Origin of the sequence: Anaerobiospirillum sp. NML120449 (genome assembly GCF_023051105.1) — a bacterium.
In the GTDB taxonomy this organism is placed as follows: Bacteria; Pseudomonadota; Gammaproteobacteria; order Enterobacterales; family Succinivibrionaceae; genus Anaerobiospirillum.
This window is the reverse complement of the sequence record NZ_JALKIL010000034.1, coordinates 1-52,095: the sequence shown is the minus strand read 5'-3', so window position 1 is coordinate 52,095 and position 52,095 is coordinate 1. Positions and strand designations below refer to the sequence as shown.

Here is a 52,095-nt window from a genome sequence, read left to right as displayed (position 1 = left end):
ATTGAGGAGATTAAGGAGCTCTGCTTCACAAGCCCTGATTACATAAAATCCCTTGATGAGTTCGATCATGCCAGAGATTCAATCAGTTCATCTGACTTCTGGACAATTGCTGGCCTTGCAGCAGTTAAGATGGCATCACCGTCAACTATGTGCAGGTTCTGCAAAAAATACACGGCACAGTAAGGCGTCCATCTGGCTCCTGCTGCTTCAGTGCTGAACACGACTATGAGGATGAGATGGCCAGTATTCATAGAGCGCTCTGCACAGTGACAGAAGATGATGATGATGAAAACACCAGGGGTGGATGGCTGGCAATGCCTCTTTGGCAGTCAGTGCCTCTGTTGCATGCAATGCCTCTGTGGCAGGCTGATGCAGCTGGTGCGTGATGCAGCTGGTGCGGCGGCAGGAACGCAGGTGCTTATGGGTTTAAGGCAGTAACCTGCCTGTGCAGGCCGGTCAGGGGTTTTCCGCAAAATACGTTAGGATTCTGAAAGGCTTGTGGTGTGCACTTGAGGCCTTTGCGGAACTTACTGACAGAGCAAAGAATGCAAAGCACTGACATGTCAGGCTGTGCTTTTGTGCCTGTGCCTGCATCAGCAAAGAGCAAAGATCTGCCCTTTAACTGATTACTGGTATGCCAGTGTGCTATTTTGCACGGCCAGCTCACAAATTCGGGGGCAGGCGCGCTTGTATGAAAAGACTTATGACCTATAATAGATATCGCCAGGTTAATGGAGCGCAATTTTTATCAAAGACATAATTTAATTAATGCAAGTACTTTGATGAAAATAAATGCTCATATTGTGAGCTGCATTTCACCGTTCAGTGAAAAACCTGGTCAGCTGTCAAACTTGGGGGACAGATGCTAGTCTTTTACCCTGAGTTGCGATATGCTTAAAGAGTTCAGAACTAAAGAACTCTGAATGCGCCTCACTGCTGTAATAGTAAGATGCGGTTTTACCATGGCTCTCGAGTTTTCTCAGGGCTTTTTTTCCGTTGTCTGAAGCAGGCAGAAATTCAGATTTTGCTCATATTTTGTTGCGCAAAGGCATACAGCCGTAAACAGGGCACTGTCCCTGGCAGGGCAGTAAACCCTGCGGGGGCATGAAATCCTGGAGAGGCACATAGCCTTAAAAGTATCTCATGGTCATAAAGTGGTGGACAGAATCATTGTCCATGGTGCTTCAACTGTTGAGTTTTAAGGGCGCGTCCAGTTTTTAGAAGGTACAGGTGTCCATAAAGGTCACATTTGCAGGTTCTTGCAGAAGAATTTGTTAACTGTAATTAATAATGAGGTTAACAAAAAGAGCCGGAATGCGACTTTAATGAGACATGACAGGGTTCTCCGGGGACAGACAGAGGCCTTAGCATACAAGTCACCTGTTGACAGCCAGCTGCTTATTTAAGGCATGCTTAAGACAAGTTGAGGATAGCCATGCAAAACCAAGATTCGGTATACAGTCAGATCGGCGATCTTACCGAAGAAACCGTACAAAAGCTTGAGCAGAGCGGCTTACGCATGACAGTGCAGAGACGCCACATCATTGATATCCTTACCAAGAGCCAGTGCACCTCTCCAAAAGAGCTCTGGTATGAGGCCAGACAGTATGTTCCTGATCTCGGTATTGCTACCGTTTACCGCCTGATCAACCGACTCGAGCAGATTGGCGTACTGGCCAAGACCCGTAACCTGGGTATCAACCGTGTTCTGCCACAGCTGGGCGTTATTACTGATGCCAACGGTCAGGTAGTGCGCAGCCGTACCAACCTTCAGCTCTCTGAGCTTATTCGTCTGGGCCTGATTTCCTGTGGTGTTATCGGCACCAATAACAAGATTGATATCTCCCTGGTGGGCGAGAGCATCAATATTGTTATCACTTCCTAGTCAGATGCCGGGTCTGATCCCAGCACGCTGACTTTGTTTTAATGAGGGCCTTTAAGGCCCTTATTTATTTTAAGCAGCCACCTGGTTCGAGCCGGCAGTGCCCGGCCCCGGCCAGGCAGGGCCTTGCGGCCCGAGGCTGCCGGCCTCCTGCCTGCTGTCCGCCAGGCAGCGTCAGGGCTGTCCTGCCGGGCGGATATGCCGGTGGCTGTGCCCTGGGGCCGCTGCAGGTAATGATGTTTATTCAGGCATGAATATGAGCCTGAAATGAACATTAATATCCTTGATCGCAGCGGGTTAAATATGGATACTAACCTGAATTTGCCCTGAGCGGGCGCTGCCTGCAGGCCATGCATATAACGCTCAAACACCTGCCTGGGCAGCGGTGCAGCCATGCATACCTCTGACAGTACCATGAGGCAGGACCGGTCATGTGACAGGACCTGTCTGCCTTGTCAGCAGGGGCTGCAGTAAGTGTCCTTTTTCTGGCAGTTGCAATAAGCGCTGTGGTCCCACGGTGTTTTGATTAATTTTCGAGGAAGTTTCATGACTAACGGTGTTAAGGTTGATTTAGAAAAACCAACTCCATTAACATTTTTAAATGCTGTCCCAGAAGTTCCGACCAAGGGAACAACCGAGTATGGCATTGCCGAGTCTGGTGAGACCTACCTTGAGGCCATTTTGCTTATCAAAGAGCGCACCCAGAGCGGTCTGGTACGTGCTGTTGATATTGCCAATGAGCTGGGCTTTTCCAAGCCAAGCGTGTCACGTGCCTTAAGCCAGCTTAAGGAAAAGGGTCTTATCAATATCGAATCCTCAGGCGCCATTATCTTCACCCCTGAGGGCCTTGCCTACGCCAAAAAGGTCTTCCAGCGCCACCGTATTCTTACCTATTTCCTGCGCTATGTGCTGGAGATTCCAGCTACTCAGGCTGAGCAGGATGCCTGTCGCATGGAACACGTAATTTCCGACCTCACCCTCGAGCACATCATTGCCTATCTGGAAAAGAAGGACATGCTGCCTGATGACTTTGTCATCGAGAAGTAGACACCAGAGTTCAGGTGGCGTGAGCTTACCACCCTGGCAGCACCTGCCTGATCGCAGCTCAGGTCAGAGCTGCAGCAGGCAGCAGGGCTCAAAATCCCGCCACGTATGGAGTCTGAGGGCATACGCATCGCGCCGTGAGGCATAAACAACAGGGCCTGGCACTGCATGGCAGTGACCAGGCCCTGTTGCATCTTAAGGACTGAAATTGCGCCCTGGAGCAGGCCCGGCTGTCTGCCTGTAATCCTGCAAGCCCCTGGGGCGTGCGGGGCGTGCCGGGCAGCCTGATGCTCGTGCCGGGATGCCTGTGGCGCTGGGGCGCCACGGGTCAGCGCAGCAGGGAGTGATGGAAGCTCATGCCTGGACGGTCGCGGCGTGGGCGCTTGATATAGTCGACCTCGGCATCGACATCAGCAAAGCTGTTGCCATACTCGTCATCAGTGTCTATCTCATGCTCATTTTCACCCAGTGGTCCTTTCTTGAAAAAGCGTGAGAAGATATTGTACTTTTCGCCATTTTCGAAGATCTTCAGATAGCGCTCGATGAAAAGAAAAGACAGCACCTGAGCCTGCTGAGCTGCTGCAATATCATCAGAGGCCGCTGCGGCAGCTGCGGTATTTGTTGCGGTGCCGCCCATATTCATGGAGGCGGTACGGCTGCGGCGGGTGATCTCAATCAGGTCATAAAGCTTTTGCAGCATACCAACTGAAATCATTACTGAGGGCTGCAGGGCTGCAGCCTGAGTGGCGCTGATGGTGCGCGACATGGCCATAACCTGCTGCATGATTACGCTTTGCTGGCCTCCGAGCAGCCTGAAGTCATTAAGGCTTGAGCCTGAGATGAGATTACCCGTGGCGTTAAAGGTCGCACCGGCAATGACTTTGCCTGCAGCTGTGGTCGACCCTGAGCTTATTGAAGAGCCACTCTGATTATGCCCCTGTCCCTGGTTCTGCCCAGGCAGACCTGAATTGCTGCCGCCCTGACCGCTCGAGCCGTCCGGGTTGACACTGGTGCCTGGCTGGCCTGTGCCTGAGCTGCCCGGATTGCCGGGAGTGCCCGGTGCCTGAGCATTTGGTCCTGCAGGAATAGTAACAGGCTGATTGCCCTGGACTTGCTGCATGGCACGATTGAAGGCAGATCCATCCTTACCGGAGTTTTGATTCATGCTCTGATCAAGCTGTCTGAGCATCTCCAGGGTATGGGAGTTAATTGTGGAACTCATGGTTATACCTCACATAAGGTCATGGATCATCACATCAGGCCCGGGCTGCGCCTCCCGAGCGGCCGTGCCCGGCCAGCAGCGCAGGGCCATGCCCGGCCGGTTGAGCAGGGGCGCAAAAACGGGGGCTCACAGGGCGCACAAAGCCTGTTTACTCACGGCAAACAGGCCATTAATACCTTAAATAAGGCAATTTGCATACCACAATCCCCAGGCTGCAGGTACGCTTATACGGCCCGGTCAGGCCAGATTGTGGGGGCTGCCATTTTGCCGCTGTTGGGCCATATATCTGGTAGCAGCAGTACAGCTGTGAGGAGCCATGGGGGACAGATGTGATGGGGCCATGGGGGACAGATGTGATGGAGCCATGGAGGACAGATGTGATGGAGCCATGTAGGTCTGCTGTGTCATGAGCCGTGAGGTAAATCGGGGAAGCAGGCTGCAGGCCGTTTGCAGGCATTTGCAGCCGTTTGCTGGCTTTTATGTGCTGAGCCTTGTGGGCAGTGGCACGGGCACGGCAGTGGCGCCGCCTCCTTTTATGGCAGTTGCGGCAGCGGCAGGGAGCGCATGCACGTGGGGCTTTGCGTAATGGGCAGGAACTGTGATTGACAGGTGCATTGTGGCGGGGCTGGCTGTGCCCGTGCCAGTCAGATCTGCTTTGTCCTGGGGACGGGAAAATTGATTTGCTGTGGGGCTGTTGTGGGGGCGGAGCATATTGGGGAGGGACCGTGGCTGTGCATTATTTTGATGCATGTTTGCTCCGCCGGGAGGCGCGATTTCACCGCATGGGGGCTTTCTTGACTTTGCCTGATAAAACAAATGACAATAGTCCCACCTTATCAGGCCCCGATTTGGGGCAGTGCTGCAGGTCGCGTCAGTGGCGGCCACGGGCATTTATCTGGTACAGGAATTTACAGCCAGTGATATAGCCTGTCGCCATGGCTGAGCGACAGGGGTCTAAGTTTTTACCGGGCACTTCTCCGTATCATTTGCCGGTCGTATAAGAGCTTTATAAAGGAGGCTCTCAGGCGCCGGCCTAAAGCCCTAAGAGGTCAGACCACGGTCTGTTTCAGGCCATGGGCCGGCCGGGCTTTGTGAACACAATGACAGATACGGCGTGTGCCTGTTTCTTTTAGTGGAGTAGCTTTATGCGAGTCTTAAAATTTGGTGGAACTTCTGTTGCAGATGCTCAGCGTGTAGTAAATGTCTCTGAGATTGCCATTAACACTGCAATGCAAGTTCAGACTGCTTTAGTTCTGTCTGCTCCAGCCGGAGTCACCAATATTCTGGTCTCCATGGTAAAAAGCGCTCTTGCCGGAAGTGACTGTAAAAACGAGTTCAGCGCCTTAGACCAGATCGTTCGCCCACTGATTAACAATCTTGCCTCCCAGTACCCTCGTTTTGACGGTGAGCTGGTAATGGCTTTTTACGAAGAGACTGTTTCCGAGCTGCGACGCCGCGTGTCCGGAATCACCCTGCTCGGTTCCTGTCCTGATCCTGTTGCCGCCTTTATCGAGTGCCGTGGTGAGGCCATTTCCATTGCCGTAATGAGCGAGCTGTTACGTGCCCGCGAGCACGAGGTCCAGGTAATAGATCCTGTGGACATCCTGGTCTGTGACGGCAAATATCTGGAAAGCTCTGTAGATATTGAGGCCTCAATCGAGCGCTTCAAGCGTATTAAGATCAATGAAAATGCCATAGTGCTCATGTCCGGCTTCTGTGGCGGTAACCGTCAGGGCGAGCTGGTGCTGCTTGGCCGTAACGGCTCTGACTACTCAGCTGCCTGTCTGGCTGCCGTAGCTCACGCCCAGTGCTGTGAGATCTGGACTGACGTGGACGGCGTATACAGCTGTGATCCGCGTGCTGTTCCTGATGCCGTGCTGCTGCGCCGCATGTCCTATAAGGAGGCCATGGAGCTGTCCTACTTTGGCGCCAAGGTACTCCACCCTCGTACCATTTCCCCTATTGCCCAGTACCGCATTCCATGCCTTATCAAGAACACTCTCAATCCTCAGGGAGAGGGCACTCTTATTTCCGAGGAATCCGACCGCAATATGATCACCAAGGGCATTTCTGATCTCAAGAATGTCTCCATGATCAATGTCTCCGGTCCTGGTATGAAGGGCATGGTAGGCATGGCCGGACGTCTGTTTACCTGTATTTCCCGTGCCAATGTCTCCATTGTGCTCATTACCCAGTCATCATCAGAGTACTCCATTACCTTCTGCGTACACACTGAGGACGCCTTTGCTGCCCGTGCTGCCATTGAAGAAGAGTTCAAACTCGAACTGAATGCCCATCTGCTTGATCCTGTTGAGATTCAGGACAGGAAGGCCATTATTTCCGTAGTGGGTGAGGGCATGAGAACAGCCAAGGGCGTGTCCTCCAAGTTCTTCCGCGCTCTGGCTCAGGCCAATATCAATGTTAATGCCATTGCCCAGGGCAGCTCAGAGCGCTCCATTTCCGCTGTTATTGACGCCAACAAGGTATCTGAAGCCGTATTCAGCTGTCACACTGCATTCTTCAGCGGTCGCCAGATTATCGATCTCATCATCGTCGGTGTAGGCGGTGTGGGTGCTGCTCTGCTCAGACAGATTGAAAAGCAGCGCGATGAGCTGCAAAAGCGCAACGGTATTGAGATTCGCGTTATCTGCGTGGCCAATTCCCATACCTTTATCAAGGATCCAAGGGGACTTAAGCCTGAGGCTGTTACTGATCTGCTGAAGAACAGTCAGAACGGCAAGTTCACTATTGATGAGGCCAAGCGTCTTGTTGATGACTCTCATCTGGTCAATCCTGTATTTGTTGACTGTACTTCCTCAGATGACATTGCTCTTACCTATCTTGAGCTTATGCAGGCCGGCTATCACGTGGTTACTCCAAACAAAAAGGCCAATACCTCAACCCTTGAGTACTACACCAGTCTGCGTGACATTGCCCGTATCTGCCACCGCAAGTTCTACTATGAGGCTACTGTAGGTGCAGGCCTGCCTGTTATCAATACTCTGCAGAATCTGCTGGCTGCAGGCGACCGTCTTATTGAATTCAATGGCATCATGTCCGGAACTCTGTCCTATATCTTTGGCCTCGTAGACGAGGGCAAGAGCCTGTCTGAGGCTACCCGCGACGCTTATGAGCGCGGCTTTAGTGAGCCTAATCCACGTGATGATCTTGAGGGTATGGATGTTGCCCGCAAGCTGCTTATTCTGGCCCGTGAGTGCGGCTACAGGCTCAATCTTGATGATATCCAGGTGGAGTGCCCGGTAGATGCAAAGTATCTGCAGGGTGAGAATGCTCAGGAAGTGCTTGAGAACCTCAAGGGCGCTGATGAGGAATTTGCCCGCCGTGCTGCCGCTGCCCGTGCCGAGGGCAAGGTGCTGCGTTACGTGGCAACCATTAAGGATGGTGGCAAGTGCTCATGCGGCATTAAGGCCGTAGGTCCTGAGGATCCTTTATTCAAGGTAACAGGAGGCGAAAATGCCCTGTCCTTTACCTCTGCCTATTACCAGCCAATCCCGCTGGTAATCCGTGGCTACGGTGCCGGTACTGATGTAACTGCTGCCGGTGTATTCTCCGATATTCTGCGTCTGCAGAACTGGACCCGTGAGGCATAAGGAGGCTGTCATGACCAGAGTTTTTTCCGCTTACGCCCCGGCTTCCTCAGCCAACCTTTCTGTGGGCTTTGATCTGCTGGGCATAGCTGTACGCCCTGTCAGCGGTCAGCCCCTGGGCGACTTTGTCACAGCACGTGAGCTGGGAGCTGACGAGCAGGGCAATGCCGGTCCTGATCTGCTGTTAAAGACCGAGGGCCGCTACAGCGCCCGCCTGCCGGCAGACCCAAAGCGCAATATTGTCTGCGATGCCTATGAGCTCTATGGCCAGTTTCTCAGGGAAAAAGGCATGGATATCAAGCGCCTTGAGCTTACTTTGCAGAAGAATCTGCCTGTGTGCTCAGGCCTTGGCTCTTCAGCCTCTTCGGTAGTGGCTGCAGTAATGGCCCTTGATGCCGTTCATGGCGTTATTTTTGGTGAGGAGGGCTGTCTTGAGATGATGGGCCAGCTGGAGGGCAAAATCTCAGGCTCCATTCACTATGATAATGTTGCCCCATGCTTCTATGGCGGTATGCAGCTTATCATCAATGAAGGTGAGATCATCTCTCAGAGCATTCCTCATTTTGATAACTGGTACTGGGTGCTGTGCTTCCCGGGCATCAAGGTCTCCACCTCTGAGGCCCGTGCCATTTTGCCAGCTCAGTATCTGCGTCAGGATGTCATTACCTTTGGCCGCCGTCTGAGCACCTTTGTTCATGCCTCCTACAGCAAAAATGAGAGGCTTGCCGCCTCCTGTCTGGTAGATGTGGTGGCTGAACCTTACCGTGCCTCTCTGATTCCGGGCTTTGTTGAAGCCCGTGAGCATGGCAGGGCCATTGGTGCGCTGTCCACAGGTATTTCCGGCTCCGGATCCACCATTTTCTCCATTTTCACCGATGAATCTGCCGCTGTGCAGATGAAGGAATATCTCGAGCGCCAGTTTATTGCCAATGAAGACGGCTTCTGCCACGTATGTAAGGTAGATCCGCGCGGCGCCTTTGTCCAAAGCAAAGAGATCTGACGGCCAGCACCACCTGCCGCCCGTGCCGTGCGCGGCACCGGTCAGGCTCCGCCCCGGCCGCCCAGGCGCGCTGCCAGGGAGCCTGGGCAGCGGCAGCCTGGGCTGAAGGCCAGACAGAGGCAATATTAAGCACAGAATTAACCAGGTACCATAACCTGCAGGAATGATCGGGCAGCAATAGACGCTGCCGGCAGCAGGTCATGGTACCGTACAAGATAGAGAGCGCCTCAGGGCGCGAGGACTGTAGTAGTGGAATTAGTAAATTTAAAAGACTCCTCAGAGCGTGTTTCTTTCTCCCAGGCTGTCAGACAGGGTATTGGCCGTGAGCAGGGCCTGTTCTTTATGGAAAAGGTCGAGCCTTTTACCCCTGAGCAGATTAAGGATCTGCTGGCCATGGATCTGGTAACCCGCTCCCAGAAGGTATTACGTCATCTGATTGGCTCTGATGAAATGCCGGAGCTGGAGGCTATTATTGCTGATGCCTTCAACTTTAAAGCTCCTCTGGTAAAGGCCGATGACCGTACTTTCTGCCTTGAGCTTTTCCATGGTCCTTCCCTTGCTTTCAAGGATTTTGGCGCCCGTTTCATGGCCCGTGTGCTCTCATCTGTTATTGGTGATGAGCGCTGCACCATTCTCACCGCCACCTCCGGTGATACCGGCGCGGCTGTAGCTGATGCTTTCTACCGTCAGGACAAGATTAACGTAGTAGTGCTCTATCCAAAGGGCATGGTATCTCCGCTGCAGGAGAGCCTGATTGCTACTTTAGGTGAGAACATCCATGCCGTTGAGGTCAGCTCTCCTTTTGACAACTGTCAGGACATGGTCAAGACTGCATTTGATGATCTGGACTTCAAGAAGGCTGTAGGACTTAACAGCGCCAATTCCATCAACATCAGCCGTCTGCTGGCTCAGGTATGCTACTACTTCGAGGCAGTAGCTCAGCTTGATGAAGCCCATCGTGACAAGGTTGTCTTTGCTGTACCTTGCGGTAACTTCGGTAATATTACTGCAGGTCTGATTGCCCGTGCTCTGGGCCTCAAGTCCCGCTTTGTCATTGCCTGCAATGCCAATGACACTGTGCCACGCTACCTTAAGAGCGGTAACTGGGAGCCACACAAGACCATTGCCACCATTTCCAATGCCATGGACATCAGCCGTCCAAACAACTGGCCACGTGTTGAGGCCCTGTGCAGGCTCATGGGCTGGTCCTTAAGCGAGTTTGACTGCGGATCCGTATCTGATGATGAAACCCGCGCCAATATGAAGGCCCTGTATCAGAGCACTGGCTATATTCTTGAGCCTCATGCCTCTGTTGCTCACAAGGTCTTAAGCTCCAGTCTCAAGGACGGTGAGGTCGGTATCTTCCTGGGTACTGCACATCCTGCCAAGTTCAAGGAAGAAGTCGACGCCACCCTGGGCATTGATCTGCCTCTGCCAAAAGCCCTTGCTGACCGCATGAACCTTGAGCGTCACAAGAAGCTCATGGAGGCTGATTTTGCCACCCTGAAGAGCTATATGCTCGACGAGCTCAAGCTGGCCCGCTAATCTGCGCCAGCTCTCAGGCCACACCTGAGGCGACCCATCAGGCACAGCTCAGCCCATCTGAGGTAACCCCTGAGGCCGCACCTCAGCCCAACTGAGGTAACCCCTGAGGCCGCACCTCAGCCCATGATGCCCTGAGCAGCAAAACAGCAGGCCCGGTCTCCCCCAAAGGGGACCGGGCCTGCCTGTACCTGTGTCTGGTAATAAGGTGCTCTGCCCGGTGCCGCCGCCAGCCGCCCCAGGCAGCCTGCTGCGGCCTGCATGCTGCAGGCTGCCTCTGGAGGCAGATGCTGCGGGCACAAAGGGCCTGTTTATGGCAGCTGCAGTCATAATAGGGTACAATTTCCGGGATTGAGTTCCGTACTGTCCGGTATGGATCGACTTTGGTATTTGAGCAAGGACAGGGTAATGATCAAAGTACTCTTTGTATGTCATGGCAATATCTGCAGATCTCCCATGGCAGAGTTTCTTTTTAAGAAGATGACTGCTGACAGGGGCCAGAGCAAGCTCTTTGAGATTGCCTCGGCTGCTACTTCTCAGGAGGAAATCGGCAGCAAGGTCTATCCACCTGTCTATGCCATGCTTGAGTCCATGGGCATTGATCCGTCAAAGAAAAGAGCCCGTCAGATTACCCGCAAGGACATGGACAATTACGATTTCATCATTGTCATGGACAATAACAATCTGCGTAATCTGGACCGCCTCTTCAATGGCTATGGCGAGGAAAAGGTACACAAGTGCCTGGACTTCTCCAGCCGCATGGGCTGTGAGGTGGCAGATCCATGGTATACCCGAGATTTTGAAACCTGCCGTGACGACATCACCGAAGGTCTTGAGGCCTTCTACCAGACCCTGATTGAAAACGGCATGGTTCCGGAAAAGTAACTGTCTGCTGTCAGGACACCTGGGCTCATCATTTACGGGCACAGGCCTGACAGACGATGATGCCGGGCTTCAGGCAACCTGCTGGCAGACAAAACAGCTTCACATCATGAACTGCAGTGACCTGAGGCATGACAGGGATTGATGCTGCATAGCAGCGGCTGCTGCACTGCACCAGCTTCTGTGTAATCATAAGAGCAAAAATAAAGGCACCTGCCTGCTGGCAAGGTGCCTTTATTTTTGCGCAGCATGGCGCAGCTGCCATGACGGCCCGGCCGCAGGACCTTGGCCTGCAGGGCCGGACAGGCAGGCCCTGTCGGCCAGCCTGCCTTGCCGGCGGGCGAGCGGGCGCTGCAGGGGATTGCGAGGTGTTTAGCCGCGCACGTAAGGGTTGGAGCTCTTTTCCTGGCCAATGGTGGTATCACCCATATGGCCGCACATGACGTCGGTGCTCTCAGGCAGGGTGTAAAGGCGGGTTTTAATGGAGTTCTCAAGGTCAGCAAAATTGCCGCGCGGAAAGTCAGTACGGCCAATGGAGCCCGGGAACAGGGTGTCACCTACCAGCACGAAGTTCTCCTCTTCACAGTAGAAGCATACGCCGCCTGGGGTATGTCCCGGAGTGTGCAGTACCTTAAATGAGGCGTCAGGAAAGAGTTTAAGCACCTCATTGTCACCCACATATTCGCACTCAAAGGAGCCTGAGTTTTCAATGCCGAACATGGCGGCCTGCTGAGCAAGTGTAGTCAGCAGGAATTCGTCATCACGGTGCGGGCCATAGACCTTTACCTCAGGAAATTTATCCAGCAGTGCTCTGGTACCGCCTACATGGTCAAGATGTCCATGGGTAAGCAAAATGGCCTTGAGCTTAAGTCCCTGCTGCTCGAGTGCGCCAATAATCACCTGAGCATCGCCACCAGGGTCTACCACAACAGCATCACTGGTTTCCTGATGGGCCAGGATGCGGCACTCCTGTGCAAAAGGGGTAACGGGAATAGCCATAATGTCGAGCATGCCAGAACTCCTGAATAAAAGCGTCAAGAAAGCGGAAAACTGAGCACATCATACAGCAGCCATGCGCATTGCATCAATATTTCACCACGAGCCAATGCGGCCTGCACCACCGCCGCCCGGCATGCTCATGTGACCTGCCATACCATCAGCCAGGGGGAGCCTCCTGCAGCACTAACAGGCGGTTGACAGCCCTTCCAGCAGCCCCATGTCCGGATCCACCTGCACTGCTTCCCCGCGCTGAGGGGGAAACAGGTATGGCCATATGGCATATGTACAGGGGCAGTGGCAGCTGCACAGGCAGGAGCAGGTGCATGGGCAGGAGCAGCTGCACGGACAGGTGACGCTCAAAGCCAGCTTTTGAGCCTGACGTGCCTTACGTGCACAAAGTGTGCGTTGTGTGCACCATATGTGCATATATGTGCACATATGCACGTCTGCTTTTTGTTTTTAGTCTCCTGAGTGCAGTTTAATGTGCTGAACGGCTGCCTGAGCTGCAGGGCAGGGCATGCATGGCTTGCTTGGCAGGGTAGTGCAGGGCTGAGGTCCGATGGCTGTGTTATATGACCATGCATGGCGTGAGGTTAAAACTGGACGGCTGGGAGAGGCCTTTGAACGTACCGGCGTGCGCAGACCGGCATGAACAGTCCTGCCTGAGTGCCTTGTATGAGTAGAGTTGACTGACTGGATGAGGGGAAAGTGATGGAGATGGTCAGTACAGCTTATGAGTACAGTTAAGGCATGTTTATTTGTGTGTATTTGCCCTGATTCTGCGTTTTTGAGGCTGCATAGCCAGATTTTGGGAGCTGGTGGAGGGGCATGATCAAAGTGTGTCTGGCGGGCCAGATGTGGGGGATAAAGTGTAGTGGCGGTGAGCAGAACAGGCGTAAAAATGGGCGTTGTGACTGTGTGTGGGATAATTTGCGGTGGTTAAAGATTTTTCCTTTCTGATAAAAATTAAAAAATATGTAACGCAGATCACAAAATCAACAAAATGCTAAATGAGGGTTTTGCTGCCTTAAATCCTGAATTGAGGTTAATCGGCTGGACAGTTTTGTCTGTGGGCGGCTCAGGTTAAGATACAGATTTTTTAGTCCTTTCATAGTGCTGCTCAAGGCCGCCGTGTGCCGGTAATTTCAGGGGTAAAATGCCTTAATTATGGTGATTTTTCTGGAGGTCAATGCCTGTGGCGGTGCCTTGTTGTCAGGATAATACAGTGTAGTTTTTTATGATAATGATTTGTGGTGATACGCTCTTGCCAGTGATTTTTTGCTCTGATAAGCTGAATTTGCATGTGTAAAGTTGTACTCAACGAACCACAGGCAGGCATCATACTGTTTTCGTATGTGCTTATGGGTATGACCCGGGATACAGCCGTATTCTGCGCGGTCACGCTCAATGGCGTTAGCCCTCTGAGGCCTTTTCATGTAAGAAGTTCCGTGAAACCCTGAGGATAACTAACACCGCAGCCCCCTGGGCTTTAACAGGTTCGTCTCGCCTGACCTGTCAAACTCTCAAAAAGCCCAGCTTCTTTTCGACCAATGTCAAAGCGGCATACCACTTCCTGATCTGCAGTGGTACTTTTCTCAGCCGCTGCGGGCCGTGTCAACGCCTCTGTCTGACTGAACCAGTGGTCACCATGACCATTCAGCCATCGCTTAGACTTTATGCCGTGGTTGCAGACGTTTATTCAGGCAGCATCTCAAAAAGTCTGAACTCTAACTTAGCAAGTAATACCAGGCGCAGTTAGTCATCAGAATCATCTTTCTTTGCCGTGGTAACCTGCTTAAGCTTGAGCATCTGGCTCTTTGCCCTGCGCATCGTGCGCAGCGAAATTACAATTCAAGTTTGCAGTTGTGATTTTCCGTGGCAGGGAACAGTTCAGGATCCACAAAATCTGCTCAGCACTGACAGTCTGAAATTTCAGCAGTGTTGATTCTCTCTTCCTGTGTTTTTCAGCTTCAGTCTGGCTTTTGCCCCTGGACCGCTCTGAGTGCGTTCGCATCCTGAATGACCATCCCTCCGGCAGCCAAAGCAAAATAATCTGAACATACCTGAGCTAAATAAAATCCAGCCTGTGCTTAACGGTACAGGTCATCAGGCACAACTGTATCCAGCTTTTATGCCTGATTTTGAGCAAAGCCGCCGCCTGAGACTTATGCAGTCAATACTCCTGTGGCAGTGTCGCGTCCCTGGACTCATGCTGAGAGTGCTCCTGTGGCAGTGCCGCCTCCGGATCTGAGGCGCGCAGCGCCGTAGGGCCGTAAGGTCAGGCGCAGGCACATACGCTGACACATACGCTGACTCCGCAGGTCTTTCAGGGAGCTTGTGGCTGTGCTCAAAGGAAGAAAGTTACAGGTCAGTTATGGGAAGACATTTTGCTCCAGCTGACGGGCTGAAAGGCGCTACGACAGTTCATCTCTCTGTCCGGCTTCAGCCCGGATATCAATCTTAAGCACGTCCACAAATGTACCTTCACAGGTACAGCCAGGTTTAAAAGGCCTGAGTCTGTCAGCAGTGCGCATATCCTGCCTCCTGCTGTGCCGCGCTCAGCCCTTTTAGTCCAGCTTTGTATATGCTGACTGAACCGGACAATATCACCGGTGCGTGCCTGCCAGACTGCCCCTGGTCCAGCCTGTCCCGTCAGTCTGACCTCAGGCAGGTTTTCCCTGTCGGGGTGACCTGAGGCTGGTCTTCCCTGTCGGGGGACCTTAAGCCAGCCTGCCCGGTGCCACGCCTCTGGTCCTGCTTGCTTACCAACTTGCTTTACAAACAAGGAGGTTAAGTATGAGCAAGATTATTTCCTCTCCAGCAGTCCGTGCTGTCAAAGACAAGCGCTCAGGGGCTCTTCAGGCCCGTTCCTGCACCGCTGTTGTCGGTAACTCCAGCCTGGTGGCTCCCAATGTCAAAACAAGGGCTTACAAAAATCAGGTAAAAGCAGCTCTGTCTTCAGCCAGTGCTGGCAGCGCTCCCAACAGCGCAGTTAACAAGCCTGCCCCAGCATCTCAGGACGCTCTCAAATCTGCAGCTCCTGAGGTGCGGATAGTGGCTGACGACCACGGCTTACGTGTGGTCGGGGCCGACGTTGACACCACCAGATCATCATCCCTTTCCCCATCTGCCTCAAATGATGAGGCTCAGAATCAGACCGGCGCGTCCGCTACGGCTGAAGCCACGGCTGCAAACCTTACTGCAGCTGCAGGTTCTGCTGCAGTAGCGGCTGATGCCGCTGCGGCCACCGTGGGCGCTGAGGCTGGCAGTGACTGTGTTGAGTCAGCCGCCTGTGCCGAAAGTACTGCTGTTCAAAGAGTCGGTGCGGCCGATGGTGCAGGTGCTGAAAGTGCCGCTGTGGTGGCTGAGCCTGAGCAGCTTGCTGTGGCCGCAGCCGTGGCCGCTGATAAGAGCAGTACTGTCAGGGCGGGCGCTCCCGTATCCCGCAAAGCCAGCAGTGCCTGCATTGAGAGCGCTGATGCCCAGTTCCACTCTGATCTTCATACTGTCAGGGCTCTGAGCGGAGCTGACAGGGATCTGAAGGGAGCAGACAGAGTAGCTTGTGAGGCTGCCTTTGATGTCAATGCTACAGGTGCTGAGCTCAATCTGGTAAAGCCCGGTGCTGACAGGTCAGCTGCGGTGGTCAAGGCTGCAGCCCGTGCGGCTGTGGTTACAGCCACTGTGGCAGGCAAAGCCGGCAAGGTTACCGCCAGTGCCGCCTCTCAGGCAGGTCAGGCAACAGCCCGTGTGGCTGCCAAAGCTGCAGCTGTCGCCAGTAATGTTGCGGTAAAAGCCGCCCAGAAGGCCGCCAGCTCTGCTCCGGTAAAGAAACTGGCTAAGCGTACTTTCTTTGCTCAAATTGTTCACACCCTTTCCCTGTTCCTGCCACTGTTCATGGGGCAGCTGGCCGCAACCTCCATGGGCGTGGTGGATACAGTAATGGCCGGTGCCGCCGGCACTCTGGAACTTTCCGGTGTAGCAATCGGATCCTCTATTTTCTGGCCATCAGAGCTCTTTGTTGTGGGTATGGCTCTGGCCATTCATCCTCTGATTGCCAATCTGGCAGGCAATGGTGATCTGCACAAGGTAGCGCTGCGTATGCAGATTGCCACTGTCTGCTGTGTGGCTCTGGCCGTAATCACAGGCATCATCATCATGCTGGTGCCGCTGGTTTACCGCATGTTCCCAGGTGTTGATCAGGACATGGTCAGCATTGGTCAGTGGTATCTGGTGGCTGTAGGCCTTGCCATGCCGGGCTTTGCCATGTTCAACGTGCTGCGTGCCTACTGGGAGGGACTGGGCAAGACAGGTCCTACCCTGATGTTTGGCTGCATGGCCCTCATTTTAAATATCCCGCTTAATTACATCTTTATCTTTGGTCATCTTGGTATGCCTGCCCTGGGTGGCGTGGGCTGTGGTGTAGCTACCGCTCTGTCCATTTATCTCACTGTTGTGGGCATGCTTTATTACGTAAGAAAGAGTCCAACCTTTGCCAGAGTACGTATTTACACCCGCTGGGAGCCGGTAACTTTCTCCCAGTGCCTGGCTTTCCTCAAGCTGGCTCTGCCACTTGGTATTGCCGGCATGATTGAGACTCTGTGTTTCTCCCTGGTTGCCATCATGCTCAGTCCTTTTGGTCCTGTAGTAGTGGCCAGCCATACCATTGCCATGAACGTATCAGGTCTGCTGGCCATAGTGCCAATTGCCCTGAGCTCCACCGCTTCAATTGAGGTAGGTGAGGCCATGGGTACCAACAGCTGGTCCCAAGCCCGCAAACGCGCCTTAAGTTCAACCAGCCTTGCTGTAGCCTTCTATGTCATTGGCGCCTCAGTGCTCTTTTTCATGGGCGAGCAGATTGCGGCCCTGTACTCAGATGATGCTGAAGTGCTCCTGCTGGCCCCGGTACTGATGATGTACTGCGTGGTGTTCTTCTTCCCTGAGACCCTGCAGGTTATGGCTGTCGGTATCTTACGTGGCTTCAAGGATTCGCGCACCATATTCCTTGTGACTATTGTGGCCTACTGGATTGTCGGTATGCCTGTCGGTTACTCCCTTGGTTATGGCTATCTGGGGGATGCCCTTGAGGGAGCCGAAGGCTTCTGGCTGGGGTTTATCTTCTCGCTGTCCTGCGCCAGCATTCTGCTGGGCGGCCGCCTGCTCTATCTGTTTATCAAGGAGAAAAATCCGGACACCACAGCCCGCTCCTTCTGATAACAGCATTTCGGTTCATGGCTTGCCCGCCATGCATGAGCACTGTTCCATGCCTGGCCAGCCATGCCATGGGGGCCGTGCTCGCCACGCCATGAGGGCGATGCCAGCCAGGCCATGGGGCCATCCCCGCCAGGCATGTTGGCGATGCCAGCCAGGCCATGGGGGCCATCCCCGCCTGGCATGTTGGCGATGCCAGCAAGGTCATGAGACAGGAGCTTAAATCCGTTCACACTGCTGCAAAACCAGGATCTGCACGGCAGCTTGCCTGCTGACAGGACAGTATCCGGTGAGCAGAACACAAAGAACAGTTAACTGACTTGCTGCACCGGCACGTGCAGCCCCTGCAGCATAGCCTGAATGCGCAGCCCCTGAAGTACCTGCACCTGCAGGTACAAAGGCCTGGCATTGAGAGGCAAAGCTCAACTGTCAGCGGCATATTCTTGAACTTCTCCATTGCCTGAGGCAGTGATGACAACAAGTCAGTTTCTACCTTTTAGCTTAGGTAGGCCCCGCCCTGGGGCCATAAGTAATGCCCTGCCGTACGGCGGGGCTTTTTTTTGGCCAGGTGAGGCCCACTTTCATCTGAAAAGGCAGAAAACACGGCTTTCAATCGCGCCCTGAGGGTAGTGCTGATTACCGGCCTGACATCTGGTACAGGCCATGGCTTAAATACTGGTGGGCCGCTCCGGAGACCGGTGACTCCCGAATAATCATGGCCGCCCTGAATGGACCTTAACCTCCAGTAAATGCATGGCCGGGCCGACGACATCCACTGTAAAGACATGTGGACGGGCAGTGCGTGAAGTAGGCGCGCCGGCTGAAGTGCCGGCACAGTGATGTCTTAAGAGCAGGTATGACCAGTCCTGGAACATATTTGAGCTGCAGCCTGTTTTCGTGAGGCACCTGGGACAGGCAAGGGCGGACCACTTTGTCTCAACGGGCAGATACAGAACAAAAAGCCCCGGCATCTTGCGATACCAGGGCTCAGTGCCGGTTATGAATCATAAATACCGATCGTGTTGAAAAGTGCCTGGCTGTCGTGCTAACGACCATAAGCAGGCATTACATGGAGGCTACTGTCTCGGGGCGGAGCGGTCAGTTCCTGAGGCCTGGTTATGGCGGCGGATATCACGGGCCAGTTCTGTCTGAACCTGAGAGATTACTTTGACTGCCATATCATTGAGCGACAGGTTGCGGCTGTCACGTGTTGTCTGTCCGGCGGCGCCAGCAGCTGCAGCCTCGGCAGCAGCGCCTGCAGCGCATGTGGCGCCGGCTGCGGCTGCGGCAGCTGACGAAGCCGATGAGCAGGTTGAACCTTGAGCTGTGCCTTGATTGAGGCTTTGACTGTTGCACTGCTCAGCTGTATCTGTGGTGCACTGAGGGCTGTAAGGAGAGCAGTCAGTTGCAAGGTCACCCGGCCAGTCAGATACAGTGGCTGAGCTGGTGCCGGAGGTGTTGCCATGGGCACGGGCTGCCACGGCAGCGGCAGCAGCATCGGCTGCCATCTGAGAGCTGAACATGGAGCGGGCGCAGGCAGTGATATCACTGGCGGTATGGCTGTTGAGCCCGGCAGTGGCGCTGTGGTCAAGGCCGGCTGGCATATCAGCATGTGCTCGTGCATGGCGGCGGGAGAGCTTTTCATTGGCAGCATCAATATGACGGAATGCGGCCACAAACATCTCAGGCATAAGCTTGATGTGAATGTGAGGCAGCTGGCTGTCCCACAGGCATGGGGACGAGCCCTTGCCATCATGAGTTGTGCTCTGAGCTCGTCTTTGCTCGCGGGCCTGCTGGGTACGCGCGCGGGAATTAAAGTAGGCTGATGCCGAGGTAAAGCTTGAAGGATCAGGCTCGGCCACAGTCTGAGCAGCTGCAGGGGCGCCTGCTGCAGGCTCCTGGCTGTCAGCTGCAACAGCTGCTGGATCAGCAGCAGCTGCAGAGGTTGAATGTGGGGAGCCCCTGACATGTGACGGCCCTGGTAACGACTCATGATGAGGCTGAATTTCATCAGGGTCATTGCTGCGGGAGCGATGAAAGAAGTCGCTTACCAGGTTTATCACCTTAATACTGTCACGAATGGTCTTGTCGGCCTTTTTAATGCCATGGGCAGCCATATCTGCAGGAACCTTTTCGAGGCTGCGGGCAAGTCTTGAAATACCGGCACTGGTAAGCAAAGTGTCCCGGTCAGAGGCATAGGAAAAATGAGTGAGCGCTCCGGCCGGTGCTGATTCAGATCCATGGGCTGCGTCTGATCCTGTAAGTGAGCTGCTCATGCTCTCAAAGCCTGAGTAGTCTGTTGTTGCCGGGCTGCCCGGAGCTGTCAGCCTGTCTGAGTTCAGGCGGTCCGTCTGGCCGTCAGTTTTTGCAGCAGGGGCGCTCAGGCCGGGGAGGCTGCCTGCTGGGGCGGCGGTGAGGGCGGCGCCGGCATGCGCTGCAGATGCTTCAGCTGCAGCCTGCAGGGCTGCATCGACCGAACCATGGGCCGCTGCATAGCCAGGAGCATGGCGATCGGCCGTAGCTCCGGCTCCGGCAACAGCCATGGCCGGATTAAAGTCGTTGTCCATAGATGAGGTGTAGAACCTGATGCCCAGCTTGTTACTGATATTGTTGATGGCGTCAGCTGAAAAGCTCAGGGAGCTGGCGAGCAGACTGGTAATGCCATTGTGCTTGCGCTGAGCCCACTGGGCATATTCACTTGAAAGCTGGGAGGCTGTGGTAATAAGGGTGGCCAGATTAACTATGCCATTGCGGCTGGTGCCGAAAAAGTCCTCACTTATCTCACGGGCACGCAGCTGAGGATCGCGGGCGCGCTCCTCCTGGGCATTGATACGGGCCAGAGCCTGATCAAGGGCACTGGGGTCGTCAAAGACAATTTTAAGGCAGCCTTTGAGAAAGTCTGATTTCTGGAAGATGGAGTAGAAGGGAATAATGGTCAGGATAAGGTTATCGACCTGACGGGAGTTTTCCACTCCGTCAATGCACCAGTTAACGAAGTGTTCACAGTTGCGGGTCAGCAGATTGTAGTGGTTTTCACCAAGGCGCATCATGCCGCGCTGCACCGCTTCCATACCGCTGTAGCGGGCATTGTGGTGCTCACGAATAAAGATTTCATGGCCATGAGCAAAGGCCTCGATATCTACAATCTTGACGCCGTCATGCTGCAGATACTCAAGAACATTGCCATCACCAAGGTACAGGCCGTGATGGGTATAGCCAAAACGACGTGCAATCAGGTGATCTCCGCATTTGAGCAGAGGATTAACTGGAGCCATAAAAATGTCCTTCTGCCTTAACTGGTGAATGGAAATATGCACAGCTGACTGACCTGCATCATATAAAGATGCACTGCAGGCAAAGTGCGGCTGTACTGTCATTCTACATGGTAGCAGCAAGCTGAAAAATCAAGCACGCTCACAGCTTCAGCCATTAGTCACTAATCGAGCAGCCATGGACTTCCCCACCACCACAGCATCTCCCCACCACCAAAGCATCTCCGCAGAAACGCCGCCGATCAGCATCCCCGCCGCAAAAGCATGCACAGTCCGTATCAGTGCTCAACCTCAATGGTGTCGGGCACTGTGCGTCAGAGGGCAAAATCTGCTCTTTTCCCACACCAAAACAGCACACCCAGGCACCTTACCAACCCCTGACAGGGCTGCATTTAGCAGCAAAATTCTCACTTTAAATCTCAGATTCGTAAACTGCATCAGCCATGACCTGACAACAGCCACAGGCTTACATCTGCTTGTGCCCGGCCAGCAACGACCAATGCAAGCTCAGTCCCCGCAGTGTCTGCCGTCAGCTGCGTAGCACAATTGAGCAGGGCGAACAGTGAGGGGCAGACTCTGCATTAGCAAAAAAGGGGAATGGCCTGTGGTCGCGGAGTATTTCATTGCCTGGCATTTTTTAATAGCCGGGGCTGGTCTGAGCCATCTTGGGCAGGGAATTCACATAATTGCCCAAAATACCTTTATGCTGATATATATCATATTCGTGCCTTACTGTGTACTTTTAAAAATATTGCACAGTAAGGCACGGGAAAGGCACGCGTTTTGGCGCATTTGAGCGCACTTATGGCATGCAAGGTATGCCAGATTAGCCATACAGCACAGCACCTGAACGCTCCCTTATGCTGCGATATTGCTCCACAGCGAGGACTGGCAGGCTCACATGCTGGTGCTGCAAAGTCTCAGATTTTTACCGTACGGTAAAACTGCGGTCTTGCTGGTGTGGTGCGTAAGCCAAGGCATCATTAATCAAAGAGCAGGGCTTTCAATATTGGCGGGTGCAGATGCAGGGGCAAGAGACAGCACAGGCATGGGATGTATGCCTGAAAGGACTGTGTCCGGGATATGACTGGCCTTTATACATCTGGACGTTAACTGCCTGATTGCATTGCAGGGAGTCACCTGTCTGGTGATTAGGGTAACTGACATGTAAAGAGCGCACAGACAGTAGGCATAACATACGTCCTGGTGGCTGGTGTGTGAAAGTCAGAAATCGGAGGTGAGCCGGGACCGAGGTTGAGGCTTAGGCTGACTCTGAGGCTCAAGCCTGGTCTGAGCCGTAATCAGCTGGCCTGGTCTGGTATGGCTTTAAGGAGAGTAGGGGAAAAGAGAAAATGGGGGAGGAAATCATGGGAAATCAAGGGAAAACAGTGCACCATTTTTCACCGTACTGTAAAACTTCAAATAATTTCACCGTACGGTAAAACACTTGAATGAAGGTATATGCAAGTGAGGTATTTATGTATCTGGTTATATAAGTGCTGCTCATGACCTGAGTAAAGTCAGGCAATAATTATGGTTATGGCTAAGGCACTAATCCCTGGACAAAACCGACATCCATATTCACCCCGTCACACTGACTATCCCAGCCCCTCAAATACCTGCCACTCCTCCCAGCCCCAGCCACCTTGCTCAGGCCCCAGTACCCTGCCGCAGCCATGCTCCCGGCAGCTCTCAGACGTGTTTTACTTCAATCTACATAGAGGCAAACGAGCACGGGCGCCACTTGAGAGCGGCCAAATGGTGAAACCGACAGCACAGAGATGATAAGCCGCCAGGAACTGTTACTTAGCCGCTATACCCGCAGTCCAGACACCAGACCACCGAGCCGCCAAAGTGCCGAACCAATCTGCCTGACCATCAAGGTCTGAGCTGTTCGGTCAAACTGCCCGATCCCAAAATGCTGAGGGCAGCCCCTGCCATGCAGGAGCTGCCCTCGCATTAATAAAAGCACTACAGTGAAACAGGCAGTAGCTACAAGGACCGCACCTCGCCACTATGCCATCGGCGCATCAGGTAGCATCAAAACCATGCCTCAGCTTGCTGGGCACATCCATGACTGTTGCTCATACCGGGGATAGTGGCCAGGAGCTGGCAAACACAGAGACCAATTGCAGCCCATGCCCATATCCAGAGCCTGGGTCATGCTTTTTCTCATGCTTAGCCACCCACTCACAGTCACGCATGACTCCTGCCGGCCTCTTAGTAGGCAATCAGCACCAGGTCGGTAAGGGGCAGGCAGATGGAGCTGCGACGCACCTGGAAACGGTAGCCCAGGTTGAGGCTCTCAATATAGCTCTTGAGCTCATAGAACTCTTCGGGGGTGTGATAGAAAGCCAGTACCAGTACTGGGTGACTCTTTTTGATGGTCTCCAGTGCGCCCCTGATAACCTCTGGCTCAAAGCCCTCAACATCTACCTTGATAAGGCCCACATCAAGGTTATGCTCCCTGACGTAATCATCAAGGGTAATAACCTCCACATCCTCATAGAAGTCATCGCCCTTATGGTAGTCAATGGCCATGGAGGCAGTAGCATCCGGTATGCTTCTGGTCCTGCTCAGTCTGATGGTGCCCGGCTTTTCACCAAGGCCTTTCTTATGAGCAAGGATATTGCCTGCCTTAATATCATCAGCCAGCATGTTGCTCAGTTGCTTGTAGCTCAGGTCACCAGGCTCAAAGCTGTGCAGCTTTGAGTTGCCAAACAGTGCCTTGAACAGCAGCAGGGTATCGCCTACAAAACCACCAGCATCGATAATGTCCCTGCCATTAAGAGAGGCCAGCATGCCCGCTGGCAGGTCGTACAGACCATAAAGATTGGTAAAGCTCGATCCCCAGTCCTGAGCTACCTGCCTGAGGAAAGGCGGGTTGTCCGCTTCCTTTTTCTGTATGTAGTTATCCATCAGAGCACGGTCAACATTTGTCCAGGCATAGCTTTCCTTTACCAGGATGGCACTGTCGGAACGGGCAAGCTCTACCAGTCGCTCATGCAGGTCTATGTACTCACATGAGACCTCATCAAGACCATCCTTGAGTCTGCCCAGCACTTCAGCCATGACATGATGATCACGGTAATGTACGAGATTCTTATCACTATTGATCAAGCTCACATATCGAGAGTTACCGATAAAACCTTAAATACAGTTATGCTACCGCCAGACTGGTTCTATCAGGAAATTTGAGTGAACGGCTAAAATGCCTAAATCAGTACTTCTCCTCAATTTTCATAAACTGTGATCCAGGTCAATAGTGATAAGAATCTCGTACGGTAATGAGCAAACTGCTCGGTCCACATGAAATTGAGATTTCTGTAGTTGCTGCAAACGTAATTGCCGAATGCCTCGGCATTCATAGGCACATTCTTTCCGTTGATGTTTAAGGTCGCAACGATCTTTGACTGTTCGTTTGAGGCCGCCATTAGGTCCATCTCCTGCCTGCATGATTAGATTTTTGCCCAGTATTATACGCTTTTGCCCACCTCAGCATCAGATACACATGCCTGAAGCCGATGAACTGGCTGTGGAACCCGCCGAAGCCGAAGACGAGGATGAGCTTATCAATGAGCTCATATGCAGCTGCAGCTGTAGCTGTGGCAATCAAGAGTTTGGTACAGCTTTCACAAGCAGCAATGCTTTTGCTCAGAAGTGGGGAGCTAACCCGGATGATTTACGTATGTTTATCAGCACCACATCATTACGTGAGTTGTCACCAGGAAAGGTAAATCCTGAAATTGCTGACTGTCAGAGCTGTAGAGCAGCAGGAGGAGAGCTGGCAAAAACAGCATTTATGCGCCAGTTTCGTGATGCAGTAGTGTCCTGTGTCAATGGTTAGTGTATTCCTCTGACCAGGCGCTGATCTTTGCCATTGCTTTGCACTGTAAAGCTCATAGCACTTTGCAGCTCATACCTTTGATCCATGAAGGCAAACTCAGGCTGCTTTTGCTACTTCTGGACTATTAATCTGAAGTCATTGGTATAGCCTTTCGGTATAAGGCTGGTAATGGATTTACAGGTAACTAATTGGGCAGCGCTGCAGATTCAGCCTGATTACCGATGGAGGTCTTAGTACGGGAGCTGCAGCCGCAGGCCGGGACTGCGGCCGTGCGGTCAGTTGATGAGGATTTCAAAGCCCTTGAGGTAGAAGGTTTCAGGGCATGGCAGGGATACCAGGTGGTCAATGTCCTGGCGCAGGGTGGTGACTATCTGAGCTTCAACTTTGGCCTCCAGGGCAGCATCAGCAATAATCTTCTGGAAGAGCTCTTCAGTCATGAGGCCAGAGCAGGAGAAAGTAAGCAGTCGTCCGCCTGGACGTACCAGCTGCATGCCAAGACGGTTGATGTCCTGATAGCCACGGCAGCCGCTGTTGAGGTTGCTGCGGTTTTCAATAAACTTTGGCGGGTCAAGAATGACAATATCGAATTTGGTTCCGGCTGCCACCTGCTCACGAAGATATTCAAAGACATCCTTTTTGATGAACTTGCAGCGGCCTGGATCGAGATGATTCTCCACCACACCCTCACGGGCTGCATTAAGAGCATGCTCGGAAACATCCACGTTATAAACAGCACCGGCTCCGCCCTTCAGGGCCAGCAGACCAAAACCGCCGGTGTAGGAGAAGCAGTTAAGTACGCTCGGACCCTTCTTGCAATTCTCGCTCATGGTCTTAAAGGTACGGCACAGCTCATAGGTGTGGTAGCGGCTCTGACGCTGGTCCAGGTAGCCGCCGGTCTTATGACCGTTTTTAACATCAATAGGGATGTGTACCAGCCCACGTTCCTGAACAAAGAGAGTATCAGGAACGGCCTCATCAAGCTCGATAAACTCTGATCCACCCTCGCCATCGTCGATGCGGCGTACCCTGGAAATCTGACGTGAGTCTTTAAGGGCATTGCCCTGACCGTCCCTGAGGTTATAAGCGCGGCTCAGGTCCTCAGGATCTACAAGGCCGGCACGCAGCGGCAGATTCTCCTTGCGGCGCGATTTGGCATCAGAACGCTCGTACAGATAGCAGTCAGGCTCCAGCTCATGCAGAGCGCGGAAGATATGCTCATAAAGAGCCTCCATACCGGCAGATGACAGGGCAGCGCAGATAACATTATTGAAGCGGTCAACAATCAGGCCAGGCATGAAATCGCCTTCGGCTGCCACAAGGCGGATACCGTGATCGCCCCGGGCCACCAGAGGAGCTCTGCGGGCAATGGCGGCACGCAGGCGCTCTTTGACAAAATCGTAGTCTATGCGGTCTTCTTCATTAAAAGAAATGGCGCGCAGCACTATCTGAGAGCTTGGTGACCAGTGGGCATAACAAAGGAATTTGCCATCGCTGGAAACAACCTTGCACAGGGTGCCTGATTTAACCTTGTCCATATCTGCAGGCTGGCCGGTCTTGCTGTCCTGAGCATGGGAAACAGCCTTGGAGAAAATCCACGGATGACGGCGCAGCAGTGATTTTTCACGGCCTTGATGAAGCACAAAGGAGATCATAGATAGGGGCGCTCCTGACAGATATGGGTATAAATCAAAAATGGAATGATGAATTATAACCAAAAGGGTCTGCAAAGATTCAGCTCTGTGAGCATAAGCACAGCCCAAAGCACATATTGATGCCCTTGCAATGGCAGTAAGACAGCCCGGATCTGCACCTCTTCAGACAGCAATGACGAGGCAGGGGTTACAGTGATGATGAGCAGGGATTACAGTTATCATGAGCAGGGATTGCAGGGAGGCCTGGTAGCTCATTGACAGAAATCATATGAGCTGAGTCACTGATATCAGGATACAGGTATGAAAGAGATCAGGGCAGTGGGAGGACAGAGATCAGATGAGCTGGATGACTGACAGCAGGAGACAGGAATGACATAGTTCATGGTACCGGGATGACAGAGATCGGGATAGATGTATGACAGAGAGCATGAGACAGAAATGACCTGGATCAGGGTACCGGGATGACATAGATCGGGTTATCTGTGTGACAGATAGCATGCGACAGAAATGACCAGGATCAGGGCAGTGGGATGGCCGGGAAAAATTTGTATCTTGCTATGTCTGCGCTGTGTTTTGCTCTTGTATGCTAGTAGTGCCATAAAGACTGACAGTATGGGATTATTAACCACTTTCACATTGGCTTATGTTGTAAGTTGTTTGAGTAGTTAGCTAAGGATAATTTTTTTGATAAAATCCCACCTTCAAAATAATTCAGGTGTATGAGTTTTGCCATCCAGCTGGCCTGATACAGGTACTGCCTCCGGTACTGGCCACTGTAATGAGCCCGGTCCTGTGTCCAGGATCATCTGTGCTCACTTCCTGAAGAGATTGCCTCAGTCATGGCGCCGTATGCCATAAGGTGTGCATGCGGCAACCTGAGCGAATTATTTATCCCCTGCCCGGGTCATGGCACAACGGATTAGTCCTGGCAGTACACCTCCAGCCAGGCTGGTCTGATATTGTCTTTTTCAGGGCGCAAGGCCCTCAGTGCCCTCAGTGCTTTATATTAATGAATCTGCACTGCAATCAGGACAATGATTTTCCATCTTTCAGGGTTTTATTTCTGGTTTCTGACCGTCCCCTGCGAATATGCTTTTCCGGCAATGGACGTGCAGTGTCAACAGCCCCGTCCGTACGCCTGTTGTGAGGCTGTTTATCAGTCGTGCGTCCACAGGCTGCTGGTGGCATTGCGTCATTGCCGGTATTACCATGATTGCGGGAATAACTTTGCCCGGGGCTGGTATGACAGCGTGTTTGCACGAAGCAGTCAGGTGACGGGGCATAACAGTGCTCAGCCCGGATTGACGAGGCAGGGCCTGATGCTTCTGACACTTGTTGTAGTTCTTTCTTGTGAGTTTTTTGATGAAAAAAGACAGGTTGATCAAATACGGAGTGCTTGGAGCAGCTGCCCTGGTGCTGCTGGGCTGGGCAGGATGGAGTGCCTTTAAGGTTGATCCTCCATCCTATATGACTGCTATGCCTGCAGTTCGCGATATTGAGCAAAAGGTCTATGCTACCGGTACTATTGCCGGCAAGGTGTCAGTAGACGTTGGCGCCCAGGTATCAGGTCAGATTAAAAAGCTCTATGTCTCACGAGGCGACAGAGTAAGTGAGGGTGACCTCCTGGCTGAGATTGACCCTGACATTCAGGAAAACAATCTCAAGCGAGCTCAGGCTGAAGAGAGTCTGATTGCAGCTCAGATACGCTCGAAAAAGGCTCAGCTGGTAATGCTCAGGGCTGAAAATACCCGTCAGAAGAATCTGCTCAAAAAGCAGGCAACCTCAGAGCAGAGTGCGCAGCAGGCAGCTGCCCAGTATGAAATGGCCCTTGCTGACCTCGATGCTCTCAATGCCCAGTATGAGCAGGCAAAGATTTCTGTAGCTGATGCCGCAACCAATCTTGGATATACCCGTATTCTTGCTCCAATGGACGGTACAGTCTTCGCCCTGCCTGTAGAGGAAGGTCAGACTGTAAACGCCAATCAGACCACACCTACCATTGTCCGTCTTGCTGATCTGCAGACCATGACTGTTGAAGCTGAGATTTCTGAGGCAGATGTGGTTAAGGTGGCTCCGGGCATGGACTGCCGTTTTACCATCATGGGCCTGCCAGATCGCTACTTTGAGGCAAGGCTGCGTTCCATTGATCCGGCTCCGGCATCAGCTGAAAGCTCAACTGCATCCGGTGCTGCATCTACAGGCGGCATGTCATCAACAGCAATTTACTACAATGCACTGCTTGATGTGGATAACAGTGAAGGCATATTGCGTATCGACATGACAGCCGAGGTTGAAATTACCATTGCCAGAGCAAAGCAGGTCAAAGCCGTGCCGCTGGCTGCGTTAAAGACACGTGCTGGCAGCTCTGAGGCTACTGTTTACCAGCTGGTAGATGAGGAAGTTGTACCGGTTACGATTAAAACAGGCATTAAGGATGATCAGTACATCGAGGTCCTTGACAGTAATTTTGATACCTCAATTCCTCTCATCATTGGCGATGATGTCGCAACTGCAGCATATTCAGCTTCCCAAAACCGCCGTCGCGGCCCGCCAATGTTCTAAACGCCTGGCGTCATGAGCCGTGCACCATATGCAGGATATAAGTTGCAAAGCAACATGCCAGTGCTGCACGAGCAAAGCGACATGCCAGTGCTGCACGCGCAATGCGACATGCCAGTGCTGCACGCGCAATGCGACATGCCAGTGCTGCACGCGCAATGCGAAATGCCAGGGATGAATGTGCAAGGCTGCATAGGAAAGGCGCAAGGCTGCACGCTCAATACGCCTGACAAAAGGTGCCATAAGCCGCAGGCGTTGAGGGGCGGTCCCTGGATTTGAGTACGGTACGCTATCTCAGTGACATGACCGGTCAGTAGAGGAGAATGTGAGTGGAAACCGAGGTTTTGCTGGAACTTAAAGATGTACGCCGCTCCTATCAGTCAGGTACATCAACAGTAGAGGTGCTTCATGGCATCAACCTTACCGTACAGGCAGGGGAGATGCTGGCCATTATTGGTCCGTCAGGTTCGGGCAAGTCAACCTTGATGAATATCATTGGCTGCCTTGATAACCCAAGTGCCGGCAGCTACCGCGTAATGGGGCAGGATACGCTCAATATGGAGCCTGATGAGCTGGCCGCACTGCGTCGTGATTTCTTTGGCTTTATCTTCCAGCGCTATCATCTGCTGGGCCATCTGTGTGCCCGGGAAAATGTCCAGGTGCCGGCTGTATATGCCGGTGTGCGTAAAGGCAAAAGAGATGAGCGTGCCCGCATGCTCCTTGAAACTCTGGGACTGGCCGAACGTACTGAATACCGTCCCTCTCAGCTCTCTGGCGGTCAGCAGCAGCGCGTATCCATTGCCCGTGCTCTGATGAACGGCGGTCAGATTATTCTGGCTGACGAGCCTACAGGCGCTCTTGATACCAGATCAGGTCAGGATGTAATGCGCACCCTGCAGGAGCTCAATGCCCTTGGTCATACCGTAATTATCGTCACCCATGATCCGCGCATTGCAGCCTGTGCCCGCCGCGTTATCGCCATTGAAGATGGCAACATCAAGTCAGATACCATCAATGAGCATGTGGCATCTGCTTCATCTTTAAGAGGCTCTTCTGACAGTCATGATGAGACTCATGAGGCAGGCTCCTCGGCAGCATCCACTAATGAAACATCAGACAGTCATGCACAACAAGGCTCCCAGGCCGGAGTCTCTTCAGGAGCGGGCGCTGCAGCAGGTTCAGCAGCAGGTGCCGTAGCCGGTACAGGAGCGGGCGCCGCAGCAGGGGCAGCAGCTGCTGGTGTCGCCGGGGCCGGTGGTGCTGCAGCATCTGGTGCAGCTGATGTTGCCAGTGGCGGTATAGCAGCTGGTCACGGTGCCAGTGGCACTCTGGTAAAGAATCATTGGTCGCGCACCTGGAGCTCGTATCTGGATCGCTTCAAGGAAGCATTTGTCATGGCCTATAGAGCCATGCTTTCCAACCGTATGCGTACCCTGCTTACCATGCTGGGCATCATTATCGGCATTATGGCCGTGGTATCAGTTGTAGCGCTGGCACGAGGCGCTTCGGACCGTATCATTGCCAATATCGCTGCTATGGGTACCAATACCATTACCATTTATCCGGGTACACGTTTTGGCGATGTGCGATCAGGAAGAGTACGCTCGCTCACACCGCGTGATCTGTCGGTGCTCAAAGGACAGCCTTTTGTCGACTCGGTCTCGGCCACCATTATGACCAGCAGTCTGCTGCGCCGTGGCTCTGAAGAGTCCAATGCCTCTGTTCAGGGCGTTTCCCAGGATCTGTTCCGTGTCTATGGACTGACTCTCAAAGATGGACGTATCTTTTCAGAGCAGGAGCTTGATGGCAGGGAGCAGGTAGCCGTAATTGACAACAATGCTGCAAAGCTGTTCTTCCCGTATGAAGAACCTGTGGGCAAGACCCTGATAGTGGGCAATATTGCTGTAAAGATTATTGGCGTACTGGCACCTTCTGACTCCTGGATTGTCAGAGGAGAGAATCCCAATGTCTTTATGCCATATACCTCGGTTATGGCCCGTCTGGTCAACCAGGACTATCTGTCATCAATTGTGGTACGTATCAAGGAGGGCTTTGCAGCTCCAGTAGCCGAAAGTTCAATCAAATCTACCCTGGCTGCCCGTCATGGACGTGTGGATTTCTTCATGCAGTCATCAGACACCATCATGAAGTCCATTGAGAGTGCCACCTCCACCTTTACTCTGATGATTTCAGCCATTGCCGTAATCTCCCTTGTGGTAGGCGGTATCGGTGTTATGAACATCATGCTGGTCTCAGTAACTGAAAGAACCAGGGAGATTGGCATACGTATGGCTGTAGGCGCACGTCAGTCTGACATTCTCACCCAGTTCCTGATTGAGGCTGTCATGGTCTGTATGCTCGGTGGTCTGCTCGGTGTAATTCTCTCGTATGTGACAGGCCAGCTACTCATGCACTTTATACCGGCCATCACTTTGTCATACTCGGTCTTTTCCATTGTTGCAGCCGTAGTGACCTCTTCGGTAATTGGTATTGCCTTTGGCTTCATGCCGGCCCGCTCAGCCTCCCGCCTTAATCCTATAGAGGCTCTGGCACGTGAGTAGTCATGGCAGGTGCTCATGCGCAGGAAAATGAGCGTTCCAGAAAATGACTGACCTGACCGGGTGCAGTGATCAGTAACAGCCAAAAATAACAGCCGGCCGGGCTTTCCAGCTGGCTGTTTTTTTCTGTAACCTCGGTGGGGAAGACCCAGGACATAGTCTTGCTGATGCCGGAATGGCGGGAGGCAGGTCATTACCTGTGGCGTTCGGCAGTTCATTACAGTTGGCGGGCGGCATGTCATTACCTGTGGCGTGCGTCAGTTCATTGCCGGTGGCGTGGGTATGAAACTGCAGGGAGGTCTTGTATGAGGCAGCTGGGAGGTCAGGTAGCGCCACGGGCTGTCCATGGCTGATATTGCCCTTTGAGTGAGCACCTGGTCTTATAAGCCCATAATTTTTGTTATCGGAGTGTCATATCAGGGATCTGAGCTGTGCCATAAGATAGAATAGGGGCCAGATTATTTTCTGCAGCCATTAGCGTTTGTGGCTGTCAGGGCGGGCGCTGCCCTCAGAGGCAGCTGTAGTCAGCAGTATGCAGGGCGCGTCCCTGTCAAACCAGGAGCACACAGTTATGCAAAAAGGCGATATCGAGGCATTAAAAGAAAAGATGCAGACAGATGATCTGCTCAAGTTTTTTATTGAACTGCTCGAATTTGATACCAGAGCTGACTTTACCAGTCAGGAAAAGCCTTCCAGCGCAGGTCAGCTCAGACTGGGCGCCCGTCTGTTAAACATCCTTTCCAACCTCAAGCTCTCACCTGTACAGACCAGGGAAGGTGTGATTATTGCCCGCATTCCTGCCACTGCAGGCTACGAGAACAAGGAGCGTCTCTGCCTGCTGGCTCACCTGGACACCGCTCCTGATGCCTCATCTGCCAATGTCAAACCATCTCTGGTAACTGACTATGCAGGTCGCGGTATTGAGCTGGCCTCTGGTGATGTAATTGACCACGAGCTCTCTCCTGAGCTGGCTGGTCATATTGGCGAGGACATTGTGGTAACCGACGGTACCACTTTGCTCGGTGGTGATGACAAGGCCGGTATTGCTGTCATCATGCACCTGATCAAGCACATGGTCGATGATCGCGTGGTCCATGGTCCTGTCACTGCCGTGTTCTCAGTTGATGAGGAAATTGGCCGCTCTACCCGCTATCTTGACCTTGATGTTATTGACTGCGATTTTGCCGTAACCATCGATGGATGTGAGCGTGGTGAGCTTGATGTTGCTACTTTCAATGCCGAGGGTGCCAAGATTATCTTCAAGGGCAAGGTGGTTCACACTGCAGTTGCCTGCGGCAAGATGAAGAATGCCCTCAAGATGATGAGCGATTTCATCAGCATGCTCCCTGGCAATGAGGCTCCTGAGACCACTACCGGTCGTGACGGCTTCTACCATGTACATGATGTCATGGGTAATGTCGAGCAGGCTGAGCTCATGATGATTCTGCGTGACTTTGAAAAGGATGGTCTGATGCGCCGCCACAATTTTGTGGAGCACCTGGTAGATGAGATCAATGCCCGCTACGGCATCAATTCCTGTGAGGCTGTTTTCGTCAAGCAGTACGAGAATATGGAAACTGTACTCAAGGAAAACCCTAAGATCGTCAACTACTGCCGCAAGGCCTTTGAGCGCGCCGGTATTGAGCTTACTGAAATGTACGTTCGCGGCGGTACTGACGGCGCCAACCTCAGCTGTCGTGGCCTGCCTTGCCCAAATATCTTTGCAGGTCCTCTCAACTGTCATGGCATTTACGAGTGCCTCCCGGTACCGTCACTGCATGCCAGCTATGAGGTAACCAAAGCCCTGGTAGAGCAGGTAGCTCTGGGCGAGGACAAGTAAGCACATTCGGTGCTATCCAGCATCCTGCATCCATCATGAATGAACCGGCAGTGTGATACTGTCGTGCGTGGCTGTCGTAATATTGCATCGCATGCAGGCCAGCCCCATGGGGGCAACCCCATGCAGGGGCCGCTGCTGGCATGACTTCAGCTCAGTACGCTGAGTCCGAGGTGAGCGGGCAGACGGGCGAGATTGCGGCAGGGCTGCGGAGCGAGATGGCGGCAGGGCTGCGGGGCGGGATGGCATCAGGTTGATATGAGATTACGGGCTGGCGCAAGTCAGCCCTTTATTTTGATTTTTCAGGACAGCAATTATGGCCAGGATATTTTTGACCGGCGCAAATGGTCAGGTGGGCAAGGATGTTGAGCTGGCTCTGCTCAGGCAGGGACACACAGTAATTGCCGCAAATCACAGAACTCTGGATATTACCGAAGCTGACAGAGTTATGAGTGCTATCTGCGACAGCATGCCGGATCTGGTGATTAATGCTGCAGCCTATACCAATGTGGAGAAGGCCGAGGACGAGCCGTCAGCTGCCCTCAACGTCAATGCTCTTGGTCCGCGCAATATTGCCAAGGCCTGCGCAGCCTGCAACATTCCGCTGATTCACATCTCTACAGACTACGTGTTTTCTGACGTCAAGCGCCGTGAACACCGCGAGACCGATCCGGTAAAGCCAGAATGTGAGTACGGCCGCAGTAAGCTTGAGGGTGAAAACTGCATCATCAACTCTGGCTGCCGCCACATCATAGTTCGTACCTCATGGCTCTTTGGCGCCTTTGGCCGCAACTTCGTCAAGATCATGCTTTCCATGGTTCAGGAGCGCAGTGAAATTGCAGTTGTCTGCGATCAGCTGGGCAATCCAACCCCGGTACGACCTCTTGCCGAAGCCCTGGTAATCATGGCTCAGCGCATCCTTGAGGATAAGGACTTTGCTGATTACGGCATCTATCACTTCTGTGGCTATGAACCTACTACCTGGGATAACTTTGCCCGCACCATCTTTGCCCGTGCTATCCCTATGGGGCTGCTCCATCACGATGTCAACGTGCTCTCCATTACCAGTGAGGAGTTCCGCAGCAAGGCTAAACGTCCACGTGACAGCCGCCTCAACTGCGACCGCATCCGTGAAGTCTTCGGCATTGAACCACCATACTGGGAGGATTACCTGGGCGAGGTTATGCATGCCTGGGGCCGTGAGCGTCAGGGCCTGACTCCAGTTGAAGATTATGACCATACCATCAGCATTATGGACAGAATCACCAATCCTGAGGATCTGCAGCTGCTGGCTAAAAGCATGCAGGAGTCCGATCAGCAGGAGCAGCAACAGCTGCAGTCCCGGCAGCCTGATCAGCAGGTCCAGCAAAGCTGACCTGCTCGGGGATCACCACAGGTAACCTCGATTCCTGAATTACAGCAAAAAGCCCTCTGACAAAGAGGGCTTTTTGCTGGCTGGCACGCCAGTTTCAGACTGCATGGCTGCACATTGGCGCGCAGGCTTCCTTAACGCTTACATATTTATGATTATCTTGGGTAAAACAGTGCCATGCGATCAGGGGTTATGCCGCATGGCAGGCCCAAGGCCGCCTGACAAAAGGCTTGTCCGCTGACATGTGGCCTGCAAACCAGGCAGCCCTGACTGCTGGACGACCAGTGACCGGATGGACGGCAAGCCAGGCAGCACTGACCGCTGGCACGGCCGGTGGCCTGCGGTCGGCAAGCCAGCAGGATGGGACAGTGGGAGCTTTCAGCCTTTTCTGCGACAGCTTTGATGTCGTTATGTCATAGGCTGCATGTGGCGATCCGCAAGCGGTGGGAGCCGTCGATTCTCTGGTTACTTGTTTATCATAGGCTCTGACGGTAAGGGGGCTCATACGGGCCATAAAAGGCTGAGTAGCATAAACATTAATGAAGGTTGAAATAAGCTGAGCCTCAGTCCGATTTCCGGACTGAGGCTCAGCTGGGGATACTTTAGAGTATCAAGGGACCTGGTGTGCTCCGGGCAAGGTCCAGACACTACCGTGAGCAATTAATGGCCATGTCCAGCTGACGCTGGACATGGCCTGGGTCTTGGAGAGTAATCCTGCACAGTGATTTCGGAATCTGAGACCACAATCAAATGTCTGCTGCCAAACATTTGATTGGAGACTGAAATTAACGAATCCATGGTGGCGTTCTAATCTCAAGCGTCACTAAATCTGTTGACACGCGTCGTGAGAGGATGACATAGCGGCACTCCCATTATGAGGACAAAAGGCGATCTGCCTAAGCAGCAGCTAATAACTCAGTCTGATAATTGTTGATGAGTGCAGAGGGCTGCACTCAGTAAGTTCACGTACAGAGCTCTAAAGTTATCTGACCTCCGGTCCAGATGGACTGGATACAGCAAACAGACCATTAAAGCCTTGCAACTGTCGCAACCTGTCCCCATATCTTTCTTATCGGGGGGCTTAATGTCAGTTCGATGACCGGGCTGGCCCGGCATGGCCGACGGGCCTGGTGAGTCGGAGAGGCCGGCAGGCCTGGTGAGCTGGTGAGACTGGCAGGCTTGAGAGCCGGGCCGGGGCTTGCCGGCAGGTCGGCGGCAGGGGCTGATGAGATTACCTTAAACAGGTGCAGGCGCATGATGCGCCTGCAGGCTCAGCGTGCGGTAATGGCATTTTTCAGAAGGATTAGAGTGTGGATTTATCTAAGAATAAAGGATTGAGCAGCACATTGCTGGCACTTAGCTGTCTGCTCCTGAGCTCATGCTCCATTAATGAAACTGAGTATGAAAATGCCATTCGTGCTCCACAGGGCTATGGCATGGACAGGCAGCGGTACACGTGCTCAACCGGTACCAGCATGCAGCCTGAAGGAACAGATCCTCGTCTGTGCGGGCCGATTGGGGGCGGGGCACAGTTGTTTTCAGGTGCACAGAACAGATCCGGGACGCAGGCCGGTTCCGATGCCCGCAGCGATGATGCGGCCAGTACCAGCAGTCGCTATGCTCATAAGGCTGACAGTGATAACCCACTGGAAGCGGACTTTTACCGTGTCTTTAATGATGACAATCTCAGTGCTGTGATTGATGGCGCCCTGAAAAACAATTACGACATCAATACTGCCTGGCTCAATCTTAAAAAGGCTCAAAGTGATTATGGCCTTGCCCGCACAGCTCTGCATCCTACAGTTACAGCTGCTCTGTCATCGGGAAGCCGCAAGGATTTAAGCCGCAGCTCCCAGAGTACCAGGTCATCATCAGGCAATTTCGGCCTTTCTTATGAGCTGGATCTCTTTGGCCGCCTCGATGCTGCATCGCGTTCAGGATGGGAGTCTTTCCGTGCCAGTGCCTTTGATTACCGGGCAATGCGTCTTAGCATTATTCAGCGTACCAGTCAGTATTACTGGAGTTATGCCTTTGCCCGTGAGGCTCTTGATCTTGCTGAAGATCAGCTTGAGGCATCCTATAAGCGTCTGGCTCTGATTAAGGAAAAGCAGCTTCAGGGCGCTGCCGACGGTCTTGAATATGATCAGGCCCTGGTGAACCACAAGAATGTAGAGCAGAGTGTCTATCAGCGCAGCTATGAGCTTACCGCAGCACGTAATGCGCTTAACACTCTTCTTGGAGCTTTTGCTGACAGCAATATAGACAGTGCAGTAACTGACAAGGCCCTGCAGAACACAGTCTGCCCTTCAGTACCGGTCAACATGCCTGCCTCACTGTTAAAGAACCGACCTGATCTCATGGCCAGCGAAGCCCGTGTCCGCGCTGCCTTTGCCAATGTGGACGAGGCCCGCGCCAGTTTCTACCCTCAGTTCAATCTCAATGCTGCGGTTGCAACAGGTTCGGCTGCCTCGCTTGGCAACTTCCTGCTTGATCCTGTGGGCACGCTTGGGGCAGCTCTGACTTTCCCGTTCTTCAACTACAATCAGCTGTCCCTGCAAAAGGAAAGTGCTCTGGTCTCCCGCGATAAGGCACGCCTTGATTTTGCCAACAACTTTATTACTGCTGTACAGGAAGTCTCAGACGGTCTCAACAGCCTGCGCTATCAGGAACAGATGATTGGCAGTACAGCTCTTGAATACGAGCTTGCCGGCAAGAACTATGACCGTATGACTGAGCGCTACCGTTACGGCAGCGCCGCCTTAAGTGAGGTGCTTGATGCCTCAGATACCTTAAGAAGTGCCCAGAGCAAGCTACTGTCAGCAAGACGTGATTTGCTCAATGCCTCAATGAATGTCATGGTAGCGCTAGGAGGAGACGGTCTTGCAGGCCTTGACGGCAGTGCCATTGCTGATGCCGATGACCCGGCTGCTGCAGTAGCTGCTGGCAAGCATGGAGCAGCGGGCAATCACCAGTCTCCGGCCAGTGCAGCCGATGGGGCAGCCAGTGGCAGCCAGTCAATGCAGGTTGTCTCAGGAGCCGAGCTTCCTTACATGCTTCTTGAGAACGCCGGCATATCCTCAGATCATGTCTGACAGCTAACCTCAACTGCAACAGACTTAGCCTGACCTTCTCAAACCAGCCAGCCCCTCCAAAAATCTTACATCGGCAGCCATAAGCTGCCCAGGCATGGCATGGCATGGCAGTGCCGGGCTAAGCAGGCAGGAGAGCCTGCCTGCCTGAATCAGGTTGCAGATGAGCTGCTCTGAGTTTAGTTGGATATTGTTTTCACAAAGCAAAAAACCGGTGCTCGCCTGGTATGGTGGGCACCGGTTTTTTGATGGGGGCAATTATTGCCGCCGGTAAATTAAGGCAAGCCACATGGATAACAGTCAAGTTCTTGTTAAGTGAGTGTAAAGAACTTGATAAATAAGCCTGTCTTTTTAATTTGAAATTAATAATTTCGGCACAATTTTTTATAAATTAATCTCAAAAATTTGAAGCAGATCACAAATACGGGAAAAATAATCCAAAATGTTCATGGAACTTTTAATCAAGGGATTAAATTATGATAAATAAGCGGTTATTGGGCATAAATTTATTTAAATAGGTGGGGGTAAAACGAAAATATCAAGGCTTGTCAGACAAGTTTGCACAATTTTGGAATCCTTGTGTGTCTGATAAATGTGACATAGTGCACATCAGAGTAAACCGCGTATATATCATGATTGCGTGACAGTGATCACCCATGGTCAACAGGATGGATAATCGTATCTAGTTACCAAAAGTGTCAGAAATGGCAAAAAGCATTTTAATAGTGGTATATTTACCCCAGCACAAACATTCGTGCTGACTCTTTAGTTTTAAAGAATTTTTGGGATAGAAAATCACTATGAAGAAGTCCTATTTAGCTTTAGCTGTTGCTGCTTTAGCTGCTACTTCAATCGCTTCAACCGCTTCTGCCGCCACTGTTTATGACAAGGATGGCAACTCTTTAGCCGTTTACGGCCGTGTTCAGTCTGTAATCTACTCTGACAAGACTGGCAACGTATCCAACGAAGAGACCACCCTGATGACCTCCGGCCGTCTCGGTGTCGACATGCGTTCCCAGATCACCAACGGCGTTGCTGCTTTTGCCAAGGCCGAGTGGGAAGCTGCTAACGGCGACGCTCACGGTCAGGACACTTTCTCTGCCCGTTACCTCTGGGTAGGTCTGGACTTTGGTCAGTTCGGTTCTTTCAAGGCCGGTCGTTTTGAGCCTGCCATGAAGTATGCCATCTCCCAGACTGATATCTTCGACGACTGGGGCTGCACCGGTCTGGCTGGTAACGACGACAAGCGCGACGGTACCTTCCAGTACATGTGGTCCGGCAATGGCCTCGACATCATCGCTTCCTTATCCTTAGCCAAGGATGGTACTCACATCGACGGCGCTTACGCCAACGGTGAGACTGCCGACATGAGCAACACCTTCTCCTTCGCTGCCGGCTACACCTCTCCAGATGTAGTATTTGGCCCAATCGCTGTACGCGCCGGCTTCGAGCACGGCACTTTTGCTGACGGCGAAGTCATGAACAATGTTGCCGGTTACCAGAACCAGATCAAGGGCACTCAGCTTCGCTATGACGACTACAACCAGTATGCTGTTGGTCTGTCATGGGGTTCCCTGGACTTAGGTCCATATGTAGCTGGTGTTTACCAGTCACGTGATTTCTCCACCTCTGCTGTTCCTACTGCTCCACAGGGTACTGAGACTGTTGACCTGACTGTTTCCGGTTATGAGTTTGTAGTTGGTTATGCCTTACCTAACGGCATCGCCCTGCGCACCGGTTACCTGACCAAGGAGTATGAGGTAGGTTCTGACAAGGTTAAGGCCGCTACCGTTCCTGTATATGCCAACTGGCAGCTCAACCCACAGTTCAACGTATGGGCTGAGGCTCGCTTCGACGCCGGTACCGACAACGACCTGACTGATGGCAAGAACTTTGCCCGCGCTACTGGTGAAGCCTACGACGAGAACGTATTCTCTGCCGGTATGCGTTACGTATTCTAATTGCACCGCAGCTGAGGCTGCATGCAGTTAAAGATACATTTCATGATTTTAACCGGGTCGTTTTCCGGCCCGGCTGATACGAAATTGATTTTACAGGGCTAAACTGCCTTAGCATTGCTCAGAATGCTTGCCGTCGGCACCCGGTGCCGAAATTCTCTATCCCACATAAGCCTGGTTATAGACTTTGAGCAGGGATGGACTTGAGCATCAGAGGTATGTTTAACCCATCCTGGCGCAATATGCGCTGCTAGAGCGGTTCGACCCTGTATTATCAATGTTGATCAGCTCAGATCATGTGAAAATAAAACAGACCGTGAGGTCTGTTTTATTTTGCCCCTGTAGTTAGCTATAGCTAACTTAAGAGGTGAACGTCCTCATAAATCAGCCTTTCATTGAACCATTGGGACCATCATACGACTGTGCTTAAGCCCGAGGTTCATACATCCTGATCATGTAACAGCCCGGGCTGTCTGAAGCTCTGTCTGCAATTGTGGTCACGGACATCACATCTCCATATCCATCCTGCCAACATCCATCTCCATCTATGCGATTATACCCATGGAAAAGCTCAGGTTCAGATCCACGTCTGTGCTCATGGATAAATCAGATTCAGTTCCCATGGGCAAATCAGTCCCGGATCAGGTCGCTGGAACATGGCTGGCGAGTCCCAGCGAAATATTCACGCGGTATTTTTCTAAAATTTTGCCTGCAGTAGGTAGGGAAAGATTCATCATGATGATCACACTCATCAGTATTTCCAGTAACGATTACCTTTCAGCAGAATGATCTGCATGCGTGCATGCATGCACGCACGCAATATCGCACAATGGGAAGTATCAGGGCAGTGGCCTTTCATTGAAGCAGACAAGGGCCGGGTATTTTCATTGAATCAGACAGATGACGTAGCTTGTGATCTGCTCTGGAGCTCTCTTACCTTAGCTGCAGTATTGTGTTGGGTATTAACGGGGGTGTTGACTGCGTATCATGATGCCGTGCATACCTTTAGGCAGATTGTGTTCTGGGAGTGATTGAGTGCTGCTTTGCGGGGAAGAGCCAGGTGGGGCCAGGGAAAAGGTTTACCGTCTGCTCAGATATTTTCCGTGTCATAACGGTTGTTCATGCTGTTTTATTTTTGGTGCATAGTGACAAACATGTGAACGTGGTGATATAGTTTGTACTATTAGTTAGCTATAGCTAATCTTATTTAGCTTTGGCTAATCAGGGTGGCCCCGATCTGTGCTCGTATTTTCGTGGTGCTGCACCAAGTAGTGAGTTTTTGGCGGTTAAAGATTTATTTATGTTTCTGGCTGACAGCCCTGGTGCTTCAGTTCCGCCTTTTATAGATTAGTGAGTTTTTCATGAAGAAGACAAATCTGGTCCTGGCAGTCGCTGGTGCCATTGTTGCTCTTTCAACCATGGCTTCATCTGCCCATGCTGCAGTTGTATATGACAAGGATGGCAATTCTCTGGAGGTTTACGGCCGCGTTCAGTCCGTACTGTATTCAGGCAAGGTATCAGGTGTTTCTAACGAAGAAACATCCATGAGCACCTCTGGCCGTCTTGGTCTGAACATGCGCTCAGCTCTGACCTCTGATGTTGCGGCCTTTGCCAATGCAGAGTGGGAGGCAGCCAATGGTGACAGTGAGGAGACCTTCTCGGCACGTTATCTTTTCGTTGGTCTGGACTTCGGTCAGTTCGGCCTTATCAAGGCAGGTAAGTTTGAGCCAGCCATGAAGTATGCCATCAGCCAGACAGATATCTTTTAGGACTGGGGTGCTGTCGGTCTTACCGGTGCTGATGACCGCCGCAACGGTGTAGTTCAGTATGAGTGGTCAGGTGCAGGTTTTGACGTTCTGTTCTCCTACGCTTTTGCCAAGGATGGCGATCCTGTTGGCGGTGCATGGGATCTGGGTGAAGCTGCAGATATTCAGAGCTCAGTATCAGCTGCTGCTGGTTACACCTCTCCTGATGTGCTATTTGGTCCAGTAGCCGTACGTTTTGGCTTTGAGTCTGGTCAGTTTGCTGATGGTATGGTCGATGATGGCACAGGTAAGCTTACAGAGCAGAATGCAACAGGTCAGCACCGCTTTGATGACTACAGGCAGTTTGCTGCCGGCCTGTCATGGGGATCAGCTGACCTTGGTCCTTACTTTGCCGCCAAGTACCAGCAGCGCAAGTTCAACCTCGCCTCCATGGCAGCCGGTGTTTCAGATTGTTGATTACAAGGTCACAGGTCTTGAGTTTGTTGCCAGCTATGCTCTGGAAAACGGCCTGACTGCCAGCACTGGCTATCTGACCACTGAAACAGAAACTGAAGGTGATAAGATCAAAGCTGCAGTAGTACCTGTATTTGTAAACTACCAGGTTAACGACCAGTTCAATGTCTGGGCTGAAGCACGCTTTGATGCCGATACCGACAATACCAGCGAGAAGAATTACGACCTTGCCATGGGCACCAACTTCTCCGAGAACGCTTTCTCCGCCGGTATGCGCTACGCATTTTAGTCATTGAGCTGTCAGGCAAGGGTAATACCCGGCTGTCACAACTGACGTAACCGTTGCAACTGTCGCAACTGTCAGTGATGACCATGCCCCTGCATCCATGCCGGTGCCGCGCATACCTCAGCCGCCTGCTCCCTTTGTAAGGGGAGTCGCTCTCTGTCTTTCCCAAATCTGCACTTACTGGTACTGATTTGTTCAGGAGTGCCTGCCTTGAGCATACCCTGTCTCTGAAGCTCCGGTTCTGTCCATTGGGTCAGCCATCCCTCTGACCTCAGGACCTTGTGCAGCGTAAGCACAGACAGTTGGGCTTCAGGTGCAGCTGGTGCAGCCATCTACACAATGATTACAGCCCACTTGCCATAATGGGGGTAATCGGTAGCCCGGGCCAGTTAAGATAAGTGAAAATCTATGTTCTTAGTAACATGGAGGTGCCCTGTACCTGAGCCGTGCCTGTTCTTGACTACCCAGTCATGGCTGTCCGGGACTTGCCAGCTCCGGCCTTGCGTGGCCTTGCCAGCCTTGGCCTTGCCAGCCATGGACTTGCATAGCCTGGCCGGCTCTGAATGTGCTGATCTGGTTAATGGAGGCCGTATGATACAGGCCAGCATTGACCTGACTGATTCGGTATGCACGCCGCTATGAATACGGTTCAGATTAAGATTTTCAGTGAAAAAATGAGGACTCTAATTTTCATATAAGTTTTGACTGATATTCTGACCACACTTCATACAGTTGTTACCGGTATCGGTGCTTTTTGCATTAAAGACGACAGTCACTGCTGATATTATCTATCCCGCTTTCAGCAGGATCCGAACAGCTGTGCATAATCCTTTCAGGTCTTGTCCTGTGCATTTCGACTCAGTCAGCAACCGGAAGTCGAAAAGGCATAACCTGATATGGCAGCATTCTGAGCTGTCAGGGTCAAAGTTCAGCTCCTGTTCCTTTTGAGCACAGTTGACCCGAGCCTGACTAATGCCGTCGTTATATTGTGGCGACGGCATCAGCGGCCCTCCACCTCCACTCCCACTCCTTCTTACACCCTCCACTCCAACTCCGGCTCACACCCCACTTACCTTAATTCTTTCCCGTCTCAATAAGCTTCCAGGTAACGTAATGGCATCAAGCCCGTTTGCCATATTTGTACTTTTACATTAATCAATGGTTTGGCGGCCCACCTCCGCAAGCCTGCACATCTGATTTCTGCGCCCTAATTTCATCTTTAAGCCTTAGCCCGTCGTTTGACCTGTCTTTGGGGCTGAGCCCGTAGTTTGCCCCGCCTTTGGGGCTGAGCCCGTAGCTATGCCTGCCTTTGGTGCTGAGCCCGTAGCTATGCCTGCCTTTGGGGCTGAGCCCGTAGCTATGCCTGCCTTTGAGCCTTGCCCCGTAGTTTGCCCCGTCTTTGGGCCTTGCTCACATGGCCAACGCCTTCTGTCCGCGCCAGGAGTCCACCCTGGTGCCAGACCGCCATGGTGTCAGTGAATGCTGATTTGCCTTGTTAAAGCCCTTTTTTGCAGTGGTTTGCTGCAGTGCTCTCAAATTACTATATTATAGGGACGTGTTATCTATAGATGATCTTTAACCCTTGTACTACCCGGCTTTCTTCGCATGCAGGCAGACTTAACAACCAAAGTAACAGTCAACAATCTAAGCAGCTCAATCAGGCATCTCATCAATGAGCTTTATCTATACAAGAAGCTGTAATGGCTGCAGCAGCGCAGCAGCGCGTTACTGCAGCAGCGCAGCAGCGCGTTACTGCAGCAGCGCAGCAGCGCGACACTGCAGCATCGGCAGCACGCCTCTGCAGAAGCATGGCAGTGCGCCTCTGCAGCATCGCAGCATAGGAACAGAGCATCAGCCCTGTCTGGGAAGGTGCGCAGGCAAACTGTGCAACGATGTTTCTCTGCACCTTAAGTCACAGCTTACAGTAATTTCAATACATTCAGTCAACGACACAAGGTCCGAACGGCTCACGGTGTTAAGGGCCCTATGCCCCAGGGCATGAATCAGAATCAAACAGACCGTAAAAGTGCGCTATGGCGCAGCAGGATAAGTAACATGCCTCTTAATCCATCCTCTGACAATCTCAGTCACTTTTCCCATAATTCATCCCGTTTTAACAGCCGCACCGCTGACAGTAGTATCTCATCGAGTGAGGTACGCACCAGTACTGCCTCAAGTATTGACAGGATTCGCCATACTGCAGGCAATGGCATGAGCCAAACTGCAGGTGATGGATTGCAGTACAGCGCAGGTGAGGGCAAGTATGAAAGCGGTATGGAAAGACTGCGCAGGACGGGCACTGAGGCTATTGCTGCACGGGCTGCATCAGCTGCACAGTCAGGCACGGGGCTGCATGGAGATAATGGTTCTCATGATGGCAGGGGCAGGAAAAAGCGTTCAGCTGGCAGGATAATTTTGATGGCGGCTGCCGGAATTTTTGCTTTCAGCCTGGTGGCCAATGTGACCATGAGCCTTATGGGCATCTACATCAATGTCAGTCCGTCATTGCCTTATGGCTTTTATAAGGTTGAGTACCGCGATGGCATTGATTACGGTCTGTTTGGCTTCAGCGGTGTAGAGGATGCTGATCTGGGGAATCTTATCGACCCTAAAGGTGTGTCACGTGAGCAGGAGCTGCGTTTTGCCCGTCGTACCATCTATGCCGGCAGTGTTTCCGGTCCGGCACCTGCCCCGGGCACTGAGGACGCCTTTGGTACAGCTGCAGGTGTTCTTACCCGTGAAGTGTCATCTGAAGAGCCGGTCACAGACAGTGGCCTGCCTGCTGTGCCATCCACTGTAAAGGCAAGAACTCTGGAGGTGAAAAGGGGAGAGCTTGTTCTGGCCTGCCTTGAGACCAGGATGGCCCGTTTTGGATATGAGCGCGGCTATCTTACCGCAGGCAAATGCCCAGGTGGCATAGCTCCTGTAGGCAAGTATGTAGCTGCAGTAACCGGTGACAAGATTGATTACAACTGTCAGGGAGTGCTCGTCAATGACAGACTGATTTCCAATACAGCCTCAGTAAAGAGAGATGGTGCAGGACGTCCTATGCCATTGTATGCTGAGCCAGGCAGCTACTTTACCCTGGAAGAAGATGAGGTAATGCTGCTCAACGAAAAGGTCTTCAGCTATGACAGCCGTTACTTTGGTCCGGTACGCTCCTACTTCATCATTGCAAGGCTCAGACCCCTGCTGACCTTCTAGGCCGTAGACGAAGGTCAGAGCACCGTTGTACCGTGTCGTGCCACTTGCCTGCAAGTAAGTTCCGGCGGATCCGGGCTGCAGTACATGATCCGGGAGCAGAGCCTGATCCGGGGGCAGAGCTTGATCCGGATGAAGTGACAGAGCCGCAAAGACAACAAAGCCCGGACAGGTTTTCCTGTTCGGGCTTTGTGGTGCCGTCACGTCAGTCTGACAGACGTGACGGCTGGCCGGGAAAAAGCTGGCAGCTGTGTGTCTGCGTAACGGCGTTGGTGGCTGCCTGCTGTGACTCTTGCTGTGATTACATCTTGACCATGCTTAAGGCAGCATCGTCGGCAACAAGTACTACATTAGGGTGCAGCTGTAAAACTGAGGCTGGAACCTCAGGGGTAACAGGACCCCAGAATGACTTGTAGATAGCTTCGGCCTTATCCTCACCGGAGGCAATCAGTAATACCCGACGGGCGTGCATGATGGAGCGGATACCCATGGTGTAGGCCTGACGTGGTACATCATCGATGGAGGCAAAGAAGCGCTTGTTGGCTTCAATGGTGCTCTCGGTCAGATCAACACAGTGGGTGTTCTTCTCAAAGGCAGTGCCTGGCTCGTTAAAGCCGATGTGACCGTTACGGCCGATACCCAGCAGCTGGATGTCGATGCCGCCCAGGTCTTCAATTACCTTGTCATAGCGGGCGCACTCAGCAACTGCATCAGGGTTCTTGCCATCAGGGATGTTGATGCTCTCCGGCTTGATGTTGATGTGATCAAAGAAGTTGTGGTGCATGAAGTAAACATAGCTCTGGTCACTTTCCTTGCCAAGGCCACGGTACTCATCGAGGTTAACGCTCTTGACCTCGGAGAAGTCGAGATCGCCCTTGTTGTACCACTCGATTAACTGCTTGTAAGTGCCAATTGGGCTGGAACCGGTTGCCAGACCAAGAACGCAGTCAGGCTTGATGATTACCTGAGCGGAAATGATGTTGGCAGCTTTACGGCTTAACTCCTGATAGTTATGGGCACGGTAAATACGCATGTGGCTCTCCTAAAGAAAGTTTTCTCAGCAGCCTGCCTTAAACCATGACCTGAGGGCATGAGAGTGGACCAGAGGGATAGCAGTGCGGCTGCCTGAGCTGTTGCGCCGGGGCGCTGAAGAACAAATATTCATGACCTGACCCGTCGGGCCTTTAGACAGGCAGCGGGCTGAAAGCTGAAGCATTATGAGCTCAGTTATCCTGGGAAGAAGGATTGAGCTGAGGGCATACAGGAGGCTCGCTTTCCAGCAGCTCCTTTTTGAAATCCGGGGTGCACATTACAGCAAGGGCTTTACTGGTCTTGTGCTTGGTGTCTACTGCCTTCTGTCCGAGCATCTTGCACAGCTCAGTAAAGATCAGATCGACTATGAAATAAACGGCTGTTTTGGAGTAGATGGAGCCTGAATCAAGGCAGGTCTCTTTAACCGAGTACAGCAGGCTGTCATTGGCAATTTTGCACAGATCACTCGATGACTCTGCGGTAATGCCTATTACCTTTGCCTGTTCCTGACGGGCCAGGTTTACGGCCTTGATAATTTCAGGAGTGGAACCTGAGTTTGAAAAGGCTACTACTACGTCCTTTTTGTCCAGCAGGGAACACAGCACCAGCATTTCATGGCTATCAATAATGGCCCTTGAATCAATGCCAATGCGGTTGAATTTGAAAGCTGTGTCCAGAGCCACAAAACCGCTGTTTCCCTTGCCTATGAACAGTACTCTTCGGGCATTGGAAAGAACACGGGTAATACGGGCAAGGCTTTGATGATTGACGCTTTGAGCAGTCTGAACAATGGTTGAGGCAATCAGTTGAGAGAGCTTTGCGGCTGTCTGTCGTGAGTCCTCGTCATAAGAGATGGATACGGAGATAAGATCGCCCAGGTCACTGGTCATGCCAATTTCCTGAGCCAGGGCAATTTTGAATGACTGCAGGGAATCGTAGCCAAATTTGCGTGCAAAGCGGGTCACAGTGGCATGCGAAACGCCACAGTTGCGGGCAATTTCCGAGATAGGGGCGTTGCACACGTCAAGGCCTCGATCTCTGATGTATTTGAGCAGAGCAAGGTCAGCTTTCGTAAGATTCTTCTGATCTCCGTTAAGCCTGTCTAATATACCCATATGCTTTGACATCCCATGTGCTAACCAGTCGCCAGCATGTGTGCGATCCAGGTAAAGAAAAGCTTTTCCTAAGAACCTGATAATTATAGATCGTATCCATGGAATTTTTTTTCAATATTTTAGCCTATATTAAAACTTTGCTCTACATCACAAACTAAAAAAGTCCCCATGCCCCTGACAGTGCTCATAAATAACTGCATCCTGAACCAGGCTGCCCATGGCTCAAAGTAAGCCCAGAGCCTCCATCCCCTGATCTTTATAGATTGTCATGTCTCTATAAGTATCCAGCCAGCAGTCATGTCAGCACTCCCGGAAGCACTCCCGGCAGCATGCCAGGCAACAGCTTTCTTATCAGCCCTTACTCATAATCACTCTACGCCCCTGGAGTAAGTTATGGCATGTAATCTCATGATGAGCTGAGACTGTGGGGTATTCGTTGATCAATCACACAAGTAGCATCAAACCCTGGACAGAATAGTGGGGACCGCTATTGTTGAGGCAGTGGCTCTTGTGGTTGCTGCCTGGGATGGGTATTGCTGGGGCTGTTGTGGTTGCTGCCTGGTGCAGTTGGCTTCGGAAGGTGTTCAGGATCTGGTCAGGGGTATGGCAGTGTTATGGTATGGCATGGTACGGCATGGCATTGCAGGTGTGTCAGGAGCTGTTTTCATGCGGCTGCAGCAGCCTTGCTGCTGACAGCTTCGGCAGGGCGTAATCAGGCCGGCAGCTGCCGGGATGGGGGCCTGGTTCAGTGCTGCAAAGCCATCACTTGTATGGTAAGGTATTAAGTATTAACAGAATTATCAGGTCCGTGTATACGACCGTAAGATACGGTGACAAGTGCCGTGTTTATCCATGAGTTGCTCGCATAATCTGCCAGTATGGTCATAACTCAACACAGTTACATGCTTTTCAACTGGCCGGAGCCGTGCTGCCTGTAAAATGGCTTTACCGTTGCCATAATCCAGGGGCGTTGCGCATGCTGACAGCAGGTTCATTTCTGTATTACTGGATGGTGCTCTCAGGTCATGACTTAGGTCATATTGTCTTTATGGCCATGCGGGAGAGTTGATCTTTCCTCCAGATATCCTTGCATTAATGTGTTTTCTCCAAGGGGGCTTGTGACAGCGGGGCCTCTTTTTATCCTGGCCACCGATGCCAGGCATGCTCACCTGTGAGTGCTGTCTTCCATTAGTTTCCCGTCTGCATTATCAGGACATACTCCCGCCGTGTTACCTGCCGGGAGCGGCTGTCCTGTATGACTGGTGCTTCGTTTCGTCCGCTGCGAGGTTTTTTAATGAAGGTTACTCTCAAGGGAATTAAGGACAGGGACGCCTTTGACAAGGCTGGTATTGCTCTTCCTGACTATGATGTTGCCCGGGTACAGGCTACCAGCCGCAATAACCCCGTATGGCTGCATTTTGGTGCCGGCAATATCTTTCGTGGCTACATTGCATCTCTTCAGCATGACCTGTTAAGCAGCCGCAGCCAGACCTCAGGCATTATTACCCTGTCTACCCATGATGGAGCCGAGGTAGATCGTGTGCTCAGCCCTCATGACCGTCTTGCTCTTGAGACCACAGTGTTGCGCGATGGCACTCTGAATCTGCGCGTTACTGCCGCCATTGCCAACAGCTACAAGCTCAACGGCAGCTCGCCTGCAGATGAGTATGATGTGCGAGCCCTTGCACCCCGTCCATCCATACAGATGATCAGCTATACCATTACGGAAAAGGGCTATGTCATCAGGGATATCAAGGGCAATTTTCTTCCTGAGATTAAAAAGGACATTGAGTCCGGTCCGGTAGCACCATGCCATACTGTTTCCTGGACTGCAGCTTTGCTGTGGGAACGCTGGCAGGCCGGTGCTGCTCCGGTTGCCATGGTGTCTTTTGACAACTGCTCAGAAAATGGCAACCTGCTCAGAGATGCAGTTCTGACCATTGCCCGTGAGTGGGAGAGCAGAGGCTTTGTCAATCAGGCCTTTATCAGGTACCTGTCTGATGAGGATTCAGTGACCTTCCCTAACACCATGATTGACCGTATCACCCCTTACCCTGATCGTGACATTGCGGCCCGCCTGACCGCTATGGGCATTGAAGATATGGAGGTCTATACCAGCAAAAAGGGCGCTCACATGGCCCCTTTTGTGAACATGGAGAAGTCACGTTACCTGGTAATTGAGGACAAGTTCCCAAATGGCCGTCCTCAGCTTGAGAAGGTGGGAGTACTCTTTACTACTGCCAGAGGTGTACAGCTCTTTGAGCGCATGAAGGTATCAGCATGCCTCAACCCTCTGCAAACGGCTCTGGCTCTTTATGGCTGTATTTTTGGCTATGAGCACATCAGCGATGCCATGAATGACAGACAGCTGATTAACTTAATCAGGCGTCTTGGCTATGAAGAGTGCCTGCGTGTAGTCGACAGTCCTATGATTGTGACCCCACGAGAATATCTCAATGAGATTTTCAAAGAGCGCCTTACCAACAGAGCTCTGCCCGACACCCCGGCACGTATCGCTACAGATACCTCCCAGAAAATCAGAATGCGTTTTGGCTATACCATCAGTGCCTATCAGAAGCGTGGCTACGCTCTGACTTCACTGGTAGCTCTGCCGCTTGCTCTGGCCGGATGGCTGCGCTATCTCATGGCCATAGACGATAATGGCCATACCATGAAGATTTCCGACGATCCTATGCTCAGTGAGCTCAGCAGAAGAATGTCTGAGATCATCTTTACCCGTCCTGACAGCGTGGAGCGCACATTGCGTCCTCTGCTGTCCAATGAGACTGTCTTTGGCCAGAACCTGTATGAGGCAGGCATTGGTCAGACAGTAGAGAACCTGTTCAAGGAAATGATTACAGGTCCGGGAGCTGTAAGAGCAACTCTGATACGCTACATGGGATAGCTGCCAGTTCAGGACAACTGCTGTTTACTGGCTCCCTGTCCCTGGCGCCATGAATTGCCGTGCCGGGGGCCTATGTTCATGCCTGATTATAAGAACATGGCGACAGGACAAAAAAGAGGACCCGACAAAAGTCGGGTCCTCTTTTTTCAGCACTGCATGCTCAAAGCAGAGCGCATGCTACTTATCTGGCTCAATCAGGCCGCCCTTGGTGTAATAGGTCCATGGCAGGGACTTTGATTCGAGTACCTTATAGTAAAGGCCTGGGGTCCATTTGCGGAACTCTTTGAGGCGGTAGAAGCTCTGAGCCTTGAGATTGAGGGCAGCTACCATTTCACGGCCTGGATAGGTAACAGTGACGCCCTGTTCCTGCATATTCTTGAGGGCCTGATATTCATTGGCTTCACGTACTACATTGTAGAAGCTGGATGCCTTGATGCAGGTTCTGGTCAGAGCTTCTCTTTGCTCAGTAGTCAGACTGTTCCAGAACTCCTCTCCGGTAATAATGCTGGTAACGGTATAGACATGGCCTGTCATCAGCAGGTACTTGGCAGCATTATGGAAGCCGGCACCGTACATACGGGTAACAGGAAGATCTACAGCATCAAGCTCCTTGTCTCTGAAAGCCTGCATGATCATTGATGGAGGCAGTTCTTTTGGTTCTGCACCGTAAATCTTCCAGGTGTTGTTCTGAATTTCATTATTGTCCACTCTGATTCTCAGGCCATCCAGTTCGCTGATCCTGGTAATTGGACGTGTGGAGAGAATATGACGCAGGCCGAACTGCCAGGTTGAGGAAATAATATGCAGGCCTTGCTTTTCTGACAGACGCTTGTTCTGTTCCTGATACCACTTGCTGCGGGTCAGATGAAAAGCTTCGTCCCAGCTCTTGAAAAGATATGGACTAAAGCAGATGCCTATGTCGTAAGCACCACGGCTGTAAAGATCAGCTGCATCAGCAGTGGAAATGATTTTTTCACCATTGATCATGCGCTCCATCAGAGCCTGCTCATCGCCAAGCTCATCTTCAGGATAAAGCTCGAGAATGATTGCTCCACCGGTCTCTTTTGCAAGCTCATCTCTCCAGCGCTTCATGCCCATATCAAAAGGCTCACCTCGTGAGTTTTCATAGCCAACTTTGATAACCAGATCAGCCTTGTGGTTAGCGTTCATTGATGGGCCGGAGGTAATGTCAGCAGCGGCAGTTTCATCTGGTTTCTGAGCACCGCAGCCGCTTAATCCCACCATGACAAAGGAGAAGCCAAGTGTAGTGAAAACTCCTTTAATCACAGATTTGATCTTGCTTTTTATGAGTGAGTCCATAGCACATTTCCTCATACAACAAGTGCAGGTCCAGCTGACCGGACCGGCACTTTGGGAAGGGCAGATAAGATTCCGCCTAAAGCTGCTCCCTGCAGCATGTCAGAGGCTCTGTAACCTCTGTTCTGATAAGCATACATTCAAGGCATCCATGGACCATATAAAGGCATATCTGGTGCACAGTCTGTATGTTCCCACTAACTTTCACCGGCTGATGCAAAAGCTGGTTATCAAGGTGTTTCAGCTCAGCCAGGGCATCAGCCATCAGGGGATCGATTGACCTGAGAATTTCAGTAAATAATCTAAGTATATCCCTGATATTGCCCGGCGGATAATCGCCTGAGGCAATTGCACGTCAATTACATATAGTCGGACAATGTTTTGGAGGACGCACATTCCATTGGACCTTTTGAACCATGAAAAAAAAATTTTTCTTCAAAAAGTCTACAGGATTGACCTGTAATGTAGCTTCAGCTACCGCCTATTTGC

At 52.2% G+C, this 52,095-nt stretch carries 28 protein-coding genes; 20 read left to right on the top strand and 8 right to left on the bottom strand.

The window, feature by feature from the left end; genetic code table 11:
- The 3 genes from MXE41_RS09830 to MXE41_RS09820 all read left to right on the top strand — a co-directional run.
- Positions 1-183 (top strand): hypothetical protein (locus MXE41_RS09830; protein ID WP_247100357.1); only part of this gene is annotated, 183 nt, incomplete at its 5' end.
- A gap of 1,252 nt (positions 184-1,435) precedes the next feature.
- A complete protein-coding gene (locus tag MXE41_RS09825; RefSeq protein WP_246978634.1) occupies positions 1,436-1,885 on the top strand; it encodes a transcriptional repressor in 450 nt (149 codons plus the stop codon).
- Positions 1,886-2,428: 543 nt separating this feature from the next.
- Positions 2,429-2,929, top strand: coding sequence for a metal-dependent transcriptional regulator (locus tag MXE41_RS09820; protein WP_246978633.1), 501 nt, complete (start codon positions 2,429-2,431; stop codon positions 2,927-2,929).
- 325 nt (positions 2,930-3,254) lie between these two features.
- On the opposite strand, the gene MXE41_RS09815 is transcribed toward MXE41_RS09820, so the two are convergent.
- A complete protein-coding gene (locus tag MXE41_RS09815) occupies positions 3,255-4,148 on the bottom strand; it encodes a hypothetical protein (protein WP_247100356.1) in 894 nt (297 codons plus the stop codon).
- Positions 4,149-5,293: 1,145 nt separating this feature from the next.
- Here MXE41_RS09815 and thrA point away from each other — a divergent pair.
- The 4 genes from thrA to MXE41_RS09795 all read left to right on the top strand — a co-directional run bounded on the left by thrA (position 5,294) and on the right by MXE41_RS09795 (position 11,183).
- Positions 5,294-7,759 carry a bifunctional aspartate kinase/homoserine dehydrogenase I gene (gene thrA, locus MXE41_RS09810; RefSeq protein WP_247100355.1) on the top strand — a complete coding sequence of 822 codons (2,466 nt, stop codon included), beginning with the start codon at positions 5,294-5,296 and terminating at the stop codon, positions 7,757-7,759.
- A 10-nt stretch (positions 7,760-7,769) separates the two neighbouring features.
- Entirely contained in the window at positions 7,770-8,756 is a 987-nt protein-coding gene (gene thrB, locus MXE41_RS09805) for a homoserine kinase (RefSeq protein ID WP_247100354.1), read from the top strand.
- A 249-nt stretch (positions 8,757-9,005) separates the two neighbouring features.
- Positions 9,006-10,301 carry a threonine synthase gene (gene thrC, locus MXE41_RS09800; RefSeq protein WP_247100353.1) on the top strand — a complete coding sequence of 432 codons (1,296 nt, stop codon included), beginning with the start codon at positions 9,006-9,008 and terminating at the stop codon, positions 10,299-10,301.
- Positions 10,302-10,670: 369 nt separating this feature from the next.
- Positions 10,671-11,183 (top strand): low molecular weight protein-tyrosine-phosphatase, encoded by a 513-nt coding sequence (locus tag MXE41_RS09795; protein WP_348647430.1) that lies wholly within the window; start codon positions 10,671-10,673, stop codon positions 11,181-11,183.
- Between the two features lie 369 nt (positions 11,184-11,552).
- On the opposite strand, the gene MXE41_RS09790 is transcribed toward MXE41_RS09795, so the two are convergent.
- Positions 11,553-12,191: an MBL fold metallo-hydrolase gene (locus tag MXE41_RS09790; protein ID WP_246978627.1), complete on the bottom strand. Its 639-nt coding sequence runs from the start codon at positions 12,189-12,191 to the stop codon at positions 11,553-11,555.
- Positions 12,192-14,975: 2,784 nt separating this feature from the next.
- On the opposite strand from MXE41_RS09790, the gene MXE41_RS09785 reads away from it, so the two are divergent.
- Complete coding sequence (locus tag MXE41_RS09785; RefSeq protein WP_247100351.1) at positions 14,976-17,390, top strand: MATE family efflux transporter; 2,415 nt, start codon at positions 14,976-14,978, stop codon at positions 17,388-17,390.
- Between the two features lie 1,073 nt (positions 17,391-18,463).
- Here MXE41_RS09785 and MXE41_RS09780 read toward each other — a convergent pair.
- Positions 18,464-20,662, bottom strand: coding sequence for a lecithin retinol acyltransferase family protein (locus tag MXE41_RS09780; protein WP_247100350.1), 2,199 nt, complete (start codon positions 20,660-20,662; stop codon positions 18,464-18,466).
- A 2,217-nt stretch (positions 20,663-22,879) separates the two neighbouring features.
- Entirely contained in the window at positions 22,880-23,785 is a 906-nt protein-coding gene (locus tag MXE41_RS09775; RefSeq protein ID WP_247100349.1) for an FkbM family methyltransferase, read from the bottom strand.
- Positions 23,786-24,113: 328 nt separating this feature from the next.
- On the opposite strand from MXE41_RS09775, the gene MXE41_RS09770 reads away from it, so the two are divergent.
- Positions 24,114-24,506 (top strand): hypothetical protein, encoded by a 393-nt coding sequence (locus tag MXE41_RS09770; RefSeq protein WP_247100348.1) that lies wholly within the window; start codon positions 24,114-24,116, stop codon positions 24,504-24,506.
- A 275-nt stretch (positions 24,507-24,781) separates the two neighbouring features.
- Here MXE41_RS09770 and MXE41_RS09765 read toward each other — a convergent pair whose 3' ends face one another.
- The gene (locus MXE41_RS09765) at positions 24,782-26,158 is read right to left on the bottom strand and encodes a class I SAM-dependent methyltransferase (protein WP_246978623.1); all 1,377 of its coding nucleotides are present in this window, start codon (positions 26,156-26,158) and stop codon (positions 24,782-24,784) included.
- 1,350 nt (positions 26,159-27,508) lie between these two features.
- On the opposite strand from MXE41_RS09765, the gene MXE41_RS09760 reads away from it, so the two are divergent.
- The 10 genes from MXE41_RS09760 to MXE41_RS09710 all read left to right on the top strand — a co-directional run bounded on the left by MXE41_RS09760 (position 27,509) and on the right by MXE41_RS09710 (position 45,240).
- Entirely contained in the window at positions 27,509-28,720 is a 1,212-nt protein-coding gene (locus MXE41_RS09760) for an efflux RND transporter periplasmic adaptor subunit (RefSeq protein ID WP_247100347.1), read from the top strand.
- Positions 28,721-29,046: 326 nt separating this feature from the next.
- Positions 29,047-31,278: a MacB family efflux pump subunit gene (locus MXE41_RS13270; RefSeq protein ID WP_348647428.1), complete on the top strand. Its 2,232-nt coding sequence runs from the start codon at positions 29,047-29,049 to the stop codon at positions 31,276-31,278.
- A gap of 568 nt (positions 31,279-31,846) precedes the next feature.
- Positions 31,847-33,115, top strand: coding sequence for a peptidase T (pepT, locus tag MXE41_RS09745; protein WP_247100346.1), 1,269 nt, complete (start codon positions 31,847-31,849; stop codon positions 33,113-33,115).
- A 313-nt stretch (positions 33,116-33,428) separates the two neighbouring features.
- Positions 33,429-34,487, top strand: a complete 1,059-nt coding sequence (gene rfbD, locus MXE41_RS09740; protein WP_247100345.1) for a dTDP-4-dehydrorhamnose reductase — start codon at positions 33,429-33,431, stop codon at positions 34,485-34,487.
- 1,307 nt (positions 34,488-35,794) lie between these two features.
- On the top strand, positions 35,795-37,576 hold the full coding sequence (locus MXE41_RS09735; protein WP_247100344.1) for a TolC family protein: 1,782 nt from the start codon (positions 35,795-35,797) through the stop codon (positions 37,574-37,576).
- A 797-nt stretch (positions 37,577-38,373) separates the two neighbouring features.
- Positions 38,374-39,534 carry a porin gene (locus tag MXE41_RS09730; protein WP_247100343.1) on the top strand — a complete coding sequence of 387 codons (1,161 nt, stop codon included), beginning with the start codon at positions 38,374-38,376 and terminating at the stop codon, positions 39,532-39,534.
- A 1,358-nt stretch (positions 39,535-40,892) separates the two neighbouring features.
- On the top strand, positions 40,893-41,300 hold the full coding sequence (locus MXE41_RS09725) for a porin (protein ID WP_247100342.1): 408 nt from the start codon (positions 40,893-40,895) through the stop codon (positions 41,298-41,300).
- 204 nt (positions 41,301-41,504) lie between these two features.
- Positions 41,505-41,753: a hypothetical protein gene (locus MXE41_RS09720; RefSeq protein WP_247100341.1), complete on the top strand. Its 249-nt coding sequence runs from the start codon at positions 41,505-41,507 to the stop codon at positions 41,751-41,753.
- Entirely contained in the window at positions 41,737-42,039 is a 303-nt protein-coding gene (locus MXE41_RS09715) for a hypothetical protein (RefSeq protein ID WP_247100340.1), read from the top strand. Before MXE41_RS09720 ends, MXE41_RS09715 begins: the two co-directional genes overlap by 17 nt.
- Before the next feature lie 2,052 nt (positions 42,040-44,091).
- Positions 44,092-45,240 (top strand): S26 family signal peptidase, encoded by a 1,149-nt coding sequence (locus tag MXE41_RS09710; protein ID WP_247100339.1) that lies wholly within the window; start codon positions 44,092-44,094, stop codon positions 45,238-45,240.
- 298 nt (positions 45,241-45,538) lie between these two features.
- On the opposite strand, the gene nagB is transcribed toward MXE41_RS09710, so the two are convergent.
- Together nagB and MXE41_RS09700 are read right to left on the bottom strand one after the other, a co-directional pair.
- Positions 45,539-46,270: a glucosamine-6-phosphate deaminase gene (gene nagB / locus MXE41_RS09705; RefSeq protein ID WP_247100338.1), complete on the bottom strand. Its 732-nt coding sequence runs from the start codon at positions 46,268-46,270 to the stop codon at positions 45,539-45,541.
- A gap of 190 nt (positions 46,271-46,460) precedes the next feature.
- Complete coding sequence (locus MXE41_RS09700; protein WP_247100337.1) at positions 46,461-47,384, bottom strand: MurR/RpiR family transcriptional regulator; 924 nt, start codon at positions 47,382-47,384, stop codon at positions 46,461-46,463.
- Between the two features lie 1,294 nt (positions 47,385-48,678).
- Here MXE41_RS09700 and MXE41_RS09695 point away from each other — a divergent pair.
- Complete coding sequence (locus tag MXE41_RS09695; RefSeq protein ID WP_247100336.1) at positions 48,679-50,289, top strand: mannitol dehydrogenase family protein; 1,611 nt, start codon at positions 48,679-48,681, stop codon at positions 50,287-50,289.
- 177 nt (positions 50,290-50,466) lie between these two features.
- On the opposite strand, the gene dctP is transcribed toward MXE41_RS09695, so the two are convergent.
- Positions 50,467-51,609 carry a TRAP transporter substrate-binding protein DctP gene (gene dctP, locus MXE41_RS09690; RefSeq protein WP_246978457.1) on the bottom strand — a complete coding sequence of 381 codons (1,143 nt, stop codon included), beginning with the start codon at positions 51,607-51,609 and terminating at the stop codon, positions 50,467-50,469.
- Between the last annotated feature and the right edge of the window lie 486 nt (positions 51,610-52,095).

Bases quoted from the DNA above. Each gene is read 5' to 3' on its own strand.
- MXE41_RS09825 (WP_246978634.1), top strand. From the start codon at position 1,436: ATGCAAAACCAAGATTCGGTATACAGTCAGATCGGCGATCTTACCGAA.
- MXE41_RS09820 (WP_246978633.1), top strand. From the start codon at position 2,429: ATGACTAACGGTGTTAAGGTTGATTTAGAAAAACCAACTCCATTAACA.
- MXE41_RS09815 (WP_247100356.1), bottom strand. From the start codon at position 4,148: ATGAGTTCCACAATTAACTCCCATACCCTGGAGATGCTCAGACAGCTT.
- thrA (WP_247100355.1), top strand. From the start codon at position 5,294: ATGCGAGTCTTAAAATTTGGTGGAACTTCTGTTGCAGATGCTCAGCGT.
- thrB (WP_247100354.1), top strand. From the start codon at position 7,770: ATGACCAGAGTTTTTTCCGCTTACGCCCCGGCTTCCTCAGCCAACCTT.
- MXE41_RS09795 (WP_348647430.1), top strand. From the start codon at position 10,671: ATGGATCGACTTTGGTATTTGAGCAAGGACAGGGTAATGATCAAAGTA.
- MXE41_RS09790 (WP_246978627.1), bottom strand. From the start codon at position 12,191: ATGCTCGACATTATGGCTATTCCCGTTACCCCTTTTGCACAGGAGTGC.
- MXE41_RS09785 (WP_247100351.1), top strand. From the start codon at position 14,976: ATGAGCAAGATTATTTCCTCTCCAGCAGTCCGTGCTGTCAAAGACAAG.
- MXE41_RS09780 (WP_247100350.1), bottom strand. From the start codon at position 20,662: ATGGCTCCAGTTAATCCTCTGCTCAAATGCGGAGATCACCTGATTGCA.
- MXE41_RS09770 (WP_247100348.1), top strand. From the start codon at position 24,114: ATGATTAGATTTTTGCCCAGTATTATACGCTTTTGCCCACCTCAGCAT.
- MXE41_RS09765 (WP_246978623.1), bottom strand. From the start codon at position 26,158: ATGATCTCCTTTGTGCTTCATCAAGGCCGTGAAAAATCACTGCTGCGC.
- pepT (WP_247100346.1), top strand. From the start codon at position 31,847: ATGCAAAAAGGCGATATCGAGGCATTAAAAGAAAAGATGCAGACAGAT.
- rfbD (WP_247100345.1), top strand. From the start codon at position 33,429: ATGGCCAGGATATTTTTGACCGGCGCAAATGGTCAGGTGGGCAAGGAT.
- MXE41_RS09730 (WP_247100343.1), top strand. From the start codon at position 38,374: ATGAAGAAGTCCTATTTAGCTTTAGCTGTTGCTGCTTTAGCTGCTACT.
- MXE41_RS09725 (WP_247100342.1), top strand. From the start codon at position 40,893: ATGAAGAAGACAAATCTGGTCCTGGCAGTCGCTGGTGCCATTGTTGCT.
- MXE41_RS09710 (WP_247100339.1), top strand. From the start codon at position 44,092: ATGCCTCTTAATCCATCCTCTGACAATCTCAGTCACTTTTCCCATAAT.
- nagB (WP_247100338.1), bottom strand. From the start codon at position 46,270: ATGCGTATTTACCGTGCCCATAACTATCAGGAGTTAAGCCGTAAAGCT.
- MXE41_RS09700 (WP_247100337.1), bottom strand. From the start codon at position 47,384: ATGGGTATATTAGACAGGCTTAACGGAGATCAGAAGAATCTTACGAAA.
- MXE41_RS09695 (WP_247100336.1), top strand. From the start codon at position 48,679: ATGAAGGTTACTCTCAAGGGAATTAAGGACAGGGACGCCTTTGACAAG.
- dctP (WP_246978457.1), bottom strand. From the start codon at position 51,609: ATGGACTCACTCATAAAAAGCAAGATCAAATCTGTGATTAAAGGAGTT.